The 55826-nt window shown below is 73.2% G+C and carries 51 protein-coding genes (2 of these 51 running past the window's edge); 16 read left to right on the top strand and 35 right to left on the bottom strand.

The genetic code is table 11. The features are described 5' to 3' along the window. Positions 1-3376, bottom strand: partial view of a DNA polymerase III subunit alpha gene (gene dnaE / locus ACZ5UI_RS05455; protein WP_464195027.1) — the 5' portion only. It extends 137 nt beyond the left edge of the window; the window shows 3376 of its 3513 coding nt (coding positions 1-3376); it begins with the start codon at positions 3374-3376; its stop codon lies off the left edge, out of view. 77 nt (positions 3377-3453) lie between these two features. Here dnaE and ACZ5UI_RS05450 point away from each other — a divergent pair, with 77 nt between their 5' ends. Further along, positions 3454-3996 carry a GNAT family N-acetyltransferase gene (locus tag ACZ5UI_RS05450; protein WP_464195025.1) on the top strand — a complete coding sequence of 181 codons (543 nt, stop codon included), beginning with the start codon at positions 3454-3456 and terminating at the stop codon, positions 3994-3996. Between the two features lie 6 nt (positions 3997-4002). Here the strand turns inward: ACZ5UI_RS05450 and ACZ5UI_RS05445 are convergent, their stop codons facing one another. The 3 genes from ACZ5UI_RS05445 to ACZ5UI_RS05435 all read right to left on the bottom strand — a co-directional run bounded on the left by ACZ5UI_RS05445 (position 4003) and on the right by ACZ5UI_RS05435 (position 9062). Then, complete coding sequence (locus tag ACZ5UI_RS05445; protein WP_464195023.1) at positions 4003-7515, bottom strand: coiled-coil domain-containing protein; 3513 nt, start codon at positions 7513-7515, stop codon at positions 4003-4005. Between the two features lie 62 nt (positions 7516-7577). Beyond that, positions 7578-7736, bottom strand: a complete 159-nt coding sequence (locus ACZ5UI_RS05440) for a hypothetical protein (RefSeq protein ID WP_464195021.1) — start codon at positions 7734-7736, stop codon at positions 7578-7580. Between the two features lie 6 nt (positions 7737-7742). Next, the gene (locus ACZ5UI_RS05435; RefSeq protein WP_464195019.1) at positions 7743-9062 is read right to left on the bottom strand and encodes an argininosuccinate synthase; all 1320 of its coding nucleotides are present in this window, start codon (positions 9060-9062) and stop codon (positions 7743-7745) included. Between the two features lie 74 nt (positions 9063-9136). Here ACZ5UI_RS05435 and ACZ5UI_RS05430 point away from each other — a divergent pair, with 74 nt between their 5' ends. Beyond that, on the top strand, positions 9137-10552 hold the full coding sequence (locus ACZ5UI_RS05430) for an SGNH/GDSL hydrolase family protein (protein WP_464195017.1): 1416 nt from the start codon (positions 9137-9139) through the stop codon (positions 10550-10552). A 6-nt stretch (positions 10553-10558) separates the two neighbouring features. Here the strand turns inward: ACZ5UI_RS05430 and ACZ5UI_RS05425 are convergent, their stop codons facing one another. From ACZ5UI_RS05425 to ACZ5UI_RS05415, 3 genes are read right to left on the bottom strand one after another with little or no spacing between them, the layout of a single operon-like run. After that, the gene (locus ACZ5UI_RS05425) at positions 10559-12985 is read right to left on the bottom strand and encodes a hypothetical protein (RefSeq protein WP_464195015.1); all 2427 of its coding nucleotides are present in this window, start codon (positions 12983-12985) and stop codon (positions 10559-10561) included. Continuing rightward, positions 12982-15390: a hypothetical protein gene (locus ACZ5UI_RS05420; RefSeq protein WP_464195013.1), complete on the bottom strand. Its 2409-nt coding sequence runs from the start codon at positions 15388-15390 to the stop codon at positions 12982-12984. Before ACZ5UI_RS05420 ends, ACZ5UI_RS05425 begins: the two co-directional genes overlap by 4 nt. Beyond that, complete coding sequence (locus ACZ5UI_RS05415; protein WP_464195011.1) at positions 15387-15563, bottom strand: hypothetical protein; 177 nt, start codon at positions 15561-15563, stop codon at positions 15387-15389. The genes ACZ5UI_RS05420 and ACZ5UI_RS05415 overlap by 4 nt, the downstream gene beginning before the upstream one ends. Positions 15564-15683: 120 nt before the next feature. On the opposite strand from ACZ5UI_RS05415, the gene ACZ5UI_RS05410 reads away from it, so the two are divergent. The 3 genes from ACZ5UI_RS05410 to ACZ5UI_RS05400 all read left to right on the top strand — a co-directional run bounded on the left by ACZ5UI_RS05410 (position 15684) and on the right by ACZ5UI_RS05400 (position 20763). Then, complete coding sequence (locus ACZ5UI_RS05410; protein WP_464195009.1) at positions 15684-18545, top strand: helix-turn-helix transcriptional regulator; 2862 nt, start codon at positions 15684-15686, stop codon at positions 18543-18545. A gap of 107 nt (positions 18546-18652) precedes the next feature. Then, a complete protein-coding gene (locus ACZ5UI_RS05405) occupies positions 18653-20056 on the top strand; it encodes an MFS transporter (RefSeq protein WP_464195007.1) in 1404 nt (467 codons plus the stop codon). A 41-nt stretch (positions 20057-20097) separates the two neighbouring features. Then, positions 20098-20763 carry a TetR family transcriptional regulator gene (locus tag ACZ5UI_RS05400; protein WP_464195005.1) on the top strand — a complete coding sequence of 222 codons (666 nt, stop codon included), beginning with the start codon at positions 20098-20100 and terminating at the stop codon, positions 20761-20763. Here ACZ5UI_RS05400 and ACZ5UI_RS05395 read toward each other — a convergent pair. From ACZ5UI_RS05395 to rpmI, 11 genes are all read right to left on the bottom strand, one after another. Beyond that, a complete protein-coding gene (locus ACZ5UI_RS05395; RefSeq protein ID WP_464195003.1) occupies positions 20732-21124 on the bottom strand; it encodes a hypothetical protein in 393 nt (130 codons plus the stop codon). The genes ACZ5UI_RS05400 and ACZ5UI_RS05395 overlap by 32 nt on opposite strands. A gap of 126 nt (positions 21125-21250) precedes the next feature. After that, positions 21251-21739 (bottom strand): hypothetical protein, encoded by a 489-nt coding sequence (locus tag ACZ5UI_RS05390; protein WP_464195001.1) that lies wholly within the window; start codon positions 21737-21739, stop codon positions 21251-21253. Between the two features lie 2 nt (positions 21740-21741). Then, entirely contained in the window at positions 21742-22890 is a 1149-nt protein-coding gene (locus ACZ5UI_RS05385) for an aspartate aminotransferase family protein (RefSeq protein WP_464194999.1), read from the bottom strand. Further along, positions 22887-23741 (bottom strand): acetylglutamate kinase, encoded by an 855-nt coding sequence (argB, locus tag ACZ5UI_RS05380; protein ID WP_464194997.1) that lies wholly within the window; start codon positions 23739-23741, stop codon positions 22887-22889. Before argB ends, ACZ5UI_RS05385 begins: the two co-directional genes overlap by 4 nt. Beyond that, positions 23738-24976: a bifunctional glutamate N-acetyltransferase/amino-acid acetyltransferase ArgJ gene (gene argJ, locus ACZ5UI_RS05375; RefSeq protein ID WP_464194995.1), complete on the bottom strand. Its 1239-nt coding sequence runs from the start codon at positions 24974-24976 to the stop codon at positions 23738-23740. Before argJ ends, argB begins: the two co-directional genes overlap by 4 nt. Then, a complete protein-coding gene (argC, locus tag ACZ5UI_RS05370; protein WP_464194993.1) occupies positions 24973-25965 on the bottom strand; it encodes an N-acetyl-gamma-glutamyl-phosphate reductase in 993 nt (330 codons plus the stop codon). Before argC ends, argJ begins: the two co-directional genes overlap by 4 nt. Continuing rightward, positions 25958-28414 (bottom strand): phenylalanine--tRNA ligase subunit beta, encoded by a 2457-nt coding sequence (gene pheT, locus ACZ5UI_RS05365; protein WP_464194991.1) that lies wholly within the window; start codon positions 28412-28414, stop codon positions 25958-25960. The genes argC and pheT overlap by 8 nt, the downstream gene beginning before the upstream one ends. Further along, the gene (gene pheS, locus ACZ5UI_RS05360; RefSeq protein WP_464194989.1) at positions 28411-29448 is read right to left on the bottom strand and encodes a phenylalanine--tRNA ligase subunit alpha; all 1038 of its coding nucleotides are present in this window, start codon (positions 29446-29448) and stop codon (positions 28411-28413) included. Before pheS ends, pheT begins: the two co-directional genes overlap by 4 nt. Further along, positions 29445-30128, bottom strand: coding sequence for a TrmH family RNA methyltransferase (locus ACZ5UI_RS05355; protein WP_464194987.1), 684 nt, complete (start codon positions 30126-30128; stop codon positions 29445-29447). The genes pheS and ACZ5UI_RS05355 overlap by 4 nt, the downstream gene beginning before the upstream one ends. Positions 30129-30213: 85 nt before the next feature. Next, the gene (gene rplT, locus ACZ5UI_RS05350) at positions 30214-30579 is read right to left on the bottom strand and encodes a 50S ribosomal protein L20 (RefSeq protein ID WP_464194985.1); all 366 of its coding nucleotides are present in this window, start codon (positions 30577-30579) and stop codon (positions 30214-30216) included. Next, positions 30576-30776: a 50S ribosomal protein L35 gene (gene rpmI, locus ACZ5UI_RS05345; protein ID WP_464194983.1), complete on the bottom strand. Its 201-nt coding sequence runs from the start codon at positions 30774-30776 to the stop codon at positions 30576-30578. Before rpmI ends, rplT begins: the two co-directional genes overlap by 4 nt. A gap of 49 nt (positions 30777-30825) precedes the next feature. On the opposite strand from rpmI, the gene ACZ5UI_RS05340 reads away from it, so the two are divergent. Then, a complete protein-coding gene (locus ACZ5UI_RS05340) occupies positions 30826-31329 on the top strand; it encodes an NAD(P)H-dependent oxidoreductase (protein ID WP_464194981.1) in 504 nt (167 codons plus the stop codon). Here the strand turns inward: ACZ5UI_RS05340 and ACZ5UI_RS05335 are convergent. Genes ACZ5UI_RS05335 through thrS form a run of 3 tightly spaced genes read right to left on the bottom strand, consistent with a single transcriptional unit; the run spans position 31296 to position 34874 of the window. Next, positions 31296-31991, bottom strand: coding sequence for a hypothetical protein (locus ACZ5UI_RS05335; protein WP_464194979.1), 696 nt, complete (start codon positions 31989-31991; stop codon positions 31296-31298). The genes ACZ5UI_RS05340 and ACZ5UI_RS05335 overlap by 34 nt on opposite strands. A gap of 20 nt (positions 31992-32011) precedes the next feature. After that, a complete protein-coding gene (gene infC / locus ACZ5UI_RS05330) occupies positions 32012-32914 on the bottom strand; it encodes a translation initiation factor IF-3 (protein WP_464194977.1) in 903 nt (300 codons plus the stop codon). Between the two features lie 46 nt (positions 32915-32960). Then, the gene (thrS, locus tag ACZ5UI_RS05325) at positions 32961-34874 is read right to left on the bottom strand and encodes a threonine--tRNA ligase (protein ID WP_464194975.1); all 1914 of its coding nucleotides are present in this window, start codon (positions 34872-34874) and stop codon (positions 32961-32963) included. A gap of 126 nt (positions 34875-35000) precedes the next feature. Between thrS and ACZ5UI_RS05320 the strand changes: the two genes are divergently transcribed. Genes ACZ5UI_RS05320 through ACZ5UI_RS05310 form a run of 3 tightly spaced genes read left to right on the top strand, consistent with a single transcriptional unit; the run spans position 35001 to position 37085 of the window. Beyond that, entirely contained in the window at positions 35001-35456 is a 456-nt protein-coding gene (locus ACZ5UI_RS05320; protein WP_464194973.1) for a transglycosylase family protein, read from the top strand. A 34-nt stretch (positions 35457-35490) separates the two neighbouring features. Next, complete coding sequence (locus ACZ5UI_RS05315; protein WP_464194971.1) at positions 35491-36585, top strand: aminotransferase class V-fold PLP-dependent enzyme; 1095 nt, start codon at positions 35491-35493, stop codon at positions 36583-36585. Further along, positions 36585-37085: an arsinothricin resistance N-acetyltransferase ArsN1 family A gene (locus ACZ5UI_RS05310; protein ID WP_464194969.1), complete on the top strand. Its 501-nt coding sequence runs from the start codon at positions 36585-36587 to the stop codon at positions 37083-37085. The genes ACZ5UI_RS05315 and ACZ5UI_RS05310 overlap by 1 nt, the downstream gene beginning before the upstream one ends. A 35-nt stretch (positions 37086-37120) precedes the next feature. Here the strand turns inward: ACZ5UI_RS05310 and ACZ5UI_RS05305 are convergent, their stop codons facing one another. Both ACZ5UI_RS05305 and ACZ5UI_RS05300 read right to left on the bottom strand, forming a co-directional pair. Next, positions 37121-37429: a hypothetical protein gene (locus tag ACZ5UI_RS05305; RefSeq protein ID WP_464194967.1), complete on the bottom strand. Its 309-nt coding sequence runs from the start codon at positions 37427-37429 to the stop codon at positions 37121-37123. Then, positions 37429-38190, bottom strand: a complete 762-nt coding sequence (locus ACZ5UI_RS05300) for a crotonase/enoyl-CoA hydratase family protein (protein WP_464194965.1) — start codon at positions 38188-38190, stop codon at positions 37429-37431. The genes ACZ5UI_RS05305 and ACZ5UI_RS05300 overlap by 1 nt, the downstream gene beginning before the upstream one ends. Positions 38191-38223: 33 nt before the next feature. Here ACZ5UI_RS05300 and ACZ5UI_RS05295 point away from each other — a divergent pair, with 33 nt between their 5' ends. Continuing rightward, complete coding sequence (locus ACZ5UI_RS05295; RefSeq protein ID WP_464194963.1) at positions 38224-39360, top strand: acyltransferase family protein; 1137 nt, start codon at positions 38224-38226, stop codon at positions 39358-39360. On the opposite strand, the gene ACZ5UI_RS05290 is transcribed toward ACZ5UI_RS05295, so the two are convergent. Beyond that, positions 39294-40601 carry a PQQ-like beta-propeller repeat protein gene (locus ACZ5UI_RS05290; protein ID WP_464194961.1) on the bottom strand — a complete coding sequence of 436 codons (1308 nt, stop codon included), beginning with the start codon at positions 40599-40601 and terminating at the stop codon, positions 39294-39296. The two genes, ACZ5UI_RS05295 and ACZ5UI_RS05290, sit on opposite strands and share 67 nt — an antisense overlap. A gap of 57 nt (positions 40602-40658) precedes the next feature. Between ACZ5UI_RS05290 and ACZ5UI_RS05285 the strand changes: the two genes are divergently transcribed. From ACZ5UI_RS05285 to ACZ5UI_RS05275, 3 genes are read left to right on the top strand one after another with little or no spacing between them, the layout of a single operon-like run. After that, complete coding sequence (locus ACZ5UI_RS05285; RefSeq protein WP_464194959.1) at positions 40659-41795, top strand: glycosyltransferase family 2 protein; 1137 nt, start codon at positions 40659-40661, stop codon at positions 41793-41795. After that, complete coding sequence (locus tag ACZ5UI_RS05280) at positions 41792-42457, top strand: sugar transferase (RefSeq protein WP_464194957.1); 666 nt, start codon at positions 41792-41794, stop codon at positions 42455-42457. The genes ACZ5UI_RS05285 and ACZ5UI_RS05280 overlap by 4 nt, the downstream gene beginning before the upstream one ends. Then, positions 42457-43227 carry an SDR family NAD(P)-dependent oxidoreductase gene (locus ACZ5UI_RS05275; protein WP_464194955.1) on the top strand — a complete coding sequence of 257 codons (771 nt, stop codon included), beginning with the start codon at positions 42457-42459 and terminating at the stop codon, positions 43225-43227. Before ACZ5UI_RS05280 ends, ACZ5UI_RS05275 begins: the two co-directional genes overlap by 1 nt. Here ACZ5UI_RS05275 and ACZ5UI_RS05270 read toward each other — a convergent pair. Next, positions 43224-43865, bottom strand: coding sequence for a NeuD/PglB/VioB family sugar acetyltransferase (locus ACZ5UI_RS05270; protein WP_464194953.1), 642 nt, complete (start codon positions 43863-43865; stop codon positions 43224-43226). The genes ACZ5UI_RS05275 and ACZ5UI_RS05270 overlap by 4 nt on opposite strands. Positions 43866-43891: 26 nt before the next feature. Between ACZ5UI_RS05270 and ACZ5UI_RS05265 the strand changes: the two genes are divergently transcribed. Then, on the top strand, positions 43892-45379 hold the full coding sequence (locus ACZ5UI_RS05265) for a hypothetical protein (RefSeq protein ID WP_464194951.1): 1488 nt from the start codon (positions 43892-43894) through the stop codon (positions 45377-45379). On the opposite strand, the gene ACZ5UI_RS05260 is transcribed toward ACZ5UI_RS05265, so the two are convergent. Genes ACZ5UI_RS05260 through ACZ5UI_RS05215 form a run of 10 tightly spaced genes read right to left on the bottom strand, consistent with a single transcriptional unit; the run spans position 45376 to position 54923 of the window. Next, on the bottom strand, positions 45376-46200 hold the full coding sequence (locus ACZ5UI_RS05260; RefSeq protein WP_464194949.1) for an ABC transporter ATP-binding protein: 825 nt from the start codon (positions 46198-46200) through the stop codon (positions 45376-45378). The two genes, ACZ5UI_RS05265 and ACZ5UI_RS05260, sit on opposite strands and share 4 nt — an antisense overlap. Next, positions 46178-47086 (bottom strand): ABC transporter permease, encoded by a 909-nt coding sequence (locus ACZ5UI_RS05255; protein ID WP_464194946.1) that lies wholly within the window; start codon positions 47084-47086, stop codon positions 46178-46180. Before ACZ5UI_RS05255 ends, ACZ5UI_RS05260 begins: the two co-directional genes overlap by 23 nt. Before the next feature lie 23 nt (positions 47087-47109). Then, positions 47110-47979, bottom strand: coding sequence for a glycosyltransferase family 2 protein (locus tag ACZ5UI_RS05250; RefSeq protein ID WP_464194944.1), 870 nt, complete (start codon positions 47977-47979; stop codon positions 47110-47112). Next, on the bottom strand, positions 47976-48764 hold the full coding sequence (locus ACZ5UI_RS05245; protein WP_464194942.1) for a CDP-alcohol phosphatidyltransferase family protein: 789 nt from the start codon (positions 48762-48764) through the stop codon (positions 47976-47978). Before ACZ5UI_RS05245 ends, ACZ5UI_RS05250 begins: the two co-directional genes overlap by 4 nt. Next, positions 48730-49788, bottom strand: coding sequence for an iron-containing alcohol dehydrogenase family protein (locus tag ACZ5UI_RS05240; protein WP_464194940.1), 1059 nt, complete (start codon positions 49786-49788; stop codon positions 48730-48732). The genes ACZ5UI_RS05245 and ACZ5UI_RS05240 overlap by 35 nt, the downstream gene beginning before the upstream one ends. Then, positions 49776-50516: a phosphocholine cytidylyltransferase family protein gene (locus ACZ5UI_RS05235; protein ID WP_464194938.1), complete on the bottom strand. Its 741-nt coding sequence runs from the start codon at positions 50514-50516 to the stop codon at positions 49776-49778. The genes ACZ5UI_RS05240 and ACZ5UI_RS05235 overlap by 13 nt, the downstream gene beginning before the upstream one ends. Further along, positions 50513-51550: a DUF5941 domain-containing protein gene (locus ACZ5UI_RS05230; protein WP_464194936.1), complete on the bottom strand. Its 1038-nt coding sequence runs from the start codon at positions 51548-51550 to the stop codon at positions 50513-50515. The genes ACZ5UI_RS05235 and ACZ5UI_RS05230 overlap by 4 nt, the downstream gene beginning before the upstream one ends. A 50-nt stretch (positions 51551-51600) precedes the next feature. Beyond that, positions 51601-53256 (bottom strand): hypothetical protein, encoded by a 1656-nt coding sequence (locus ACZ5UI_RS05225; RefSeq protein ID WP_464194934.1) that lies wholly within the window; start codon positions 53254-53256, stop codon positions 51601-51603. A gap of 40 nt (positions 53257-53296) precedes the next feature. Next, entirely contained in the window at positions 53297-54178 is an 882-nt protein-coding gene (locus ACZ5UI_RS05220) for a sulfotransferase (protein WP_464194932.1), read from the bottom strand. Further along, positions 54162-54923 (bottom strand): sulfotransferase family protein, encoded by a 762-nt coding sequence (locus tag ACZ5UI_RS05215; protein WP_464194930.1) that lies wholly within the window; start codon positions 54921-54923, stop codon positions 54162-54164. Before ACZ5UI_RS05215 ends, ACZ5UI_RS05220 begins: the two co-directional genes overlap by 17 nt. Positions 54924-54977: 54 nt before the next feature. On the opposite strand from ACZ5UI_RS05215, the gene ACZ5UI_RS05210 reads away from it, so the two are divergent. Next, entirely contained in the window at positions 54978-55439 is a 462-nt protein-coding gene (locus ACZ5UI_RS05210; RefSeq protein ID WP_464194928.1) for a MarR family winged helix-turn-helix transcriptional regulator, read from the top strand. Then, positions 55436-55826, top strand: the 5' portion of a protein-coding gene (locus ACZ5UI_RS05205; RefSeq protein ID WP_464194926.1) for an MFS transporter. 1064 nt of this gene lie beyond the right edge of the window; the window shows 391 of its 1455 coding nt (coding positions 1-391); it begins with the start codon at positions 55436-55438; its stop codon lies off the right edge, out of view. The genes ACZ5UI_RS05210 and ACZ5UI_RS05205 overlap by 4 nt, the downstream gene beginning before the upstream one ends.

Here is a 55826-nt window from a genome sequence, read left to right as displayed (position 1 = left end):
TGTCGCCGGGGTAGGTGGCCAGCAGCGACTTCAGCTCCTCGATCACGCTGATCGGCACCAGCGCGGCGTCCAGGTGGACGAGCAGCGCGGTCGGCGCGGCGCGCTTGGCCATCGCCCGAACCTCTTCGCGGGCCTTCTCGACCTCGTCGGGCGTCGGGTTGAACGGCTCGGCCGACTGCACGATGACCGCGGTCTTGGTGGCGTCCTTGTGGTCGACGCGGCCGCGCACGAGCACGATCGAGTCGACCTGCAGCGCGGCCTCCTGCTCGGCCAGCACGCGTTCGAAGACGACGATCTCGACCGTCCCCTCGAGGTCGTCGAGCGTCGCGAACATCATGGTCGAGCCTGACTTCGTGCGGATCTTCTTGCACTGCGTGACGATGCCGCCGACGGTCACCCAGTCCTGGTCCTTGCGCTTCTCCAGGTCGGCCAGCGGGCAGTCGACCTTCACGCGCAGCGCCTCGCGCACCTCCTTGAGGGGGTGCGCCGAGATGAACAGGCCGATGGCCTCCTTCTCGATGGCCAGGAACTCGTGCTGGTCGAACTCCTCCGACGGGATCGGCGGGTGCATCGGGGCCGCGAACGTGTTGGCCGCGTTGTCGGCCGGCTCCAGGTCGAAGATCGAGCCCTGGCCGGTGAGCGCGTCCTGCTGCTGCTTGGCGCCGGCGCCCTGGGCCTGCTCGAGCACGAGCAGCATGCCCTTGCGGGAGGCGCCGGTGGAGCCGAACGCGCCGCACTTGATCAGCGCCTCGATGGCCTTCTTGTTGACGGCGCGCGCGTCGACCCGGGCGCAGAAGTCCCACAGCGAGGTGAACGGTCCACCCTCGGCGCGGGCCTCCTTCATCGCCTCGACCGCCGCGTAGCCGACGCCCTTGACGGCGTCCAGACCGAAGCGGATGTTCCCGTCGACGACCGTGAACTCGTGGTCGGACAGGTTCACGTCGGGCGGCAGGATCTCGATGCCCATCTCCTCGCACCGGGCGACGAAGAACGGGACCTTGTCCTTGGTGGACATCACGCTGGAGATCAGGGCCGCCATGTACTCGGCCGGGTAGGTGGCCTTCAGCCAGGCGGTGCGGTAGGCGATCAGGCCGTAGCAGGCGGCGTGCGACTTGTTGAACGAGTAGTCGGCCGAGCGCTCGTTGGTCGTCCACAGCCAGTCGATGACCTGCTCGGAGGTGCCCGACGCGCGGCAGCCCTCGCGGAACATCGGCTCCAGCTTGGCCATCGCCTCGCGGTTCTTCTTGCCGATCGCCTTGCGCAGGTCGTCGGCCTGCGCGCCGCTGAAGCCGGCCAGATCCTTGGAGATCTGCATGGCCTGCTCCTGGTAGAGGATCACGCCCTTGGTCGGCTCGAGGATCGGGCGCAGGCGCTCGTCGGGGAAGACGATCGACTCCGGCTCGCGCTTGCCGCGCGCGTAGGTGGGAATCTGATCCATCGCGCCCGGGCGGTACAGGGCGTTGAGCGCGACGAGGTCGTCGAACTCGGTCGGGCGCACCTTCTTCAGCGCCTCCTGCATGCCCTCGGACTCGAACTGGAACACGCCGATCGAGTCGCCGCGAGCCATCATCTCGTAGGTCGCCACGTCGTCCAGCGGGAGCGTCGTCATGTCCGGCCGGGTGCCGGTCGAGCGCTCGATGATGTCCAGCGCGTCCTCGATCACGTCGAGGTTGCGCAGGCCCAGGAAGTCCATCTTCAGCAGGCCGAGCTCCTCGACGGGCTTCATCGAGTACTGCGTGACCATCTTGAACTCGCGGTTGCCGTCCTCGTCCGTGGTGCCGGCGTCGGCCAGCTGCAGCGGGACGATGTCGGTCAGCGGGAAGCCCGCGATCACCACCGCGGCGGCGTGGATCGACGAGTTGCGCACGATCCCCTCCAGGCCCTTGGCCACGTCGACGATCTGCCGGGCGACCGGGTCCTCGTCGTAGGCCTTGCGCAGCTCCTCGCCGGGGGCCAGGCAGTCCTCGAAGCTCGGCGGACGACCCATGATCGGGTCCGGGATCAGCTTGGCCAGGCGGTCGCCGGCGCCGTAGTCGTGGCCCAGCACGCGGGCGGCGTCGCGCGTGGCCGCGCGCGGGAACATCTTGCCGAAGGTGACGATCTGCGCGACCGACTCGCGGCCGTACTTCTCGATCACGTAGCGCATCACCCGCTCGCGCCCGCGCACGGAGAAGTCGATGTCGATATCGGGCATCGACACGCGCTCGGGGTTGAGGAACCGCTCGAACAGCAGGTCGTAGCGCAACGGATCCACGTCGGTGATGGCCAGGCAGTAGGCGATGATCGACCCGGCGGCCGAGCCACGACCGGGACCCACCGCGATGCCGTTGGACTTCGCGTAGTTGACGAAGTCCCACACGATCAGGAAGTAGGCGTTGAAGCCCATCCGGTCGATCACGCCGAGCTCCATCTCGGCCCGCTCGCGCGCCCCGGCCGGGACCGGGTCGCCGTAGCGCAGGCGCAGCCCCTCCTCGACCCGGGCCCGCAGGTAGGCCTTCTCGTCGGAGCCGTCCGGCGTCGGGTAGGACGGGATCAGCTGCTTGCCCAGCTCGATCTCGACGTTGCAGCGCTCGGCGATGTCGATCGTCGACTGCAGCGCCTCCGGCCACTCGGCGAACGAGCCCGCCATCTCCTCGTTGTCCTTGAGGTAGAACTCGTTCGTCTCGAAGGTCATCTTCGGCGCGGCCAGCGTCGACTTCGTCTGCACGCAGAGCAGCGCCGTGTGGTGGGCGTGGTCCTCCTTGCGCAGGTAGTGCACGTCCGCGGTGCCGACCAGCGGCCGGCCGAGCTCGCGCGCGATCCGCACGATGCCCTCGTTGGCCTTGTTCTGGTCGTCGATGCCGTTCTTCTGGACCTCGAAGAACACCTGGTCCGCACCGAAGACGTCGATCAGGTCCTGGGCGTGAGCGCGCGCCTCGTCGGGGCGGTCGTTGATCAGCCGCTGGCAGAAGCGGCTGGCCAGGCAGCCGGTCATCGCGATGATGCCGCTGCTGTAGCGCTCGACCTGGGCCAGGTCGACCGACGGCTTGCCGCGCGACAGGCCCTCCAGGAAGCCGAGGCTGGAGAGCTTGACCAGGTTGCGATAGCCCTCGTCGGACTCCGCCACGAGCGTCAGGTGGTTGCGCTCCTGGCGCTGGCCGCGCAGCGAGTGGTCGTCGACCAGGTAGATCTCGCAGCCGACGATCGGCTTGATGCCGTGCTTCTTGGCCGCCTTGTAGAGCTCGACCGCGCCGTTCATCACGCCGTGGTCGGTGAGGCCGAGGGCGGGCTGATCGAAGGCCGCGGCGCGGGCGGCGAGCGCGTCGATCTTGCACGCGCCGTCGAGCAGCGAGTACTCGGAGTGGACGTGCAGGTGGGCGACCGGCGAGGGGCTCATCGGTCCGGCACAGTACCCACCGAATCGGACGGCGTCCGGGGTCTGCGCCGCAATTTGGGGCATACGCTGAGAGGGCCATGACCGAACTGCGCACCGACCGCCTGCTCCTGCGCCGCTGGCGCCCCGAGGACGCCGCCCCATTCGCCGCGATGAACGCCGATTCACGCGTCATGGAGCACTTCGAGCGGCCGCTGACCGCGAGCGAGAGCGACGCGCTGATCGCGCGCATCGAGGCGTCCTTCGACGACCACGGCTACGGCCTGTGGGCGCTGGAGCGCCAGGCCGACGGCGCGTTCCTGGGGTTCACCGGGCTGCTCGACGTGGGGTTCGACGCGCCCTTCGCGCCGGCGCTGGAGATCGGCTGGCGCCTGGCCGCCGAGGCCTGGGGTGCCGGCTACGCGACCGAGGCCGCGCGCGCGTCGCTGGCCTACGGCTTCGACACGGTCGGCGCGGCCGAGATCGTCTCGTTCACCGCCGTGGTCAACGAGCCCTCCCAGCGCGTCATGCGGCGGATCGGCATGCACCGCGATCCCGCCGAGGACTTCGACCATCCGCTGGTGGCCGCTGGGCACCGCCTCAGCCGGCACGTCCTCTACCGGATCGCGCGTCCGCTCGGCTGAGCGCGCTCAGCGGTTGGGCAGGCCCTGCGCGCGGTCGAACCAGCCGTGCAGCAGGGCGACCGCGTGGCGATCGCCGGCCACGAGCACGCGCTCGGCGCCGTGCGGGAAGTGCAGGCGGGCCAGCAGCGAGAGCAGCGCGTCCTCGCGCAGGGAGATCGTCGCGGCGGGCGCCTCGTCGCGCTCGCGTGACGCGGTCTGGACCGTCAGCGGCTGGCCGTCGCGGACCTCGACCTCGAGCGACTCGCCGCCGCCCAGCTGGTAGACGACGCTGAAGTGATGGCCCTCGGTCCAGGTGGGCTCGACCGCCGCGGCCAACACCGCCAGCGTCAGCTGCGCCGACGGGCGCACGCCGTGATCGGCCAGTCGGGCCAGGTCCATGGGCGCCCGGCGGGCCTTGAGCAGCTTGCGCAGCCGGCGCTTGCGGCCCTCGATCTTCAGGCCGGGCGTGCGCCGGCGGACGCCGCCGGCCACGAACGGCGCCAGCGCGGCGGGGGTGCCGCTCACGTGGACGTCGCTGCCGGCGGGGGTCAGATGACGCTCGATCGTCGTGCGGTCGCGGTCGGCGGTGATCCGGTAGGTCGCGAAGCCCTCGATCGTCAGCATGTACTGCACGCCCTCGCGGACGATGCCCGCCTGCGCGGGCAGCAGCTCGACGATCAGCTCGGCGGCGAGCGCGTCGTCGCGCTCGGCCAGCGCGGCGATGGCGGGCGCCAGCCACGGGGTCAGCGGGCGCTCGGACGGGCGCACGAACCGGGTGGCCCACGGGCGCGCGCCGGCAGGCGGCAGCAGGTCGTGGTCGGCGCGGGGCGGCGGGCGACCGAACGGGCGATCGATCTCGGGCTCGACCTCGGGTTCGTCTTCGGCCTCGGGCTCGGCCTCGACGTCGATCTCGGGCTCGATCTCCACCTCGGCCACCGCCTCGACGGGTGGCTCGTCGGCGTCGGGCTCCTCGAGCGCGGGCTCCTCGACCGGCGGCTCCTCCACGGCCGGCTCGTCCTCGACCACCGGCTCCTCGAGCGGCGGGACCTCGGCCAGCGGCTCCTCCACCTCGACGACTGGCGCTTCGGCCTCGACGGCCGGCAGCTCGGGCTCGGCCTCGACCTCGGGCTCCACCGCGATCGGCTCGGGTTCCGGCTCCGGCTCCACGATCTGCTCGCGCACCTTCAGCCGCGCTTCGGCGGCCTCGAGGTTGGCCACGAGCTGCGCGGCCTGCTGGCGCAGCTGCTCGTTCGCCGCGGCGCCGCGGCGCTCGGCGGCCAGCTGCTCCTGCGTGGCGGCCAGCTCCTTGCGGGCCGACTCAAGCTCGGTCCGCGTCATCGTGTCGAGGATGCTCGGGGCGGCGTCCTCGCTCCCCCGGGCGCGCTCGACGGCCAGCTCCTGCTCGACCACCCAGCGGGCGGTGCGCTCCTCCTCCAGCTGCGCGCGCAGCGACGACAGCTCGGCCTCGACCCGATCGCCCAGCTCGGCCAGCTGCGCGTCGAAGTCGTCGCGCAGGGAGCCGGCGGTGCCGAGCACGTCGGCGACCAGCGCCTCGATCACGGCGTTGCGGGCGGCCGAGTCCTCGGCCGCGGACAGCAGCCGCTCGATCTCGGCGTCGCGCTCGGCCAACCGCGCCTGCAGCTCGTCGCGCTCGCTCTCGGCCTCGGCCAGCCGCTGGGCCAGCTCGGCGCCGATCTCCAGCACGCGCTGGTCGACGGAGTCCCGGGCCGCCTGCGTCTCGCCGCGGGCCAGCTCGATCTCGCCGCGGGCCGCCGCGGTCTCGGCGCGAGCGACCTCCAGCTCCGCGCGCGCCTGCTCGACCAGCGTCTCGGCGGCGGCCACGCTGGCCAGCAGCGCCTCGCGCTCGTTGGCCGCGTGCTCCAGGTCGGCGGCGACCTCGAGCTTGATCCGGTCGGTGTCGGCCCGCGCGGCGTCACGCTCGGCCAGCGCCTCGTCGCGCTGGGCCTGCTCGACCGCCAGCCGCTCCTCGAGCTCGGCGCCCGCCGACGTGAGCCGCTGACGCAAGGCCACGACGACCGTCTCGATCGTGGCCGCCTGCTGCTCGAAGGCGTGGCGCTCGCTGGCGATCCGCGCGTGGATCTCGCCCTCGGCCTCGGCGATCTGCGCGCCCCACCGCTCGCGCTCGCGCTCCATCTCGGCCTTCAGGATGCCCTCGGACTCGAAGCGCCGCCGGCGCTCGTCGTCGAGCTTGGCCTGCAGCTCGGCGGCCTCGGCGCGCACGCTGACCACGGTGCGCTCGGCCTCGCGCAGAGCGGCGGTGGTCGAGTCCTGGGCGGCGTGCGCGGAGGCCAGCTCGGCCCGGGAGCGCTCGACGTCGATGCGCGCGCGCTCCAGGTCCCGGGCCCGCGTGGCCAGCTCGGCCTGGGCGGTGCGCAGCTCGTTGCGGGCCGCGCGCTCGGCGCCCTCCAGCGTGGTCAGCCGGTCGCGCAGGCCGGTCGCGGTGGCCTGCAGCTCCGACAGCGTCCGCTGGGCGGTGCTGTCGCGGCTGGCCGTCTCCTCGGTCTGGGTGCGCACGGCGACCAGCGCCTCGCGCAGCGTCTCGATCTCCGCCTGGACCGCCGTCTGCACGGTCGCCCGGCGGTCGAGCTCGTGCTCCAGCAGCGTCACCGTCGCCTCGACCTCGGCCACGCGCTCGGACTGCTGCGCCAGCTGCGTCTCGGCCGTGGTGCGCTGCGCGCGCTCGCTCTCCAGGCGCCGGGCCAGCACGGCCGTCTCGGCGGTCAGCCGGTCCAGCTCGGCCTGGGCCGCTGCCTCGCCGGCCGGCGCTCCCGCGGCGCGGTCGGCGGCCAGCCGCGCGGACTGCGCGGCGTACTGGGCCTCGGCCGCCTCGCGGCGAATCTCGTCCATCTCGGCACCCAGCGCCAGCGCGTGCTCCTCGGCGGCGCGGGCCCGCAGGCGCAGCTCGGCCACCTGGCGGTCGACCTCGCCCTTGAGCGCGTCGCGCTCGTCCTCGGCCTCGCCGCGCACGCGCCGCTCGGCCTCCTCGCGCTGCTCGGCCGCGCGCAGGCGGGCGCCCAGCCGTTCGCGCTCGGCCTGCGTCTCGCGCAGGCGCGACTCCAGATGGTCCAGCTGCGTCTCCAGCGTCGAGACCGTGGCCTCGGCGGCCTGCGCCCGGCGGACCAGGCCCTCGTCGGCCGCGCCCTCGCGGGCGGCCCGGCGCTGGGCCAGCACGTTGGACTCGACGACCGTGGCCGGCGGGGGTGCGGCGATCCCGTCCGCCGGGCCGGGCGACGCGGCCGGCAGCCCCAGCTCGCGGGTTGCGGCCTTCAGCGCCAGCTTCGCCGCCAGGCGCGAACGCAGCTCGACCGGCACCGCGAAGCTCGCGTGCCAGACACCGGACTCGGGGTCGACCGTCGCGCCCGCGGGCGGGAACGTCAGCCGCTCGCCACCGGCGTCGACGACGATCAGCTCGGGCGCGTCGGGGGCGGCGTCGCGCCAGCGCCCGTAGACGTGCACCTCGAGCGCCGCCGCCGTGCCCGGCACCCACTCGACGCGCTCGACATCGAACGGGGATTCCATCGGCGATCCATCAGGGGCGGCGGGGCTCACAAGGCCATCAGACTACGACCGTCCGCGGATGGTTAGGTGTCAGCTTCGTGACCCTTCAGCGCGGCGCCGATGGCGATCACGCCGACCGTGCCCACGATCGCCCCCGCGGCGAGCTTCTTCGTGGGCACGTTGTGGTGCACGTAGTACTTGATGGCCTTCCACGTGAGCAGGCCCAGGAGCTTGTAGAACACGGTCGCTTACTCCCCCGCCGATTCGTTTCTCAGTCGCCAGGCCAGGCGCGACTGCAGGGACCAGATCTCGATGAAACCCGGCGATGCCTGCTGGGAGAACAGCCCGCCCGACTCGGCGAACGTGGCCAGCTGCGCGTCGTAGACCGCGTTGGGCGACTCGCGCGTGACGACGCGCACCGAGCCCTTGTAGAGCTTCAGCCCGATGACGCCGGTGACGCGCGCGTTGACCGACTCCATGTAGGCGTCCAGGTCGGTGCGCAGCGGCTCCCACCACAGCCCGGCGTAGACGAGGTAGGCCCACTGGCGGTCCAGCTGCGGCTTGAACTGGTTCTGATGGATCGTGCCGATCAGCTTCTCCAGCTCGGCGTGCGCGGTGAGGATGATCTCCGCGGCCGGCACCTCGTAGATGTCGCGCACCTTCAGGCCGACGATGCGGTCCTCGATGTGGTCGACGATGCCGACGCCGTGCTTCATGCCCAGCTGGGCGGCGCGATCGAGCAGCTCGACGAGGCCGAGACGCTCGCCGTCGATCGCGACCGGCACGCCGGCCTCGAACCCGATCTGGACGATCTCCGGCTCGTCGGGGGCCAGCTCGGGCCGGGTGACCAGCTGGAAGACGTCGTCCTCGGGCGCGTGCGAGAGGTCCTCGATCCACTTGCCCTCGCTCGAGCGACCCCACAGGTTGTCGTCGATCGAGTACGGCGCCGCCTCGGTGCCGCCCTTGACCGGGATCCCGTGCTCACGGGCGTAGGCGATCTCCTCGTCGCGGCCCATCGCCCACGAGCGGACGGGAGCGATGATCTTCAGCTCGGGCGCCAGCGTGGCGATCGTCGCCTCGATGCGCACCTGGTCGTTGCCCTTGCCGGTGCAGCCGTGGGCGATCGTGTCGCAGCCGGCCTTGCGTGCGTACTCGCAGGCCAACTTGGCGATCAGCGGCCGCCCCAGCGCGGTGAACAGCGGGTAGTGCAGCCCGTAGATCGCGTTGGCCTTGATCGCCGGGAGGACGAACTCCTGGGCGAACTCCTCGCGCGCGTCGACCGTGAAGGTCTCCACGGCGCCGAGCATCCTCGCCTTGTCCTCGACCGCCGTGTAGTCCTCGCCCGGCTGACCGAGGTTGACGGTCAGCGTCACCACCTCGGCGTCGTACTCGTCCTGGATCCACTTGAGCATGACGCTCGTGTCCAGGCCGCCCGAGTACAGCAGCAGCACGCGGTTGACCTCTTCCGGTCGCGCCTCGTAGGACGCCGTCGCCTGCGCGCGCATGCGCTCGGTCGCTTCGGGGGGCGGGATCGTGTGGGCAGAGAGCCGTGGCGCTTCGTCGGACATTGGCTCGCAGGGTACTTCCAAACTGGGGTGGTAGATCTACCCCGCGGGCTGCGCCGATCGCCGAGGATCGTCGGATGCGTCTGACCCTCGCCCTGGCCGTCGCGCTGCTGGCCATCACCATCGCCCCGGCCGCCCACGCCGCCGAGAAGCCGATCGTCGACCTGACGATCCACTGCAGCGACTTCGGCAAGGGCAAGTCGCCCTATCGACTCGTCACCGAGCACGCGCCCAACCGCCACTTCCACGTGACGATCGAGTGCGCCGACTACGACGTCACGACGTGGTCGATCGCCAAGTCCTATCCCGGCGCGAAGATGACCCAGATCGGTCCGGCCGAGTTCGACTACGTCGCGCGGCCCTCCGAGCCGTCGGCCGAGTTCGACCTGCAGGCGGGCGACGGCCACGCGCGGTTCGGCGGCCTGCTGCCGATCGCCCTGGAGGCCCGCAAGGTGACCGTGGTGGGCATCGGCGACTCGTGGACGGCCGGCTTCGGCTACTTCGCCAACGGCGACGCGTTCGCCCCGCTGGAGCTGCTGGCCTGCAAGCCGGGCAGCGGCGTCCTCAACGACCGTTGCTCGTCCAACTCGGACCTGCCCGCGATCGCCACGGTCCCGGTGAAGTTCGCCTGGGACTACGGGCTGTCCAACAACATCGCCTGGCCGGCGCAGGTCATGCACGACATCGGCATCCCCGACAAGGAGGCGGTCCGCTTCCGCAACTTCGGCGTGTCGGGCGCCGAGCCCAAGGACTTCCTGCCCGGCGGCCAGCTGCATGACCTGATGAAGCAGACGATCGCGCTGGATCCCGACATCACGCTGGTCACGATGGGCGGCAACCCGATCCTGGGCGACGTGATCGGCACGCTGGACGACTGCGCCGATGACCGCAAGAAGGGCACGGACGCGCTGTATGCGTGCGCGGCCAGGCTGTTCCAGAGCAAGTACCACCTGACCGCGCGCCTGGTCGACTTCTACGAGCAGCTGCTGAAGGCGCCCAGCAACGAGGTGGTCATCTCGAACTACATGTTCACGATGGTCTACCTGCCGCTGAACGACTACTCCTTCGGCGAGGTGCGCGTGATGGCCCGCGCGATGCGCGAGGCGATCGACGACGCCGTCGACCAAGTGCGCGCGGCCAACCCGAAGGCCGGCCAGCGACTGCACGTCGTGGCGCCGGTCGACGTGCCCAGCGGCCAGGCCTCCAACGACGGTCCCGTCAAGTGCCGGCGCAACGGCAACGAGTTCCAGGCCAACGGCTCGTCGGTGCTGGCCGACATCGTCCAGAGCGACATGGCGCTGAGCACCTACGCCAACCGCTTCTGCGGGCTGGGCGCGCAGTTCTTCAACGGCAGCGGCTGGGTCGACGCCGGCAAGAACCCGTGGTTCAACAGCCACGACCTGGGCACGCACCTGACGCGCCTGGGCAACAAGCAGCTGGCCGACGCCGCGTTCGCGCTGATCCGCCGCGAGAACCTGGACCCGTTCGAGTGAGCCCGGTCAGTCGGCGGTGAAGCTGATCGTGGCCGCGCGGCCCGCGGCCACGGCCGCCGCGTCCTCGTCGAGGTTGACCAGGATCACGCGGGCGTGGATCGTCTCGCCGGCCGGAGCGTCCAGCTCGATGTGCCGCACGCCGTCGCCGGTGGCGCCGGCGGTGCCGTACGTCTGGCCCCAGGTCTCCTCGGCGTCGAACAGCTCGAAGAACAGGTACCACAGCTGCGGCTCGGCCGCTCCGGCGTCGATGGCGAACGTGCCCGGCTGGGTGGCGGTCAGCTGGAGCGTGGTCGTGCACTCGCCGAAGGGACTGCCGCCGGTGGCGGCGTTCGGCGTCGTCGCCGCGGTGGTGTCGACGGTGACGGTGGTCGGCGTGGGCCGGGCCAGGCGCATCTCGATGCTCGCGGACTGGCCGTGCGCGAGCGCCTTGTCCGCCGCGAAGGTCCGGGGGAAGTCGCTGCTGTCGGCCGCCAGCCCGTCGTCCTCCCAGTCGTCGAGCTCGGCGTTGGCCACGCGGCAGTAGTTGCCCTCGGGGTACCAGCCGTCGAAGCGCTCCATCACCACGGCCAGCGCGGTCGAGCCGCAGTCGGCCAGCGCGGCGACCGCGTCCGCCGACAGCGCAGGATCGGCGGCCGCGGCCGCGGGCGCCCAGGCCAGCACGGTCGTCAGCCCGGCGCTGCCGGCCGGCGGATCCGTGGCGCAGGCGGCCCGCGCGGTCTCCAGGAGGGCGCGCAGGGCGAGCCCCAGTCCCTGGCGCGCGGTCAGGCCGGCCGCCGGTTGGTCGTTGGCCTGCGCCCAGTCGGCCAGCGCGGCCAGGCGCCCGAACGCCGCGCTGTCACGGTTGGCCTGCGCGGTCGCCTTCGCCGCTGCGATCTGCGCGTCGAGGATCAGGCGCACGCACGCGTGCGCGCTGGCGTTGCCGGCCAGCTCGAGGGCGCGCCAGGCGTCGCGGGCCGCGTCGCTGTCGCCGGCGCAGGCCGGGAGCGGCGGCGGCGTGGGCGCAGTGGCCGTGTCCGACGTCGACGCCTCCGAGGACGGGCGCGCACACGCGGCCATCGCCGCGCGGACGTCCGCGGCCAGCCCGGCGTCGACCCCGGCCACGAGCGTCGCCTGCTCCAGCGTGTCGGCCATGCGGTCGCGCGCGTGGTCGGGATCGAGGCCGCACAGCGACCGCTGCTCGCCCAGCTGCTCGCGCAGGAGCGCGGCTACCTTGCGCAGCGCGACGTCCTGGGTGGCGTCCTCCCCCAGGCGCTGGGCGCGCGCGGCCAGCGCGACGAGCCGGTCGAGCTCGTCGGCCTGCGCGACGAGCGCCTCCAGGATCCGCACGGCGCACAGCTGCGGGTCGCCGCTGTCGACGTTCAGCGACTGGGCCAGCGCGGCCAGGGCCAGCCAGCGTTCCATCGCCCCATCGGACGGATCGGCGATGTCCAGCCCGCACTCACGGGTGAGGCCGTTCAGCGAGGCCTCGGTCCTGGCGGCCAGCGTGGCGGCATCGATGCAGGTGCGCACGCAGCCCGTGCGCTGCTGCTCGGCCATCAGCGCCGCGGCCGAGACGAGCTCGCTCAGGGTGGGCCGGGCTCCGGCGCGCAGGATCGGGTCGGCCCAGGCCGTCAGGTCGCTGAGCTGCGCGGCGGTGACGCCGCCCACCGTGGTCGAGAAGTGGGCCATGACGCCGGTCACCGTCCGCGCGGCCGGATCGGCCGAGCCCGGCAGGGCCAACGCGCTCAGGGGCGAGGTGACCAGCGAGATCCGCTCCCGCGCCGACACGCGATGCCCGGTGCCGCTGTAGTCGAGCGTCAACAGGGCCGGGTGCGCGAACACCAGCCCGGCCGGCTCGAAGCGCAACCCCGCCTGCGACAGCCCGCCACCCGGCACCGCCGGTCCGGCCAGCGGCACCACGCGAATCGTCGTCGCCCGCTTCAGCGCACCCGCCGGCACCTGCAGCGTCGCCACCACCCCCGCCGCATCGGTCGCCCGCACCGAGCCGCCGCCGGGGCCGATCGTCCCCGCCGCCGCGCGCGCGGTGTCCGCCACCGGCTCGGGCACGACCCGCCGCCCACGCGCGTCCAACGCACCCCAGTCATCCCCCACCCGCACGGCGAACGCACCGGTCGCCGGCCCGCGGAAGGCCCAGCGGCGCGGCCCAAGCTGCCGCAGCCCACGCACCACCCGCAGCCGATCGCCGACCTGCAACACCAGCCGCTCCCGCACCGGATCCAACCGCCGCCCCGGCGCCAACGTGAACGACGTACGCGACAGGCAGGCCAGATGCCGCGGCGTCGCCGCATCCTCGACCCGATTGCGCGGATGCGACGCGACCTCCGGATCGACCGCCGTCACAGCGCGACCCGGGCAGCCAGCGGCGCGTGCGTCCGCGCTGGGCACCACGGACAGCGCCACCGCGAGCATCAGGGACAGGACGAGGGCTCTCATCGCGGCGCGAAGGTGATCGTCGCGAAGCGGCCATCGGCGAAGAACAGCTGGGGCACGCTCGAGATGCCCACGTTGAACACCGTGTAGGCGTACGCGGTCTCTCCGGCCCGGGCGTTGATCTCGAGGTGGAAGTCGGGGTCCTCGCCGAGCACGCTCGAGGCGTGCGCCTCCTCGTCGAGGTCGTACAGGTTGGACGACAGCAGCAGCAGGTCGCTGCTGGCCGGTTGCGCGTCGAGCGTGAGCACGCCGTCGACGGTGGGCGTGATCTGGATCAGGGTGAGGCAGGTGCCGAAGGCCGAGTACGCCCCGTCGTGCGTCGTGCGGCCGGTCCCGCCGATCCCGATCTCCAGCGGGGACGGACGAGTGATCCGCAAGGTCATGTCTGCGCTGCGGCCGCCGGGCTCGTCCTTGTGGGCGTGGAGCTCGACCGGCGGCGCCTGATCACCGGGCAGGAAGGCGTACGTGTAGTCCGTCGCGGTGGCGCTGCACAGCGTGTAGTGCGTCTCCGCCGCGTCGTCGCCCAGCACGACGACGGCGATCTCGGGCGTCGCATCGCAACCGGCGATGGCGTCGATCGTGGCGGCGGCCAGCGTCGGATCGTCGGTCTCGCCCGCCCAGGCCAGCACCGTGTTGAGGTCGTCCAGGCCGGCGAGCGGGTCGCTGTGGCAGGTCGTCTGGGCGGCGGTCAGCAGCGCTCGCAACGCCGAGGCCAGCGCGTCGCGCGCCGCCGTCGCGCGCTCGGGCTGGGCGTTGGCCTGGGCCCAGTCGCCCAGCGCATCCAGGCGAGCGAAGGTCGCGCTCTCCGACGCACCGCCCCGGGCCGCGGCGATCTGGGCGTCGAGGATCTCGGCGATGCAGCCGTGCAAGCCGGTCTGGCCGGCCAGCTCCAGCGCGCGCAGCGCGTCGCGGGTGGCGTCGGTCGTGTCCGCGCAGGCGACGACGGGCGGGACCACCGGCGCGGCGGGCGCGTCCGGCTCGGGCTCGCTGGAGGCCTCGCGGACCGGTGGCCGCGTCACGCACCCGGCGATCGCCGCCGCGATGTCGTCGCCGAGCGTCGGAGCGGCGCTGGCCACGAGACGGGCGAGCCCGCGCGTCTCCTCCATGCGCGTACGCGCATGGCCGGCGTCCAGGGCGCACAGCGCGCGCTGCTCGGCCAGCCGCGCGCGCAGGTCGGCCGCGGCCCGGGTCAGCGCCAGGTCCTGCACGGCGTCCTCGCCCAGGCGTTGCGCGCGGGCGGCGAGCGCGATCAGGCGGTCGAAGTCATCGGCCTGCGCGACGAGCGACTCGAGGATCCGCACCGCGCACAGGCGCGCCTCGTCGCTGTCGACGTCGACCGACTGGGCCAGGGTGGCCAGCGCCAGCCACCGCTCCATCGCCCCGTCGGAGGGATCGACGATGTCCAGACCGCAGGATTCCCGCACCAGGGAGCCCAGGGCGGCCTCGGTGCGCACGGCCAACGTCGCCGCATCGACGCAACCGCGCGTGCAGCCGACGCGCTGCTGCTCGGCCATCAACGCCGCCAGGGACACCAGCTCGCTCAGCGTCGGCCGCGAGCCGGCGCGCAGGATCGGGTCCGCCCACGCCGTCAGGTCGCTGAGCTGCGCCGCGGTCACACCGCCGACCGTGGTCGAGAAGTGGGCCATGACGCCGGTCACCGTCTGCGCGGCCGGATCGGCCGAGCCCGGCAGGGCCAACGCGCTCAGGGGCGAGGTGACCAGCGAGATTCGCTCCTGGGCCGACACGCGATGCGCCGTGCCTGTGTAGTCGAGCGTCAACAGCGCCGGGTGCGCGAACACCAGCCCGGCCGGCTCGAAGCGCAACCCCGCCTGCGACAGCCCGCCACCGGGGACCGCCGGTCCGGCCAGCGGCACCACACGGATCGTCGTCGCCCGCTTCAGCGCACCCGCCGGCACCTGCAGCGTCGCCACCACCCCCGCCGCATCGGTCGCGCGCACCGAGCCGCCGCCGGGACCGATCGTCCCCACCGCCGCGCGCGTCGTGTCGGCCACCGGCTCGGGCACGACCCGCCGCCCGCGCGCGTCGAGCGCCCCCCAGTCATCCCCCACCCGCACGGCGAACGCACCGGTCGCCGGCCCGCGGAAGGCCCAGCGGCGCGGCCCCAGCTGCCGCAGCCCACGCACGACCCGCAGCCGATCGCCGACCTGCAACACCAGCCGCTCGCGCACCGGATCCAGCCGCCGCCCCGGCGCCAACGTGAACGACGTACGCGACAGGCAGGCCAGATGCCGCGGCGTCGCCGCCTCCTCGACCCGATTGCGCGGATGCGACGCGACCTCCGGCTCGACCGCCGCCACCGCCCGCCCGGAGCAGCCCGCGGACCGCGCCTGCGCGTCCGGAACCACCAGCAGCAGGCCGAGCAGGCCCAGGACGACGACCGCCCTCACACGGCCTCCGCGGGCGGCAGCCCGGCATCGAGGTCCATGTTGCGCACGCGCTCCAGTGCCGCGATCAGCTCGACGTACCCCGTGAAGGGGGCCGGGATCGCGCCGTCGTCGGAGACCGTGCCGCTGATCGGGTCGGACGCCACGTCCAACCGCAGGATCACCAGGTGTTCCATGGCGGCCATGCTCTGCGGCTCGGGCCCCCGGGCGCAACGGGGCCCGACCACAACATCGACCACAACATCTCGTCGACGCGCTTGCCCGCGAGCCACCGGATGGCAGAGAATCGACCTCGCATGGAGGCGACCGGAGCGGCGACGCTGCTGGAGCGGGGGCAGGAGCTCGACGTGCTGGCGGGCGCGCTGGCCGACGCCTCCGCCGGACGGGGCCGCCTGGTGCTGGTGCAGGCCCCGGCCGGCCTGGGCAAGACGCAGCTGCTCGGCGCGCTGCGGGAGGAGATCGCCGCGCAGGCCGACGTGGCCCTCCTGCAGGCCCGCGCGGGCGAGCTGGAGCGCGACTTCGCCTTCGGCGTCGTCCGCCAGCTGCTGGAGCCCGCGCTGGCCGGGATGACCGAGCCGGAGCGGGCGCGGCTGCTGGCCGGTCCCGCCGCCCGCGCCGCCGAGCTGGCCGGGGTGGCCCTGCCCGCCGCCGACGCGCCCACCCCGACCGCCGACGGCGACGCCAGCTTCGCCGTGCTGCACGGCCTGCACTGGCTGGTGGCCAACCTGGCCGCCCAGCGGCCGCTCGTCGTGCTCGTCGACGACGCCCACTGGGCCGACGCGCCCTCGCTGCGCCTGCTGGCCTACCTGGCCCGGCGGCTGGACGGCCTGCCCGTCGCCCTGGTCGTCGCCGCCCGGCCGGCCGAGCCGAGCACGCCGGTCGAGCTGCTGGGCGCGCTGGCCGCGGACGCCTCCGTCGTGCTGCGTCCGGCGCCGTTGAGCCCGACGGCCACCGGGGAGCTCGTGGCCGCGCGTCTGGGCGCCGACCCCGACGCGGGGTTCGTCGAGGCCTGCCACGCGGCCACCGCGGGCAACCCGTTCCTGCTGCGTGAGCTGCTGGCCGCGCTGGCCGCCGACCGGACGACGCCCGACGCGGCCGGGGCCGGCCGCGTGCGCGAGCTCGGGCCGGCGGCGATCTCGCGCGCGGCGCTGGCCCGCCTGGCCCGTCTGGGGCCCGAGGCGGCCGAGCTGGCCCGCGCGGTGGCGATCCTGGGCACGCAGGCCGACCCACGCCAGGCCGCCGAGCTGGCCGGTCTGGACGGCGCGCGCGCCTCCGAGCTGGCCGATCTGCTCGCCGCCGCCGACCTGTTCGCCAACACGCGCCCGCTGGACTTCGCCCACCCGATCGTCCGCCGCGCGATCTACGACGACCTGCCGCTGGCCCGCCGCGCGGCGCTGCACGGCACCGCGGCGCGGGCGCTGGCCCAGGACGGCGGCGCGGTCGAGGCGGTGGCCGCGCACCTGCTGGCCACCGAGCCGGCCGCCGATCCGTGGGTCGTCGACCAGCTGCGCGCCGCGGCCACGCGCGCGTCGGCCGAGGGCGCACCCGACGTGGCCGCGACCCTGTTGGAGCGCGCCCGGCGCGAGCCGCCGCCGCCCACCCAGCGCGCGGCCGTGGCCACGGCCCTGGGCGCCGCGCTGGGCCGATGCTCGGACCGCCCCGGCGCGATCGCCCGCCTGCGCGAGGCCGTCGACCTGTCGGCCAACGCCTTCGAACGGCTGCTGGCGGCGGTCGAGCTGGGCCAGGTGCTGCTGCTCGACGGCCGGGCCGACGAGGCCGCCGACGTGCTCGGGCGCGAGCTGGCCGAGCTGCCGCCGATGATGGTCGACCTGGGCCTGACCATCCAGGGCGCGCTGCTGGTCGCCGCCTTCGCCCATCCGCAGGCCTACCGCGAGGTGATGCGCACGCCGTGGCGCTTCGACGCCGCCTCGGCGCCACCGGGGACGGCGGCCGAGCGGCTGTGGCTGGCCATCGAGGCGTTCTCGGCGGGGTTGGGCGACGGCCGGGCCGAGGACGCCGTGGCGATCGCCTTGCGCTCGCTGGACGGCGGCCGGCTGCTGACCGAGCTCGGTCCCGACGTGCCCGCCTTCTACCTGGCCGCCAACACGCTCATCTACGCCGAAGCGCTGGACGCCGCCTACGACACGCTCAGCGACGCGGTGGCCGAGGCGCGTCGGCGCGGGTCGCTGCGCGGCGCCGCGATGGCCTACTGCTGGCGCAGCCTGGTCGGCCTGTGGCGTGGGGAGCTGGGCGAGTCGATCAGCGACGCCGAGCTGACGCTCGACGCGATCGCCGACGCCGAGCTGGGGATCGGCAAGCCGCTGGCCGCCGCGTTCCTGGCCCAGGCTCTGCTGGAGCGCGGCGACCTGGAGGGCGCCGAGGAGGCGATCGCCGCCGGGCGCGACAGCGGGCCGGCCAAGGCGGGCATGCCCTACGACTTCCTGCTCGTCGCCGCCGGGCGCGTGCGCATGGCCCAGGGCCGGCACGCCGAGGCGCTCGAGGACCTGCTGGCCTGCGGTCGCCGTCAGGAGGAGCACTGGCACGTCCGCCCGCCGTCGGCGTTCCCCTGGCGCTCGGAGGCGGCGCGCGTGCACCTGCTGCTCGGCCGGCCCGAGGAGGCCGAAGGGCTGGTCCTGGAGGAGCTGCGGCGGGCCCGCGCGTTCGGCGCGCCGCGGCCGGTGGCCGTCGCCCTGCGCGCCCTGGCCGCCGTGCGCGGCGGCCAGGAGGCGATCGGCCTGCTCGACGAGGCCGCGACGCTGCTGGACGGCCACCCCGCGCGGCTGGAGCGGGCCCACGTGCTGGTCGACCTGGGCGCGGCGCTGCGCCGAGCCGGGCGCCGGGCCGAGGCGCGTGAGCCGCTGCGCGACGGCCTGGACCTGGCCCGCCGCTGCGGCGCCGAGCCGCTGGCCGCGCGGGCCCATGACGAGCTGACCGCGGCCGGCGTGCGCCAGCGCAAGATGCTGCGCTCGGGCGTCAGCGCGCTGACGCCCAGCGAACAGCGGATCGCCCGGCTGGCCGCCGCGGGCCGGTCCAACCGCGAGATCGCACAAGAGCTGTTCGTGACCGTGCGCACCGTCGAGGCGCACCTCGGGCACGCGTATCGCAAGCTCGGCGTGGACGGGCGTCCGGGGCTGGTGCGCGCCCTCCAGAGCGAGTAAACGGACCAGGGACTTCCATTCGGACCGTCGAGTCCGCTACAGTTCCAAGTCAAGCGGACGAAGCGGTCCGCATCCGCCGTCCATCTCACGCTTCCGGGAGGAAGTCCATGACCACCGCTGCACCCGCCGCCCGGCGTTGGGTGGTGCTGATCCTCGCCTGCCTGGCGCAGTTCATGCTCGTGCTCGACGTCTCCGTGGTGAACGTCGCGCTGCCCGACATCCGCACCAGCCTCGGCTTCTCCGAGAGCGGCCTGGCCTGGATCGTCAACGCCTACACGCTCGCCTTCGGCGGCTTCCTGCTGCTGGGCGGGCGCGCCGCCGACCTGTTCGGCCACAAGCGCACGTTCATCGGCGGCATCGCGCTGTTCACCGTCGCCTCGCTGATCAACGTCGTCGCGCAGAGCCCCGAGATGCTGATCGCCGGTCGCGCGCTGCAGGGCCTGGGCGCGGCGTTCGCCTCCCCCGCCGCGCTGGCGGTGCTGACCACCTCGTTCACCTCACCCAGCGAGCGCGCCCGCGCGCTGTCGGCCTGGGCCGCCGTGTCCGCCGGTGGCGCCGCCTTCGGCCTGATCATCGGCGGCGCGCTCACGCAGGCGCTGTCGTGGGAGTGGATCTTCCTGATCAACGTGCCCATGGGCGCGGCCGTCGTCGTGGCCGGCCTGCGCACCATCCCCGCCTCGGTCACCGTGCGCGGCGCGATCGACATCGCCGGCGCGGTCACCGTGACCGCCGGGCTGGTCGCGCTGGTCTACGCGATCGTCGCCGCCGGGGAGCACGGCTGGGGCTCGCTCTCCACGCTGGGCTTCGGCGCGCTGGGCCTGGGCCTGCTGGCGGCCTTCGTGGCCATCGAGCAGCGCGCGGCCGCCCCGCTCGTGCGCCTGTCGGTCTTCCGCACGCGCTCGCTGGCGGTCGGCGACCTGGTGATCCTGCTGCTGATGTCGGGCAACTACGCCTTCTTCTTCTTCAGCTCGCTGTACCTGCAGGACACGCTGGGCTACGGCCCGCTGGCCACCGGCCTGGCCTTCCTGCCGATCACCGTCGGGATCATCGTCGCCTCTGGGATCGCCCAGCAGGTCGTGCGCCGCATCGGCGTGCGGGCGATGGCCGCCGTCGGGCTGACGCTGGCCGCCGTCGGCGAGCTGTGGCTCGTCGCGCTGCCCGCCGACGCCACCTACGCGACGGACCTGCTGCTGCCGTTCATCCCGATGTCGGTCGGCATCGGCCTGTCGTTCGTCGCGCTGACGATGCTCGGCACGTCGGGCGTCACCTCGGCCGAGGCCGGGCTGGCGTCGGGCGTCTACAACACCGCCCAGCAGGTCGGCGGCGCGCTGGGCCTCGCCGTGATCTCGGCGATCGCCGCCGGTGCGAGCTCCCCGATGGGGGCGTTCCACGCCGCGTTCGCCAGCAGCGCGATCCTGCTCGGCATCGGCGCGGTGCTCGTCGTGCTGCTGCTGCGGCCGCGCCACGTGACCAACGTCGGCGAGGTCGCGATGGAGGGGATGGTCGTTTGACCGTCCCCGACGACCCCTGGTCCTGGCAGGATGGGGGTGCGATGGCCACCGAGTCCCGCACCCCCACCCTGCGCGCGGACGCCGAACGCAACCGGCGGCGGCTGATCGATGCCGCCGCCGAGCTGTTCGCCGAGCGGGGCGTCGAGGTGCCGATCTCCGAGATCCGCGAGCGGGCCGGCGTGGGCCAGGGCACGGTGTTCCGCCACTTCCCCACCAAGGAGCACCTGATGGCGGAGGTCATGCGCGAGCGCATGGCCGCGCTGACCGCCCTGGCGCAGGAGCGCCTGGAGGCCGAGGATCCCGTCGAGGGCCTGAGCGACTTCATGGCCGCGGCCGCCGAGAGCAAGGCCGTCGACCAGGAGATCTACCGCCTGATCTGCGAGACCAACGCGCTCCCCGCCGAGGACGAGCGCGCGCTGCGCCGCGAGGTCGTCGGCGTGGTCGGCCAACTGCTGCGCCGGGCCCAGGCCGCCGGCGCGATCCGCGCCGACGTCGAGCCCGAGGATATCCTGCTGCTGGAGACCGCCGTGCGCCAGGCCGGCGAGGCGCTCGGCGGCGTCGCGCCCCAGCTGTGGAAGCGCTACCTGGGCATCGTCATCGACGGGCTGCGCACCGAGGGCGCGCACCCGCTGGAGCATCCGGCGCCGACCGACGCGCAGTTCGACGCCGTCAAGCTCAGTCGGCCAGCCGCACCGTCGTCGACTTGACGATCCAGATCGCCGAGCCGTCCTTGCCGCTCTCGCAGCGCATGCGGGCCACCAGCTTCCACGTGCCCGCACCGACCTTGTCGGCCTGAGGCGTCCACCCGCGCGAGAAGCCGCCGCCGTCGCGCACTCGCACGGTGCCGATCGGCGCGGCGTTCTGGGCCGAGCGCAGCTTCAGCTTGATCGTCCGCTGGCAGAACTCGTTGACTGGCCACGAGTCGCCCGTGATCAGCGTCGGCGAGCCGAGCTTGATGACCGCGGGCGAGGCGGTGACCGTCGGGGTCACCGGGACGACCGCGTCCGCGACGGCGGCCACCCCCGCGGAGGCGACGATCGCTGCGGCCAGGACGAGCCAACGACGCACGCCCGGTGGTGTACCGCATCGGCGCCCGCCAGGGCAAGTTGAGACGACGTCGTGGGCGTGATGTCGACGCGCCACGCAACTTCTCCGCAGCATCCACGTCGTGGGCTGATGTGCGCGTCCTCTTGGTCAGCGCAGGATCTCCACCAGCAGCACCCACGCGTTGAGCACGGCGCCGAGTGTGGCCGCGACGATGCCGGCCAGGACCCAGTAGAGGCCGCCGCCGGATCCGGCCAGGAGCGTGATGCCGCCGATCGCGTAGGGGAGCGTGCCCAGGATCGACGGCATCAGCTCGACGACGCTGTTGTGGTGGGTGGTGGTCGGATCGGGCCGGTTCCTGGCCCACATGGTGGTCAGCCCGATGCAGGTCACGAGGCCCATGACCAGCAGCTCGATGCCCAGTGCGTCGGTGGACTGCGGGACCAGGCCGAAGGTGGCCACGACCAGGATGGCGATCAGCAGCATCACCGTGCGGAAGGCACGGGCCGGCAGCCAGGAGTACTTGAGGATGTGCTCGACGTTGATCGAGACGGCGACGAAGACCAAGCCGGCCAGCGCCGCGGCGGCGCCGGCCGAGGCGACGAACAGGTCGTGCCAGCCCTCGACCTCGTAGCCCATCGCTACGCCTCCAACGCCCCGCGCAGGCGCACGAGCGCCTCGTCCAGGTCGGCGTCGGACACCGTCAGCGGCGGCAGCAGGCGGATCGTCTGCGGGCCGGTCGCGTTGACCACGAGCCGCTGCTCCAGCAGCGCGCGCCGGGCCACGTCCGGAGCGTTGCCGCCGGCGATGTCGAAGGCGTTCATCAGGCCCCGGCCGCGCACGGCCACGACGCCCGGCAGCTCCTCCAGCTGCGCGCGCAGCCACTCGCCGGCGGTGCGCACGCGCTCCAGCAGCGCGGGCTCGTCGACGATGTCCAAGACGGCCAGCGCCGCCGCGGCCACGACCGGGCCGCCGGCGAACGTCGAGCCGTGGTCGCCCGGCGCGAACACGCCGGCCAGCCGCTCGCCGGTGACCAGCGCGCCGATCGGCAGCCCGCCGCCCAGCGCCTTGGCCGACGTCAGCGCGTCGGGCACGACGCCGACCTGCTCGTAGGCCCACAGCGAGCCGGTCCGCCCCATGCCGGTCTGCACCTCGTCGAAGACCAGCGCGGCGCCGACCGCGTCGCAGGCGGCGCGCGCCGCGCGCAGCGTGTCCTCGCTGAGCAGGTGCACCCCGCTTTCGCCCTGGATGACCTCGACGACCACCGCGGCGGTCTGCTCGTCGACGGCGGCGGTGATCGCCTCGGCCGTCGGCGGCACGGCCTTGAAGCCCGGGACCAGCGGCGCGAACGGGGCCTGCTTGGACTCCTGCGGCGTCGCGCTCAGCGCCCCGTAGGTGCGCCCGTGGAATCCGCCGTGGAGGACGACGATGTCCCCACCCGGCTTGGCCTTGCGCACGAGCTTCAGCGCCGCCTCGTTGGCCTCGGCCCCGGAGTTCGTGAAGAACACGCCGCCGCCCAGCGAAGACGTGGCCAGCCGGTCGGCCAGCTTCGTCATCGGCTCGGTGAAGTACAGGTTGCCGACGTGCATCAGGCGCCCGGCCTGGTCCTGCACGGCCGAGACCACGTGCGGGTGGCAGTGGCCGACGCTGGACACCGAGATCCCCGAGAGGAAGTCCAGGTACTCGTTGTGGTCGACATCCCACAGGTGCGTTCCGCGCCCGCGGACGAACTCGACCGGGAAGCGCGCGTAGGTGGGCAGCAGGTGGGTGGTCTCGGTGGGGGCGCTCATCTGGCGGGTCCGATCTTCGTGCCGATGCCGGCGTCGGTGAACAGCTCGAGCAGCAGCGAGTGGGGCACGCGGCCGTCGATGATGTAGGCGTTGCTGACGCCGCCGTGGATGGCGTCCAGGCAGGCCTGCAGCTTGGGGCGCATGCCGCCCGCGATCGACGGCATCGCAGCCTCGACCTCGTCGGCGGTGGCGAAGCTGACGACCGACGCGGGATCGGCGGCGTCGGCCAGCCAGCCGCGCACGTCGGTCAGGAACAGCACCTTGTAGGCGCCCATCGCGCGGGCCACCGCGCTGGCCGCGTCGTCGGCGTTGATGTTGTATGAGCGCCCCTCGCGGTCGGCGCCCACCGAGGCGACGACCGGGATGTAGTCGTCGGCGATGTGCGAGAGCAGGCCGGTCTCGACCTTGGCGATCTCGCCCACGAAGCCGATGTCCTCGCCGCTGGGCGCGGCCTGTCGGCGCACGTGGAAGAGGTTGCCGTCCTCGCCGGAGATGCCCACCGCGGACTGGCCGTGGCGCGTGAGGCGCAGCACGATGTCCTTGTTGACCTTGCCGACGAGCACCATCTTGGCCACCTCGACGGTCGCCTCGTCGCTGACCCGCAGGCCGCCGACGAAGCGGACCGGCATGCCCAGCCGCTCCATGTAGGAGGTGATGTCGGGTCCGCCGCCATGGACCACGATCGGGTTCAGGCCGACGTACTTGAGCAGCACCACGTCGCGGGCGAAGTCCTCGCGCAGCTCGGGGTCCTCCATCGCCGCTCCGCCGTACTTGATGACCACCGTCTGCCCGTGGAACTCCCGGATGTAGGGCAGCGCCTCCAGCAGCGTGGCGACGTCTCGGTTGCTCACGTCGTGTACTCCGCGTTGATCGTCACGTAGCCGTGCCCCAGGTCGGAGAAGAACACCTCGGTCTCGGCGCCGGAGCCCGGCAGGCCGATCTCGATCTCGACCTCGTCGCGCGCCGCGGCCGCGTCGAGCGCGTCCTGGTCGGCGCGGACCGCGTTGCCCTCGCGCATCACGGCGATGCCCTCGAAGTCGATGTCCAGCGCCAGCGGCGCCATGCCCGTCAGCGCCCCGCCGACGGCCTGGGCGATGCGGCCCCAGTTGGGATCGCCGCCGTGCAGCGCCGTCTTGACCAGCGGCGAGTTGGCCACCGCGCGGGCCGCCACCTCGACGGTCGCCTGGTGGCCGCCGCGCACGACGACCCGGCCGACGCGCTTGGAGCCCTCGCCGTCGGCCACCATCAGGATGGCCAGCTGGCGCAGCAGCGCGTCGAGCGCCTCGCCGAAGCGCAGCTCGCTCTCCCCCTCGGGCTCGACGACCACGCCCGACGCGCCGCTGGCGATCAGGATCGCCGTGTCGTTGGTCGACAGCTGGCCGTCGACCGAGCAGCGGTCGAACGAGCGCTTGACGCACACGCCGAGCAGCAGGTCCGCCGTCTCGGGCGCCAGCTGCGCATCGGTCTCGACGAAGCAGAGCATCGTGGCGAAGTTCGGCGAGATCATCCCCGCCCCCTTGCACTGGGCCGACAGGCGCACGGTGCCGTTGGGCAGCTCGACGTCGAGCGTGGCCGTCTTGTCGATCGCGTCCGTGGTCTTGATCGCCTCGGAGAACGCCCCGGCGCCGTCGGTCGACAGCTGGCCGTTGGCCGCCAGCAGACCCTTGACCACCTTCTGGCCGTCGAGCTGCACGCCGATCACGCCGGTCGACGCGACGGCGACCTGATCGGCCGGAACGCCCGACGCCATCGCGCCGGCCCCCTGCATGCGGGCCGCCTCGTCCAAGCCGGGGCGCCCGGTGGCCGCGTTGGCGTTGCCGGAGTTGACCACGACCGCGCGCAGCGCGTGCAGCTGCGCACGCTCCTTGGTGACGATCACCGGCGCGGCGAGCACGCTGGACGCGGTGAAGCGCGCGGCGCTGACCGCCTCGGGAACGTCGCAGACCAGCAGGCCGACGTCGGTGCCGCCGCTGGGCTTGATGCCGGCGGCGACGCCGGCGGCGCGGAAGCCCTTGGGCAGCGCGTCGTCGGCCGCCTCGGTCACGTGTGGGGGCGCCGGCACCCAGCGCGAGGAGAAGAAGCTCATGTCGGCAGTCCGCTCGCTTCGTCGAGTCCGAACATCAGGTTCAGGTTCTGCACGGCCTGCGAGGCCGTGCCCTTCCACAGGTTGTCGATCGCTCCGAACACGAAGACCTTGCCCGTGCGCGGGTCGGGATGGACCTGGATGCGGCAGAAGTTCGTCTCGCGCACGTCGCGCACGCCGGGCGAGCTGTCGACCAGCTCGATGAAGCGCTCGTCGCCGTAGCGCTCCTCGTACAGCGCGATGGCGTCGACCTCCTGGTCCAGCGTCACGTAACAGGACACGAGCTCGCCCTGGTCCAGCGGCACCAGGTGCGGGGTGAAGGCGGCGACGATGTCGCGGGCGCCCAGCGCGGCCAGCTCCTGGTCGATCTCCGGCATGTGGCGGTGGCGGCCGATGCCGTAGGCCTTGACGTTCTCGTCGACCGAGACGAAGTGCGTCTTCTCGGTGGCCGCGCGGCCGGCGCCCGACACGCCCGTCTTGGCGTCGATCACCACGTCCTCCAGGTACGGGGCCAGCGGCGCGAGCGCGAGCACCGCCGCGGTCGGGAAGCAGCCTGGGCAGGCGACGAGGTGCGCGCCGGCGATCTGGTCGCGGTACAGCTCGGGCAACCCGTAGACCGCCTCGTCGATCAGCTGCGGCGCCGGATGCTGGACGTACCACTCCTCGTAGGTGGCCAGGTCGCGCAGGCGGAAGTCCGCGCTCAGGTCGACGACCTTGATGCCACGCTCGTGCAGCTGCGCGACCGTCTCGGCCGCGGCGCCGTGCGGGTAGGCGACGATCGCCGCGTCGACCTGACCGAGCTCGTCGATGTCGAAGGCGTCCATGACCAGCGGCACGCGGTGGTGCGGGTACAGGTCGTCCAGGCGCCGGCCGGCGTCCGAGCGCGACGTGACCGCGACGAGCTCGAAGTCCGGGTGCTGCCAGAGCAGGCGCGCGGCCAGCGCGCCCGCGTAGCCCGACGCGCCCGCCACCGCGACGGTGATGTCACCCACGCTGGGTCACCCCCAGCTCGCCGAGCTTGCCCAGGATCTTGTCGCGCACCGCGTTGACCTCGTCGTCGGTCAGCGTGCGATCGGGCGCGGCGAACTCCAGGTGCAACGCCAGCGAGACGACGTCGTCGCGCTGGCCTGTGCCCGCGCCCGGGTCACCGCCGGACGGACGCGCCTTCAGGGTGAAGCGGTCGAAGATCGACGCGTCCCGCAGCAGCTTGCCGCCCGCGTCGCGCACCGTGGCCAGCACCTCGGCCGCGGTGTGCTCGCCGGTGACCAGCGACAGGTCCAGGCGCACCGGCGGGAACGTTGTCACGTCGCGGTACACCGGCACCTCGGGCGCCAGCGCCGCGACCTTCCCGAGATCCACCGCGAAGGTGACGCCCCCGGCCAGATCCCAGTCGCGGGCGATCAGCGGGTGCAGCTCGCCCAGGAAGCCCAGGCGCGTGTCGCCGCTGACCACCGCGGCGCTGCGCCCCGGATGCAGGAACGACCAGTCCGCCGCGGGCTGGGCCTCCCAGGGCACGCGCAGCGTGTCCAGCACCGCGCCGACCAGCGCCTTGGCCGTGAAGAAGTCGGCCGCCGCCGGCTTGGCGCTGCGCCAGGTGGGCGGATCCAGCGGACCGACGATCAGCGCGCACAGGCCGTGATGCTCGTCGGCCGGGGATGCGTGGTCACCGCTGCCCTCCGGCCAGGAGCGGTACACGGTGCCCGAGTCGAACAGCGCGACGCTGTCGGCTCCGTGGGCCAGGTTGTGCTGGGCCGCGTCCAGGAGCGACCCGATCAGCGTCGGGCGCAGGATCGCGTCCTCCTCGCTCATCGGGTTGTCCAGCACGACGACGTTGCGCAGCGGCGAGCCCTCCGGCAGCCGCAGGCGCTCCAGCAGCGACGGCGCGGCGAACGACCAGCCGGCGATCTCCTGCACGCCGCGGCCGACGAGCACGTCCTCGGCCCGGCGGCGGACGCGCTGCTTCCAGGTCAGCTGGGCACCGGGGCGGCCCTTGGGCAGCGTGGCGGGCAGGTCCTCCAGGGCGGCCAGGCGCGCGACCTCCTCGACCACGTCGGCCTCGCGGGTCACGTCGAAGCGGCGCCAGTGCGGCACCGTCACGTCCAGACCGTCCGCGGCCTCGGCCACCCCGAAGCCCAGCGCCTTGAGCACGGCCTTCTGGCGGTCGAGCGGGACGTCGATCCCCAGCAGCGCCGCGGTCCGCGCGGTGCGCAGCCGGATGACCGCGGGCGGCGGGCCGTCGCCGCCGAGGTCGACGAAGCCGTCGACCCGGGTGGCGCCGGTCAGCGACAGCATCAGCTCCAGCGCCACCGCCTGGCCCTCGACCGCGGCCTCGGGCGACAGGCCCTTCTCGAAGCGGCCGCTGGCCTCGGTGCGCAGCTGCAGCGCGTTGGACGTGGCCAGGATGTTGCTGCCGATCCACGTGGCCATCTCGATCAGCACGCGGGTGGTGTCGTCGCCGATCTCCGAGCGCGCGCCGCCCATGATGCCGCCGATCGACGTCGGGCCCTCGGCGTCCTCGATCAGCATCGCGTTCTCGGGCAGCGTGCGGACCTGGTCGTCGAGCGTGGTGATCTGCTCGCCGGGCGTCGCGCGGCGCACGGTCAGCTGTCCGCCCGCGACGCGATCGAGGTCGAACGCGTGCACCGGCTGGCCGGTCAGCAGCATCACGTAGTTGGTGATGTCGACGACGTTGTTGATCGGGCGCTGGCCGGCGGCCATCAGGCGCTGCTTGAGCCACACGGGCGACTCGCCGATCGTCACGTTCTCGTAGGCGATCGCGGTGAAGCGCGGGCACAGGTCGGGGTCGCGCACCTGGACGGACACGCCGTCGATCGCCCGAACGGGGCCCAGGTCGACGCCGTCCCAGGGGGCCGGCGACAGCGGCACGTCGAAGGCCGCGTGCACCTCGCGGGCCACGCCGTAGACCGACAGGCAGTCGGGCCGGTTGGGCGTGATCTCCAGCTCGAGCACGTCGGTGGCGATCGGCAGCACCTCGGCCAGGAACGTGCCCGCCTCCAGCGCGTCGTCGAGGATCATGATGCCGCTGTGTGAGACGCCGATGGCCAGCTCGTCCTCGGCCAGGATCATCCCCTCGGACGGCTCGCCCCGCAGCTTGGCCTTCTTCAGCCGCGTGCCGTCAGGCATGATCGCGCCCGGCTTGGCCACGCCGACGGTCTGGCCGGCGGCGACGTTGGGCGCGCCGCAGACGATGTGCGACGGCTCGCCGTCGCCCACGTCGACCGTGGTCACGCGCAGGCGGTCGGCGTTGGGGTGCTGCTCGCACGTCAGCACCTTGCCGATCACGAAGTACTCCAGCTCGCTGACGCCGTGATGGTGGATGCGATCCACCTCGGTGCCCGTCATGGCCAGGCGGTCGGCGATCGCCCGCGGCGTCATGATCGGCTCGGCGTACTCGAACAGCCAGTTCAGCGGCAGCTTCATCCGAACTGCTCCAGGACTCGGACGTCGTTCGTATAGAGGGTGCGGATGTCGGGGATGCCGTACTTCAGCGCGGCGATCCGCTCGATGCCCATCCCGAAGGCGAACCCCTGCACCTTCTCGGGGTCGTAGCCGTGGTCGGCGACGTGCGCGAAGACGTTGGGATCGACCATGCCCGAGCCGAGGATCTCCAGCCAGCCGGTGCCCTTGCACACGCTGCAGGGCGAGCCGTCACGCTTGCAGTTGAAGCACGACACGTCGACCTCGACCGAGGGCTCGGTGAACGGGAAGAAGTGCGGGCGCAGGCGCACCTCGCGCTCGGCGCCGAAGATCGCGCGGCTGAAGTCCAGCAGCGTGCCCTTCAGGTCGGCCAGCGTGATCCCCTCGTCGACGGCCAGCCCCTCGACCTGGTGGAACTGCGGGGTGTGCGTCGCGTCGGAGTCGCGGCGGTAGACGCGGCCGGGGATGATCGCGTACAGCGGCGGCGGCGAGGCCTCCATCGCGCGGATCTGCATCGGCGACGTGTGCGTGCGCAGCACCTCGCCGGTGGTCGTGTAGAAGGTGTCGGACTTCGAGCGCGCCGGGTGCGTCGGGCTGTGGTTGAGCGCGTCGAAGTTGTAGTAGACGGTCTCGACCTCGGGACCCTCCAGGACGCTGAAGCCCAGGCCGACGAACACGTCCTCGATCTCGCGCCGCGTCTGGGTCAGCACGTGCAGGCGGCCGACCGGCTGGGGCGCGTCGCCGGGCAGCGTCACGTCGACGCGATCGCTGATCAGGCGCGAGTCCAGCTCGGAGGACTCCAGCGCCTCGGTGCGCTGGGCCAGCGCCTGCTCGAGGTCGCGGCGGGCCAGGTTGGCCGCCTTGCCGACCGCCCCGCGCTGCTCGGGCGGCAGCTCGGCGACACCGCGCAGGATCTGCGGCAGCTCGGCCTTGCGGCCCAGGTACTGCACGCGCACCTGCTCGAGCGCGTCGGTGGTGGATGCCTGCGCGATGGCCTGCTGGGCCTCGGCGGCGATCTGATCGATGCGGTCGTTCATCTTTCTCGGGACAGTTCGTAGAGCGCGATGGATGCCGCCATCGCCGCGTTGAGGGACTCGGAGGCGATCGGGATGTGGGCGACGCGGTCGCATCCTGCCACGACCTCGTCGGCCAGCCCCTCGCGCTCGGCCCCGACGATGACCGTCGTGACCGGTGCGTCGGTTCGGCGCAGGGGATCACCGGCGCGGGCGACCAGGGCGATCGTCTCCCCCGGCAGCTCCTCGAGGGACTCCACCCGCACGACCGGCAGCTCGAACAGCGCGCCCATCGAGGCGCGCACCGCCTTGGGGCCGTAGGGATCGGCGGTGTTGGGCCCGAGCGCGACGCTGGCCGCGCCGAACGCGCGGGCGCTGCGCAGCACGGTGCCGACGTTGCCGGGGTCGCGCAGGCCCCACAGGGCGACGCACAGCGGGCCGGTGGCCGCGGACGCCCAGCGCTCGCGGTAGACGGCGAGCGCGCGCGTGCCCGAGCCGAGCTGGGAGACGCCGGCCAGCAGCGCGGGATCGACCTCGGTGCCGGCCAGGCCGCTGCCGGCGGCGACGTAGCGCTCCAGCGGCTCCCAGCCGGCGGCGTCCGCGGCGGCCAGCAGGTCCTCGCCCTCGGCCACGAAGCGCCCGTCACGACGGCGCTGCAGCTTGCGCAGCGTCTTGAGCTTGTCGTTGTGGGCGGAGGTGATCACGGTGCGGGTCGGGCGGTTCGGGCAACAAAAAGGGCGCCGGTGTCAGCGGCGCCCTCGAGGTCTGCGTGTCGGTGCTGGTCTGCGGTTACGACGCAGCAGCCGACGCCTCGCGGGCGGCATCGGCAAAACGTCGGAACGTGTCGGCATCGCGGACGGCGATGTCGGCCAGGATCTTGCGGTCGACCTCGATCTCGGCCAGCTTCAGGCCGTGCATGAACTGGCCGTAGGTCAGCCCGTTCAGGCGCGCGGCGGCGTTGATGCGCGTGATCCACAGGCGACGGAAGTCGCGCTTGCGGTTGCGGCGGTCGCGGTAGGCGTAGGAGTCGGCCTTGAGCAGCGCTTCCTTCGCCCGGCGGTAGTTGCTGTTCGCCTCACCGCGGAACCCCTTGGTCCGCTCGAGGGTCGCACGACGCTTCTTGCGTGCGTGGACGGAACGCTTGACGCGGCTCACTTGCCACCCCCCAGCAGCTTCTTGATACGCGGCGTGTCGTGATCGCTCAGGATCGTCGGCTGACCGAGGCGACGCTTCCGCTTCGCGTTCTTCTTCTCCAGAATATGGCTGGTGTTGCCATGGCGGGCCTTGACCTTGCCCTTGGCAGTCAGCTTGAAGCGCTTCTTCGCGCCCGAGTGGGTCTTCATCTTCGGCATGAGCGACGACGCAGTGTAGTAGGTCCCGCCACAGGTATTCTCGACCCACATGGTCGACAACGAATCACCGGTCCTCGCGGTCGTCGGAAACCCGCGTCCAGGCTCGCGAACGCACACGATCGCACAGACCCTCGCCCGCGAGATCGGCCGCGCTCTGGATCGCCCGGTCGCCGAGCCCGTCGACCTGGCCGCGCTGGCGCCGCGCGTGCTCGACTACGAGGACGGCGTGATGGCCGGCGAGGCCCAGCGCGTCCTGGACGCGGGCGTGCTGATCGTGGCCAGCCCGACCTACAAGGCCACGTACTCGGGCCTGCTGAAGTCCTTCCTGGACCGCATCGGCGGCGGCGCGCTGAACGGCACGCCCGCCGTCGGCGTCCTGCTGGGCGGCGCGCTCACCCACGCCCTCGCCGTGGACGTCCACCTGACGCCGCTCCTGCTCGAGCTCGGCGCCTCGATCCCCTCCCGCGGCCTGTTCGTCCTGGAGTCGCAGCTGGACGAGCTCGACGCGCTGGCCGCCGACTACGCGGCGACCTTCGCCGCGCGCTGCTCCTGACGCTCGGCGTGCGGTAGGAGCAGCAGGCCGCCGGCCAGGAAGCCGGCGGCGCCGAAGGCCGTGCCCAGCGCGGCGATCGTGTCGCTCAGCTCCGAGCCGCCGTCGGGCCGGGTGTAGGAGGCGATCGCGGAGATGCCGAAGGCGATCGAGCCGAACAGGTTGGTCGCGCCGATCCACCAGTCCAGGTCGCGCGGGCGCCAGGACAGCCAGGCGTGCTCGGTGTTGGCGAAGGCCAACAGCGCGGAGACCAGGAAGCAGGCCGAGCCGATCATGTCCGGGCCCCACACGCGGACGTTGACCTGCGTCGTGCTCAGCGCGTGGTTGAGCGCGTCGATCGTGTTGACGTTGAACAGGATCGTGCCCGGCCACTGGATCGCGGCGCTGAGCCAGTCGATGCGCGTGGGCATCCAGGCGCGCGGGCGCAGCGGGCGGGCGCGGCGACCGGGCCGCAGCCGGTGGGGCACCTCGAAGGCGGCCACCAGCTGCAGCGTCGCCGCGGCGGTGAAGCAGACCGAGCCGGCGACGAACGCCACGAAGACGGCGTTGGCCGACGTCCACAGGGACGCGACCGCCGGCCCGAGGAACAGCGCCGAGCCGACGGCGTACAGCACGCCCATCCACCAGGCCGCGCGGTCGGGCCGCCACCACGTTCCGTGGCGCACGCCGCGCGGGGCCCGGCGGGCTAGGACTTGCTGCTGGTGGACTTGGCCTTGGCCTTGGCGGGAGCCGGGGCGGCCTCCGCTTCGGGCTCAGGCTCAGCCGCCGCGGGCTCGGGCTCGGGCTCGGCTTCGGCAACCGGCTCCGGCTTGGGCGCGGCCTTCTTCTTGGCCGGGGCCTTCTTCGGCGCCTCGGCGACGGGGGCCTCGACCTCGGGCTCCTCCTCGACCGCCGGCGGCTCCGGGGCGGGCGCCTCGGCAGCGGGCGCCTCGGCAGCGGGCGCCTCGGCAGCGGGCGCCTCGGCGACCGGCGCGTCCGGGGCGGACGCCTCGGCGTCCTCCTTCGGGCCGCTGCCGTTGCCGTCGAACTCGCCGGCCAGCACGGCCTTGGAGGGGCCGAGCATCATCGTCATGTTGCGCCCGTCCTGCGTGGGCCGCTGCTCGACCACGGCCAGGTCCGACAGCTCCTCGGCCAGGCGCTCCAGCAGCATCGATCCGCGCTCCGGATGCGCCACCTCACGCCCGCGGAACATGATCGTGATCTTGACCTTGTCCTTGTGCTTGAGGAAGCGAACGACGTGACCCTTCTTGGTGTCGTAGTCGTTCTGCGCGATCTTCGGACGGAACTTGATCTCGCGGATCGTGATCTGCTGCTGATGCTTGCGCGCGGCCTTCTGCTTCTGGGCCTGCTCGTACTTGTACTTCGAGTAGTCGAGCACGCGGCAGACGGGCGGGCGGGCCTCAGCAGCGACCTCGACGAGATCGAGGTCCTTCTCCTGGGCGTAGCGCAGTGCTTCGTCGGTGCGCATGACACCGATCTGCTGGCCCTGCTCGTCGATCAGGCGTACTTCGGGGACCCGGATTCGCTCGTTGATCCGGGTGGTATCTCGCTCCGGCGGGCGCCGGTCGAACCTACGGGGAATCGGCAACGTTAAGAGCGGCCGTTATTCGTGAAATGTGTCAACAGGACAAAGTCTAGCGAGCCGGGCGATCAGCCGCGACACGCTGCGCGAAGGCCTCCAGCGCCTCGCTACCCAGGTCGCCCTGGCCATGGCGGCGGACCGCCACGACGTCCTCCTCGACCTCGCGATCGCCGACCACGAGCATGAACGGGATCTTCTGCAGCTCGGCCTCGCGGATGCGCTTGCCGATCGACTCCGAGCGATCGTCGATGTCGACGCGCACGCCCAACGCGATCAGCCGGTCGCGCATCGTCCTGGCCTGATCGGCGTGGCGGTCGGAGATCGGCAGCACGATCGCCTGCACCGGCGCCAGCCAGAGCGGGAACTCGCCGGCGTAGTGCTCGATGAGGATCCCGATGAAGCGCTCATACGAGCCCATCAGCGCGCGGTGCAGCATGACCACGCGGTGCTCGGCGTTGTCGGCGCCCGTGTAGGTCAGGTCGAAGCGCTCGGGGAAGTTGTAGTCCAGCTGCACGGTGCCCAGCTGCCATGAGCGCCCCAGCGAGTCGGTCATGTGCAGGTCGATCTTCGGCCCGTAGAACGCGCCGTCGCCCTCGTTGACCGAGTACGTCAGGCCGCGCGAGTCCAGCGCGGTGCGCAGCGCGCCCTCGGACTGGTCCCACATCTCGTCGGTGCCGATGCGCTGCTCGGGGCGCGTGGACAGCTCCAGATCGACCTCGAAGCCGAAGATCTTGTAGGTGTCGAACGCGAAGTCCAGCATCGCGCCGACCTCGTCCTGCACCTGGTCCTCGGTGCAGAAGACGTGCGCGTCGTCCTGGGTGAAGTGGCGCACGCGCAGCAGCCCGTGCAGGGTCCCGGACAGCTCGTTGCGGTGCAGCAGACCCGGCTCGCTGTAGCGGACGGGCAGGTCGCGGTAGGAGAACTTCTGCAGCTTGAACAGCTGGCAGTGGCCCGGGCAGTTCATCGGCTTGAGCGCCATCTCGCGCTCCTCCGACTCGGTCACGAACATGTTCTCGCGGTACTTGTCCCAGTGCCCCGAGGTCTTCCACAGCTGCGAGTCGTAGATCTGCGGCGTCTTGACCTCGGTGTAGCCGCGGCCCTGCCCCATGTCGCGCGAGAGCGCGACCAGCTCGTTGAACAGGTGGGTGCCCTTGGGCAGCCAGAACGCGCTGCCGGGGCTGACCTCGGAGAACTGGAAGAGCTCGAGCTCGCGACCGAGCTTGCGGTGGTCGCGGGCCTTGGCCTCCTCCAGACGCTGCAGGTGCGCCTCGAGATCCTCCTTGGTCAGGAACGCGGTGCCGTAGACCCGGGTCAGCATCTGGCGCTTGGCGTCGCCCCGCCAGTAGGCGCCGGCCACCGACTGCAGCTTGACCGCCTTGACCGACTTGGTCGTCGGGGCGTGCGGGCCGCGGCACAGGTCGACGAAGTCGCCGTTGGTGTACAGCCCGACGGTCTCGACGCCCTCGTTCTTGATCAGGTCCTCGACCAGCTCGACCTTGTAGGGCTGCTCCTCGGCCTTGAAGCGCTCCAGCGCGGTGGCCACCGGGACGTCCTCACGGGTGAAGGGCTCGGCCGCCTTGATGTGCTCGGCCATCTTGGCCTCGACCCGCGGGAAGTCGGCCTCGCTGAAGTGCGTGCCCTCGGGGAAGTCGAAGTCGTAGTAGAAGCCGTCCTCGATCGCCGGGCCGATCGAGATCTTCACGCCCGGATAGAGCTCGAGCATCGCCTCGGCCAGCACGTGCGCGGCGTCGTGGCGGATCAGCGCCAGCGCCTCGGGCGAGCGCCCGGTGATGATCTCCAGCTGGGCCCCGTCGGGCAGCGGCGCGGACAGGTCCTGGACCGTCCCGTCGGCCTTCACCGCGAGCGCGGCCCGGGCCAGCCCGGCGCCGATGGCGGCGGCCGCGTCGGCGCCGGTGGCGCCGTCGTCGAGGGTCAGCTGCGTTCCGTCGGGAAGGGAGACCTGCATGGGCCGCTGATCGTATCCGCCGAACGCGTGTTCGTCCCGGGTTGCTACCTTGGTTGCTCCGGCGCCGGCCGCCTGGAGCGTGATTCCCTCCGCTTCGCCGCCCCGCGCCGCCCCATCCCGATGCCCTTGCGTTCTCTCATCACGCTCGGGGCGAGCGCTGCGCTTGCCTCGCCCGCCGCCGCCGTCGCGGCCCCCGACCCCGACCCCGTCGCGACGATCCAGGTGGCCACGACGCCGACCGTCGCGGCCGACGCGCCGATCGCCCAGACGATCCGCCTGTATGCGCGCGACCTGCGCATCGAGCGCCGCGAACGGCGCCAGCGCCGGGCCGCCCGCGCGGCGGCCAACGCCGGCCCGACCGGCCACCTCGCCGCGATCGCCCAGTGCGAGTCCGGCGGCGACCCCCACGCGATCGGCGGCGGGGGCGCCTACCGCGGGCTGTTCCAGTTCTCCTACGCCACCTGGCAGGCCGTCGGCGGCTCGGGCGACCCGGCCCAGGCCTCGGTGGCCGAGCAGACCAAGCGCGCCGAGATCCTCTACGCGCAGGCCGGGCCGTCGCAGTGGCCCGTGTGCGGGCAGTAGGCCCGGGCGCGACAGCGGATACCGTTTCGCGGGCATGTCACCCGCCTCGCTGCGCTCCGCTTTCCCGGTCTTCGACGAGATCGCCTACCTGAACGCGGGGACCTGCGGGCCCGTCGCGGCGGCCTCGCTGGAGGCGGTGCGCGAGGAGCTGCACATCGCGGCCGTCGAGGGCCGGGCCAGCAACTACTACGAGCGCCTGATCGACCTGCACGGCCGGCTGCGCACGATCTACGCCGGCCGCCTGAACGCCGACGACGTCAACGACGTCGCGCTGACCTCCTCCACCAGCGAGGGCGTCGTCCGGGTCCTGGCCGGGCTGGAGCTCGGTCCCGAGGACGACATCGTCACCTCCGTCGACGAGCACCCGGGGCTGACCGGGCCGCTGGCCAACCTGCGCAGCCGCTTCGGCGTGCACGTGCGCACGGTGCCCTTCGACGAGGTGGCCGAGGCGGTCGGGCCGGGCACGAAGCTCGTGGCCGTCTCCCACGTCAGCTGGATCGACGGGCGCATCGCGCCGATCGACGCGCTGCGCGACGTCGCGGCCAGCGGCGTGCCCGTGCTGCTGGACGGCGCCCAGAGCATCGGGGCGATCGACTTCGACGTCGAGGACCTGGGCTGCACGTTCTACGCCGGCTCGGGCCAGAAGTGGATGTGCGGCCCGGTGGGCACCGGGATGCTGTGGGTCACGCCCGCGTGGCACGAGCGCCTGCCGGCCATGGGCCCGATCTACATGAACCTGATCGACGCCTCGGCCGGGCTGGACGCGGTGCCGCACATCGACTCGCGCCGCCACGACACCTTCACGCTGAGCGCCGAGGCGGCCGCGTTCGCCGTCGCCGCCCACGACACGCTGGTCGAGCACGGCGGCTGGGAGACCGCGGCGGTGCAGGCGGCCGACAGCGCCCAGTGGCTGGCCGATCAGCTGCGCGACCTGGGCCGCGAGGTGCAGCCGCGCGGCCGCACGACGCTGGTGTCCTGGCGCGAGGACGACGCGCCCGCGTTCGTCCAGCGCGCGGCGGCGCACCGGATCGTCATCCGCGACCTACCGGGCCGCGGGATCGTCCGCGCGTCGGTCGGCGCCTGGACCGATCCGTCGGACCTCGAGCGCCTGCTCGACCTGGTGCGCTGATGTCCGAGGTTCGCGTCCGGCGGGCGGCGCCCACCGACGCCGCCGCGGTCACGCGCATCTACAACGAGGGCATCGAGGACCGCATCGCGACGTTCGAGACGCGCCCGCGCACGCCGCAGGAGCTCGAGGACCGCATCACGGGCGGCGAGCCGATGATCGTGGCCGAGCGTGATCACGCCGTCGTCGGCTTCGCCAGCTGGACGGCCTACAGCGACCGCGAGGCCTACACGGGCGTCGGCCTCTACACCGTCTACGTGGCCCGCGGCGCGCGCGGCGCGCGCGTCGGCTCCGCGCTGCTGCACGCGCTGATCGCCAACGCCGAGGCCGCCGGCCTGTGGAAGCTGCTCAGCCTGATCCTGACCACGAACGACGCGTCGATCGCGCTCGCGCACCGCTGCGGCTTTCGCGACGTCGGCGTGCACCAGCGCCACGCGCAGCTCGACGGCGAGTGGCGCGACGCGTTGCTGGTCGAGCGCGCGATCGGCGCAGCGCGCGGCTGAGTCGTGCCCGCGGCGGTGTGCGCGCGGGCGAACGGCTACTCCAGGCGGTCCTTGGCCTCCTCGGCCAGCAGCACCCACGCCTGCACCGGATCGCCGGAATCGGGGCTGGGCACGACGGCCCAGTTGCCCATCGGGCTGTGTCCGCCGGGCTGGAAGACCGATGCGCGGCTGGCGGCCACCAGCTCGTCGACGCGCTCCGGACCGAGCTTGACCACGATGTCGTCGTCGCGTTCGAAGGCGAACACGCGGCGGCCGAGCTTGGCCGCGCGGCGGCCGAAGAAGACGCCCGAGCCCACCTGAGGATCGGCCAGGAGCTCCTCGAGCACGTCGTCCCACAGCGCCATCAGGCCGGGGCTCCCCCGCGGCCCGCGCCGGAGGCGAACCGCTGCGCCCCCGCTGCGCCCTCGGTCAGCGCGCGCACGCCGAGGCGCAGCTCGTTGGCCATCGCCTCGGCCACCGGCAGCCCCTCCTGCTCGTAGGCCGACCGGCGGTCGCCGAGCATCGCCGTCTGCGGCAGGCGGGCCAGCTCGGCGGCCAGCGCCTCGGCGGCCAGGCGCGCCTCCCCCACGCCCACCACGCGGTTGGCCAGGCCGATCGCCTGCGCCTCGTGCGCGTCGACCGGCCGGCCCGTGAGGATCAGGTCCAGCGCGCGGCTGAGGCCGATCAGCCGGGGCAGGCGCACGGTGCCGCCGTCGATCAACGGGACCCCCCAGCGCCGGCAGAAGACGCCCAGGACCGCGTCCTCCTCGACCACGCGCAGGTCGCACCAGCAGGCCAGCTCGAGGCCGCCGGCCACCGCGTGACCGCAGATCGCGGCGATCACCGGCTTGGTCAGCGCCATCCGCGACGGCCCCATCGGCCCGTCGCCGTCGGGCTGGACCCGGTTGGAGCGCTCGCCACCCAGCGCCTTCAGATCGGCGCCCGCGCAGAACGTCCCGCCCGCGCCCCACAGCACCGCGACCCGCGCCTCGTCGTCGGCCTCGAAGGCCCGGAACGCGTCGGCCAGCAGCGCCGCCGTCGGCCCGTCGACCGCGTTGCGCACGGCCGGCCGGTCGAGGATCACCGTGGTCACCGGTCCGTTGCGCTCCACCCGCACGTCGCTCATGCCGAGGTTCTACACCCTGCTAAAAGGTGGCGCGTGCGCGTCCGCATGCTCGCCCTCGACGGCCTGCGCGGCGCTGCCTGCGCCGGCATCGTGCTGCTGCACGTGTGGATGTTCGATCACGGGGCGCCCGGAGGCGGCGGCAGCAAGTCGCTGCTGGACCTGGCGATCGGCGAGCTGCGCCTGGCGGTGCCGCTGTTCTTCGCCCTGTCGGGCTTCCTCGTCTACCGGCCCTTCGTGGCGGCCGCGCTGGACGGCCGCGGCGGACCGTCGCTGCGCACCTACGCGCTGCGCCGCGCGGCGCGCATCCTGCCCGCCTACTGGGCGGCGGTGATCGGCGCGTTCTTCCTGCTGCGCGCGATCGACCACCCGTTCCAGATCGCGCCGGCCCAGCTGCCCACGTTCCTGGCCTTCGCCCAGAACCAGGACCCCGCGACGATCAACCGCCTCGACCCGCCGCTGTGGACGCTCTCGGTCGAGGTCAGCTTCTACCTGCTGGTCCCGCTCGTCGGCCTGCTGGCGCTGCGCCTGGGCCGGGGCCGCCGCCGTCAGCTCGCCCTGGTCGGCGCGCTGGCCGCCCTGGGCGCCGCGCTGATCGCCGCCGCCGCGCTGGGCGACTGGCCGGCGACCACGACGACGTCGCTGCTGACCAACCTGACGTCGTTCGCCGCCGGGATGGGCGCGGCGGCGCTGGTCCACCGCCGGCCGCTGCGCCGCCCGGTGGCGCTCGGGCTGCTGGTCGGCGGGCTGGCGCTGATCGTCGGCGACGCGATCTGGCACGCGGCGGCGCTGGGCCCCGTCGACGCCCGCCGGATCGCTGCCGACCAGCCCGCCGCGCTCGGGTTCGGCCTGGTCATCGCCGCGCTGTGCGGCTCGACGCTGCCCGCCGGGCCGCTGGCCACCGCGCCGCTGACCACGATCGGCACGCTGTCCTTCGGCGCCTACCTGTGGCACTTCCCGGTGATCTACGCGCTGCGCGCCTGGGACCTGATGCCCGCCAACCTGGCGCTGGCCTACGCCGCCACGCTGGCCGTCACCGGCGCGCTGGCCTGGGTCAGCTGGCGCGCGCTGGAGCAGCCGTTCATCCGGCTGGCCCACCGCACCGATCAGCGGCGACGGTGGCGCTCGTCGACCTGGCGCAGCGCGGTGACCGACGAGCTGCCGGTCAGGTAAAGCTTCTGGCCGTCGGTGGTGATCGGGTCGTAGGAGCCGGTGGCGCGCTCGAAGACGACCTTGCCACCGCGCGTGCCCAGGCCGACCGTCTCGCGCTTGGACTGGTTGGCGAAGTAGACGGTGTTGCCGACCACCGTCGCGCCGCCGGAGATGTGACCGCCCGCGTCGTAGCGCCAGCGCACGTCGCCGGTGCGGGCGTCGAAGGCGTAGAAGCCGCCGTCGTAGGAGCCGACGAACACGGTCGGGCCGACCTCGGGGACGTTGTCGACCGCCGAGGACGAGTAGACGTAGCCGCCGGTCTGGTGCGCCCAGGCCAGGTCGCCGCTGTTGGCCGAGAACGAGTACACCCGCCCGTCGGTGTTGCCGATGTAGACACGCCCGAAGGCGACCGCCGGGGAGGCGTAGAAGTTGCCGGCGCTGCCGCCGCTCTCGCGCCACACGAGCTGCCCGTCGGAGGCCCGGATCGCCTGCACCTGACCGCCGTAGTTGCCGAAGTACAGCTTGCCGTCGGAGAAGGCCGGGCTGCCCTTGACCGCCCCGTTGGCCCGGTAGGTCCACAGCTGACGTCCGCTGCGCTTGTCCAGCGCGTAGACCGTGCCGTCCTCCGAGCCGAAGTACATGCGGTTGCCGATCAGCAACGGCGAGGACTCGGTGCGGCTGGGCAGCTGCTTGGTCCAGCGCACCTTGCCGTTCTTCATGTCGAGGGCCATCGCCTTGCCGCGCCCGGACCCGCGATCGCCCTCCAGCACGGTCACGTAGACGAAGCGGCCGTCGACGGCGGGCGAGCTGGCGGCCAGCGCCCCGGCCTGGTGATCCCAGCGGCGCTTGCCCGTCTTGGCGTTGATCGCCACCACCAGCCCGTCGTCGATGATCTGGTAGAGCGTGTCCTTCCAGATGACCGGGCCGAACTCGGTCAGCGCGTCGACCTGCTGGACCCAGTCCTTGCGCCACGGGCCGTCGAGCGGGCGCTGCGGCTTGAACGTGCGGGTGTGGCCGACGGTGTAGCCGTAGCGCGGCCAGTTGACGGTCTGGGGCTGCTTGGGCTTGCGCTTCGTCGGCTCGGGCGCCGGCGTCGTCTCGGTCGTCGCCGGCGGGGGCGCCTCGAAGGCGACGCCCGGGTTGGAGACGTTGCCCGGCTTCTTGAAGTGCAGCTCGTAGGCGGCGAACGCCGCGCCCGCGGCCAGGACGGCCGCGATGCCGAGCCCGATCAGCACCATTCGGTTGCGCAGGAATCGCGGCACGAGCGGTCCATCCTAGAAAGCCGGTCAGACAAGGGGGCTCAGCTACCATCGCGCCCCATGCGTGGGCTGCGGACCGCCCTGTGGACCTCGGCGGCGCTGATCGCGTGGACGCACGTCGGCTATCCGCTGGCCGCGGCCGCCACCGCATCGCGCACGCGGCGCCGCCCCGTGCCCGCGCCCGCCGACCTGCCGACCGTCACCTTGGTCATCGCCGCCCACGACGAGGCGTCGGTGATCGCCCAGCGCCTGGAGAACGCGCTCGCGCTGGACTACCCGAGCGATCGCCTGGACATCGTCCTCAGCCTCGACGGCTGCGGCGACGAGACCGCGGCGATCGCCGCCCGCTACGCCGATCGCGGCGTGCGCGTGCTCGACAACCCCCGCGCCGGCAAGACCGTGGCCCAGAACGCCGCGGTCGACGCCAGCGCATCGCAGCTGATCGCCTTCTCCGACGCCAACTCGATGTGGGCGCCGGACGCGCTGCGCCTGCTCGTGCGCCACTTCGCCGACCCCGCGGTCGGCTACGTGTGCGGCCGCCTGGCGCTGGTCGACCCCGCGACCGGGGCCAACGTCGAGGGCCAGTACTGGCGCTTCGAGCTGTGGCTGCGGGCCCAGGAGTCGCGGATGGACTCGGTCACCGCCGGCAACGGGGCGATCTACGCGGTCCGCCGCGACGCCTACGTCCACCTGACCGCCGCCCACAGCCACGACATCGCGCTGCCCTTCCGGCTGCGGCGCGCGGGCCTGCTGGCCCTGTACGACCCCGACGCCGTGGCCACCGAGTCGGCCGCGCCGACGACATCGGCCGAGTGGCAGCGCAAGGTGCGGATGCAGTCGCGCTCCTGGCATGACGTCCTGCGAGGCGGGATGCTCGATCCGCGCGGCCTGCCGCCCCGCTACGTCGTCGAGCTGCTCTCCCACCGGCTGCTGCGCTACGCCACCGGGCCGCTGCACCTCGTGGTGCTCGGCGCGGCGCTGGCGCTGGCGCCCTCGTCGCGCGCCGCGCGGCTGGTGCTGGCGCTGCACGTCGCCTGGCTGGCCCTGGCCGACGCCGGGCGCCGCGGCACCCACGGCCGGCTGCCCGCGCTGGCCTGGTACTACCTCGTCGTGACCGCCGCCTCCGCCGCCGGGCTGGAGCGGATGCTGCGCGAGGGCCCGCAGGCCACCTGGGACGCGGTGGACGGGACGCGATGAGGGGCGCCGCCTTCGACCGCACGCAGCGCCTGATCGACCTGGCGATCGCGATCCCCCTGGCCGTGGTCGTGCTGCCGCTGCTGGCCGTGATCGGCGTGGTCATCCGGCTCGACAGCCGCGGCGCCGCGCTGCTGCGCCAGACCCGCGTCGGGCGCAACGGCCGGGACTTCGAGCTGTTGAAGTTCCGCACGATGGTCGTCGGCGCGCACACGATGGGCGCCGGCTGGCTGGTGGCCGAGCGCGACCCGCGCATCACGCGCGTCGGCCACGTGCTGCGGCGCTGGTCGCTGGACGAGCTGCCCCAGCTGGTCAACGTCCTGCGGGGCGACATGAGCATCGTCGGCCCGCGCCCGACGCTGCGCTACCAGGTGGAGCAGTACACGGACTTCCAGCGCCGGCGCCTGGACGTTCGCCCGGGCATCACCGGCTGGGCCCAGGTGCAGGGCCGCAACGACCTGCCCTGGCCCGAGCGCATCGTGCTCGACGTCTGGTACGTCGACCATCGCTCGCTGCGCCTGGAGCTGACGATCCTGCTGCGAACATTCCGCGTCGTGACCACGCCGAGCGGGATCTACAACGAGGCGCGCGGCGACTGGGGCGAGAAGGTGGATCCCGCCGGCCACGCCGAGCCCGCGCGCGACGCGCCGCCGGAGACGGTCTGATGGCCTCGGTCTTCATCACGGGCTCCAACGACGGCCTCGGGCGCGACGCGGCCCGGCGGCTGGTCGACGCGGGGCACGAGGTGGTCGGCCACGCGCGCAGCCCGGCCAAGGCGGACGCGCTGCGGGCCGAGCTGCCGGGCATCGCCGACGTGCTCGTCGCGGACCTGGCCAGCATGACCCAGGTGCGGGCGCTGGCCGCCGCGGCCAACGCGCGCGGCACGTTCGACGCGGTCATCCACAACGCCGGCGTCGGCTACCTGGAGCCCCACCGCATCGAGACCGAGGACGGGCACGCCCACGTGCTGGCGGTCAACGCGCTGGCCCCGTACGTCCTGACCGCGCTGATGGCGCCCGCGGCCCGGCTGATCTACCTGAGCAGCGGCCTGCACGAGGGCGGCGACGCCGACCTGGGCGACCTGGACTGGCGCCAGCGCCCCTGGAACGGCACGCAGGCCTACTCGGACTCCAAGCTGTTCGACGCCACGCTGGCCGCGGCGGTGGCCCGGCGCCGGCCCGGCGTGCGGTCCAACGCGGTCACGCCGGGCTGGGTGGCCACGAAGATGGGCGGCCCCGAAGCGCCCGACGACTACGACGCCGCCTCGGTCACACAGGCCTGGCTGGCCGTGTCCGACGACCCCGCGGCCCAGCTCAGCGGCGCCTACCTCTACCACCAGCAGCCCCGCGACCCGCACCCCGCGGTGACCGATCCGGCCTTCCAGGACGCGCTGCTGGGCGCGTTCGCGGACCTGACCGGCGTCCCGCTGGGCTAACGCGCCGGAACGCCCTGCACGCGGGCGCCGCCGGGCACGTCCGCGACGACCACCGCGCCGGCCGCGACGAACGCGCCGTCGCCGATGCGGACGCCCTCGATCACCGTCGCGCCGATGCCGATGTGGACGTCGGCGCCCAGCACGCAGTTGCCGCCGATCACCGCGCGCGGCCCCAGATGGGCGCCCTCGCCGACCACGCAGTCGTGCTCGACGATCGCCCCGGTGTTGACGATCGCGCCGTCGTGGACGATCGCCGCGGCGTTGACCACGGCCAGCGCCAGCACCTGCGTGCCGACGCCCAGGCGCGCGTCGGGCGAGACCCAGGCGCTGGCGTGGACGACCCGCGGCAGCGTGAAGCCGAGCGCCAGCAGGCGCTCGCGGGCCCGGCGCCGCGCGTCGCGGTTGACCACGCCGCCGACGCCGACGAAGGCGTGCGTGACGCCGCTGGCCTGAAAGCCGATCAGCGCGTCCACGGCGGTCTCGATCGGGGCGCCCAGCAGCGTGCGCCCCTCCAGCAGCGGATCGTCGTCGACGATCCCGACCACGTCGAAGCGGCCGCCGCTGCGCAGGGCGTCGATCAGCGAGGTCGCATGGCCGCCGGCGCCGTAGCCGACGATCGGTAGCGCGGGCTCCGACACGCCGCGAGTCTAGACTCGCCGACCGGATGGCCACCGATTCTCCGCCCACGCCACGGGCGGCGCCGGCCACGATGGCCCGCTGGCTGCCCGCCGTAGCGACGATCGTGGGCGTCGCCGTCGTCATGTACCTGGTCTACGACCCGTGGTACCTCAACTACGACGCGCGCTACGCGCTGCTGTGGGCTCACGACCTGTGGCACGGCTTCACGCCGCAGTACGACGCCGACTACGCCCCCACGCCGCACCCGCTGCAGATGGCCGTCGGCTCGTTCGCGCTGCTGTTCGGCGACGACGCCGACCGGGTCATGGTCATCCTGGTCCTGCTGTCCTTCGGCGCGCTGGTCTGGCTGGCCTTCCGCCTGGGCGCGCAGCTGTTCGGCACCTGGGCGGGGGTCGTCACCGCGCTCGTCGTGGTCAGCCGCCCGGCGATCGAGCGCGACGCGATCCTGGCCTATCAGGACCTGCCCTTCGAGGCCCTGATCGTCGGCGCGGTGCTGCTGGAGGCCCAGAAGCCCAAGCGCGGCTACCCCGTGCTGATCGTGCTCGCCGTCGCCGGGCTGCTGAGACCCGAGGCCTGGGTGCTCTCGGTCCTCTACGTGATCTGGCTCTGGTACGGCTCGGACGCCTCACCGGCGCAGATCGCCAAGTGGGTCGGCCTGGCCGTCGCGGCCCCGCTGATCTGGCTGGGCTCGGACTGGGCCATCGCCGGCGATCCGCTGCACTCGCTGCACGGCACCGCGGACCTGGCCATCAGCAACGACCGCCGCCGCTCGCTCTCCGACGTGCCCTACTCGGGCGCCGCCTACCTGGCCTTCACGCTGCGCGAGCCGCTGATCCTCGGCGTGCCCATCGGCATGGCCTTCGCCTGGATGTTCCGCCGCCGCCAGGGCCTGCTCGTGTTCGCCGTCGTGGTGGCGATGCTCGCGGTGTTCGCCGCCGGCCCGATCTTCGGGCTTCCGCTGATCAGCCGCTACGTGCGGACGCCGGCGGTCCTGCTGGCCACGTTCTACGGCGCGGCGGTGTTCGGCTGGCTCCTGCTCAAGCACGACGACGTGTGGCGCAGGCGCTGGATGTGGATCGGCGTCTTCGCCGCGGCGCTGTCGGTGGTCTTCATCCCCTGGCAGGTCAGCATGCTGCGCGGCGTCGAGCACAACATGAGCCGCGACAAGCACCTGTACAGCGACCTGCGCGCCGCGGCGCAGGCCCCGGTCGTGCAGCGCGCGTTCGCGGCCTGCGCGCCGATCTCGACCGCCGATCACCGGCCGATCCCCTACTTCCGCTGGTGGATCGACGGGCCGCCCGGCAGCGTCGGCACCGTGCGCGGCCAGGCCAGCCCGCTGGGGCAGCTGTTCCTGCAGCCGCGGCGCACGTTCTACGCCCAGCGCTTCTACCGCGAGAACTTCCCGACCGCCCACGCGCCCAAGCGCTACCGGACGATCTACATGAACCGGTCCTACCGCATCTCCGCGTCGCCCCGGTGCGTCGCGAAGCTCAAGGCCTCAGCCTCGAGCTAGATGTCCTCCTCCGAGGCCTCGTCGTCCTCGGAGACCTTCATGAACTCGCGGTAGGCGGGGATGATCTCGTCGGGCGAGCCGTACCCGCGCATCTGCCCGCGGTCCAGCCACAGCACCTCGTCGGCCAGTCGGCGCATCGCGCGCATGCCGTGGCTGACCAGGACGATCGTGTGGGCCTCCTCGCACAGCTCGCGCATCTTGGCGAACGACTTCTGCTTGAAGTGCGCGTCCCCCACCGACAGCGCCTCGTCGATCAGGAGGATGTCGGGCTCCATGTTCACGGCGACCGAGAAGGCCAGACGGCCGTACATGCCGGCCGAGTAGGTCCGCATCGGCATGTCCATGTACTCCTCGAGCTCGGCGAACTCGACGATCTCGTCGTACTTCTCGGCCAGGTGCTCACGGCTCAGGCCCGCGGCCAGCCCGCCGAGCAGGACGTTCTGGCGGCCGGTCAGCTTGCGGTCGAACCCGACGCCCAGGGCCAGCAGCGTCGATACGCGGCCGTGGACCTCGATGGTGCCCGTCGTGGGCGGCAGGATCCCGGCCATTGCGCGCACGAGCGTCGACTTGCCGGCGCCGTTGGCCCCGATCACGCCCAGCACCGTGCCGCGCGGCACCTCGAAGGACACGTCGCGCACGGCGCGGACCTGCTTCTGGATCTTCTTGCGCCGGCGCAGGCGCGACAGCGTGCCGATCAGCGTCGGGGTGGCCTGCGTGGTCGACTGGTAGCTGATCGAGACGTTCTCGACCTTGATCGAGACCGGCCGGTTCAGCGGGCCGATCGCGGCCGGGGCCAGATCAGAGGCGGACAGCGAAATCACGCTCCCGCGACGAGAAGAACAGGAAGCCGATGGCCAGCGCCACGACGCCCCACGCGGCGCCCAGCAGGAGCCAGGTGCCGCCGGGCGTGATGCCCTGGTTGAGCGACTCGCTCCACGCGGTCAGCATCGAGCCCAAGGGGTTGGCGTACAGCAGCCACTTGAAGCCGTGCGGCACCTCGGCGGCGTACCAGAGCACCGGCGACAGGTAGAGCCACACGCGCATCAGGTAGGGCAGGAACTCCTTGATGTCGCGGAAGTAGACCTGCAGCGCGGCCATAAGCAGCGACAGCCCGGTGGCGAACACGACGATCTCGGCGAACACGACCAGCGCCCACAGCGTGTTGAGGTTGACCGGCAGGCCGCTGATCACGTGGATCACGGCGTACAGGACCATCATCGGCCCGAAGCGCAGGATCGAGACGATCACCTCGCTGAGCGGCAGCAGCGCGCGGGGGAAGGCGGTGTTGAGGATCAGCTTGCCGCCGGAGGTCACCGAACCGGCCGAGCGGCGCACCGACTCGGCGAACAGCTGGTAGGCGAAGATCCCGCCCAGCAGGTGGGCGAAGAAGCCGGGCGGGTGCTGGCCGCTGCGCAGGATGTCGACCAGCACGAAGTACACGCCGCCCAGGCAGAGCGGGCCCAGCAGCAGCCAGGCCATGCCGAACGCGGTGCCGTAGTGCTGCGCCCGCAGGCGCATCCGGGCCATCTCGATGGCGAAGTCGCGCCGGCGCCACAGCTCGGCCAGGTACGGCCCCAGCGGGGGCACCGCCGTGCGGTGCGGCTCGTAGACGTTGACCTCGGGCGTGTAGGCGTCCGCCCACCCGTCGGCGATCGCGGCGGGGTCTTCCTGCGGGGGCGGGTCGTGCTTGACCGTCTCGGTCGACATCGGTCTCTCAGGCTAGTGCCGGATCAGATGACCGGCGGGCGTCCGATGCGCGTCATGCGCCACAACGTGGACCCCTGCAGCTTGCGGGTCGGGCCGGACGGTCCGCGGATCCCGTCGCGGTAGCCGCGCAGGGCCGCGCGCAGCAGACCGCCCCGAGCGAGGCCCGGCGCCGTGCGGGCCAGGAACGAGGCGACGAACAGGACGCCGAGCGGCAGCGGCAGGTAGCGGCGGGCCAGCCACACCCGGTTGCGCGCCGCGTAGTAGGCCCATTCGGGCCGGCGGCCCGCGCCGGCGGCCAGCGGCGGGTGCAGCGCGACGATCTCGGCGGCGTAGCGGACGCGCGCGCCCGCGTCCATCACCGACCAGGCCAGCGCCACGCCCTCGTGGACGTAGCGGAAGTCCGCGGGCCAGCCGCCCACGCGCTCCAGCAGCTCGCGCCGGATGGCCACCGCGCCCTCCCACAGGGCGGCCACGTCGCTGGAGCGCGTGCGGTCGCCGACGCGCAGCCGCGGCACCCAGGTGCGGGCCGGCGCCCCGTCCCCGTCGACCTCCACGCGCAGCTGCAGCGCGCCCAGCGACGCGTCCGCGGCGAACTGCGCGGCCACCGCGGCCAGCGCGTCGGGATCGCGCAGCGTCGCGTCGTCGTCCAGGAAGAACAGCAGCTCGCCGGCCACGGCGGGCACACCGGCGTTGCGCCCGGCGGGGATGCCGACCGGCTCGGGCAGCGCCACGGCGTGGACGCCCGCGGGCAGACCGGCCGGCGTCCAGCCGTTGCCGACCACCGCCACGTCGACGGCCACGTCGGTCTGGGCCAGCAGCGACGCGACCGCCGCCCGCAGCGCCACCGGGCGGTCGCCGGCGGTCAGCACGACGCAGCCGAAGCGTGGGGTCATCGCAGGCGGCTGGAGGACAGGATCGCCACCATCCGGCCCAGGACCGTGATCACGCCGGCGGCCAGCAGCACGAAGATCAGCGCCCGGGTCGGGTCCAGGTTGCCGGCGATCTCGTCGCCGACGGCGGCGATCAGGGCCAGGAACGACAGCTCCTGGGCCACGAACACGCGGTAGAACGGCAGCTTGCCGACCAGCGAGCGCGCGAAGGCCAGCCCGGCCTGCCGCGGCGCGGCGATCTCGCGCGAGTCCTCCACCAGCGGCAGCCCGGCCTCGGCGCGGGCCACGACCACGAGCGCCGACTGGGCCATGATCAGCAGCGCGAGGATCGCCGCGCACAGCCCGAGCGTCGTGTACGTGCCGATCGAGTCCCAACCGCCGTCGGCCCGGATGCCCAGCCCGACCGGCAGCGTCGCCTCGGTCAGCCAGTGCCCCACGCGGTCGAGGTAGACGCCCGCGGGCGACTTGCGATCCAGCCAGCGGGCCAGCTCGCCGTCCGAGCAGTCCAGCGCGATCTGCAGCTGCAGCACCAGGACGGCGCCGATCACCGGCGCGATCCCGGGCAGCGTCAGCAGCGCGGCGGCGATCGGGCCCGTGGCGATCATCATCCACGTGGCCCCGTTGGGGCTGACGCGCAGGGCCAGCAGCACGCGCGTCAGGTAGGGCGACAGACGCCGCATGTACAGCCGGCCGATCCAGTGCTCGCCGCTGTTGCGGGCGAAGATCGAGGGCGGCTGCGTGACCGCGCGCAGCTCAGCGATCGAGGGATTGCGCGAACGCGTCGACACGGGCCCTCACCTCCTCCTCGTCCAGCGCCAGGTGCTCGAGGATCGTGTAGCGATCGGGCCGGGTGGACGGCGCGTGCCGCACGGCCTGGACGAACTGGTCGCGGCTCAGGCCGAGGTCCTCGGGCGTGCGCGGCAGCCCGTGGTGGCCCAGGCAGGCCGCCAGGTGGGCGCTGGTGGTGGCGTCGCCGCGCAGGAAGCTGGCGAACAGCGCGCCCAGCCCGGCCAGCTCGCCGTGCGTCGCGCTGCCGGGGAACAGGTGGTCGATCGCGTGGACGATCTCGTGGTCGGCGCCCGAGCACGGGCGGCTGGAGCCGGCCACGGCCATGGCCAGCCCGCCGAGCACGAGCGCGTCGGCCAGCGCGTACAGGAACGCGTCGTCGTCGATCGTGTCGGTGCGGTCGATCACGGCCAGCGCGCCGGTGCGGGCGAACGTCACGGCCAGGCCGTCGATCTCCTCGCCCCGCTCGCGCGCGGCCAGCTCCCAGTCGGCGATCGCCGACAGGTTGGAGACGGCGTCGCCGATCCCCGACCGGCGCATGGCCGGCTCCGAGCGGCGCACGTAGTCGAGGTCGACGACGACGGCGATCGGCATCTGCACGCCGAAGCTGAGCTTGCGCCCGCCCTCGGTCAGCGAGGCGACCGGCGAGGCCAGGCCGTCGTGGGCCAGGCTGGTGGAGACCGCGACCATCGGCAGCCCGCTGATCGACGCCGCGTACTTGGCCACGTCGATCACCCGCCCGCCGCCGATGCCGACGATCGCGTCGTAGAAGCCGGCACGCAGCCGCCGGGCCAGGTCGCTGGCCTCCTCGACCGAGCCGTCCTGCGCGTGGAGGATGTCGGCGTTGGCCAGCTGCGGGCGCAGCACCTCGGCGATCTGCTCGCCCTGGCCCGGGCCGACGACGACCGCGACGTGCCCGCCCGCGGAGATGCGCCGGTCGACCAGCAGCGGCGCCAGCGCGGCGATCGCCCCCGGGCCGATGTCGATGGCCAGCGGCGTGCCGACCATGCGGGCTAGGAGAGGCACGACGGCGCCACCTCCCGGGCGCGGGCCAGGTCGTCGTGGTTGTCGACCTCGACCCAGGCGACGTCGCCGATCGGCGCGCCCAGCACCTTGCCCCCGCGGTCGGCCAGCTCCTGGAACCCGTCCTCGTAGTACAGCTGCGGGTCGCGCTCGAAGGTGGCCTGCAGCGCGTCGGCCAGCGCGGTCGCGGCCTGCGGCTCGATCAGCGTCACGCCGATGTACTCGCCGGCCGCGAGGCCCGGGTCCATCTGCTTGGTGATCCGGGTCAGGTGGCCCGCGGGCGACAGCTGGACCTTCATCTCCTCCTCGGCCAGCGGCTTGGCCGCGTCGACGGCGATGATCAGGTCGTCGGCGCCGCGGGCGGCCAGCAGCGTGCGCTCGACCGATGCGGGATGCACGGTGTCGCCGTTGGCCATCAGCACGCCGCCGGCGAAGTGCTCGCGCGCGCACCACAGCGAGTAGGCGTTGTTCCACTCCAACGCCTTGGGATTGAACAGCAGCTCGACGCGCAGGCCGTGGTCGCGCTCCAGCGCCGGCCGCCGGTCGACCAGCACCTCGTGCTGGAAGCCGGTGACGACGACCACCTCGTCCAGCCCGACCGCCTTCATGTTGGCCAGGCCGACGTCGAGGATCGTGCGCTCGCCGTCCACCGGCAGCAGCGTCTTGGGCAGGGCGTCGGTCAGGGGCGCCAGGCGGCTGCCCCAACCGGCGGCGAGCACCATTCCGATCATGCGGCAGCGACCTCCAGGCGACGTGCGTTGACGGACTCGACGACGAGCGGCACCGCGATCGCCACCGCGAGGATGTACAGGCCGGCGGGCACCGCGTCGACGGCGACGAGGATCGCGGCGGCGACGATGCGCCCCTCCCAGCCCAGCGAGACGAAGCCGGTCCAGCGGGGCGGCGGGTCGGCCCTATAGACGAGGTCGTACTGGCGGTAGGCGCTGGCGGCGATCAGCGCGAAGGCCCCGGCCAGCGCCGCCTCCCCGCGCAGCGACACGAGCGCGAGGATCGCGCCGTACTCGACCACGCAGAGCAGCGGCCGGACCGCCCAGTGCCGGCTGCCCCCGCGCGCCAGGCGCCCGGCCAGGCCGTACAGCGCGGCGATCGTGCCCCACACGAGCAGGACGACGAACGTCGTCTGCGCCGACCAGATCGCCGCCGTAAGGGAGATCACCGCGAACCGCTCGCCGATGGGCAGGACGATGATCCGCTTCGCCCACGACAGCGGCCCGGTGTCGTAGCGCCGGGCCACGGCCAGCGCGCCGGTCTGCTCGGCATCGTGCGTCCCGGTGAACGAGAAGTCCATCGCGTGACGCGCGGTCTGCAGGCCCATCGCCGCCCCGGCCAGCAGCCAGACCGGATCGCCGGTGCGCGCGGCGCCGATGGCCAGCCCGGCGTAGACGAGGTACTCCTTGGTGCGGTCGAAGACCGCGTCCAGCCAGGCGCCCACCGCCGAGAAGGTCTGCGTGTAGCGCGCGAGCTGGCCGTCGACGCAGTCGAACAGGAACGCGGCCTGCAGCAGCACCGCGCCGGCGATCAGCCCCCAGCGCTCACCGGTGGCGAACGCGGCGGCGCTGAGCACGCCCAGGAACATCGAGAAGACCGTGACCTGGTTGGGCGTGAGGCCCCGTCGCGCCGCCCAGCGGACCACGTGGGGCGAGTACGAGCTGACGAAGAACGTCGTGAAGAAGCCGTCGTTGGCCTTGACCGCCGCGCGCAGGCGGGCGTCGTCCTCGGGCGTTGGTGGGGCGGTTCGGGGCATCGAGAGCGGCGCGCGGAGGCTACTGCCCGCGCCCGACTCGCCGACGCGGGCTACTGGCCGCCGGTGGTGGCGGCAGCCGGAGTGGAGGCCGCCGGCGGCTCGGTCACGAGCTTGACGTTGACCGGCACGGTGGTCGACGTGGTCGGCGCCGGCGTGGTCGGCGTGGTCGGATCCGGCGTGGGCGTCGGGGTGCCCGGCGAGGTGACGCTCGAGTTGACCCACTTGTTGTTCGTCGCCGCGGCGGTCTCGGCGCCGGTCTCGTCGTCGTCGGGCGCGTCGAGCGGCAGCAGCAGCTCGGTGACGACCGGCTCGGGCGGCGCGGCGGGCACGACGGGCGTCGTGGGCTCGGGCTTGTCGGCGGCGGTCCCGTCGACGGCCGCGGAGGTGGTGGTCGACGTCTTGGCCGGCGTGGTCGTCGTGCTCGTGGTCGGGGCCGGGGTGTCCTCGACGGGCGTCTGCACCGTCGGTGCCTGCTCGACCGGGTCGTCGGCGGGCGCCGGCGCAGCCGCGGGAGCCTCGGGGGCGGCCGGCGTCTCGTCCGCGGCGGGGGCGGGATCCGTCGTGGTCACGGTCGCGGTGGTCTGGACCGTCGGCGTGTCGTCGGCGGCGGGCGTCTCGGCGGCGGCCGGAGCGGGATCGGTCGCGGGCGCCTCGGCGGCGGGAGCGTCGGCGTCGGCCTCGGGAGCCTCGGGAGCCTCGGCGGCGGGAGCCTCAGCCGCGGGCGTCTCCGGGGCCTCGGCGGGCTCGTCCGCGGCGGGCGCCTGGGCGGCGGCCGGCGTCTCGACCACGGTCTTGGCCGCCTTGATCGTGGGCAGCGACTCGACGGCGGGCGCCGGCGCGGTCAGCGGCAGCGTCAGCTGGACCACGTTGCTGTTGCCATCGCCCTGGCCGAGGTCGGCGGCCTGCTGGTCGGTCGTCGTGGTCGGCACGACGTCCATCCGCAGCCGCACCGCGCGGGTCAGCGCGCCCGTGGCCTGGGTCACGTCGACGAGATCGACGCGGGCGCGCATCGCCTGGCCGGGCGTGCTCAGCTTGCGGGCGTTGGAGACCAGGTTGAGGTTCAGGTAGCGCCGCACGGCGCCGGTGTCGGCGTACTGGACGACCATCCCGACGTTGAAGCGGGGCACGTCGGCGGTCGAGTTGGCCGCGTTGTCGATCGACAGGACGCGCAGCGTGGTGCGGCGACGACCGGGGACGGTGGGCGCGGGGACGGCGCCGACCAGCGCGTCGGTCGAGGCGCTCGTGGCGGGGATCGCGGCGCCCACGGCCGTCGGGGCGGCCGGCGTGTCGTCGTCGCTGGTCGGGTCGACGGGCAGCACGGTCGTGCCCCGCTCGCCGACCGAGGGCAGGCCGCCCGAGCCGATCGGCTGCACGCCGGGCGTCTGCGGCCCGCCACCCTGGGCGCCGGTGGTGCCGGCCACGTTCGGGAGGCCGGCCGTGGCGGCCGAGCCGCCGGTGGTGATCGAGGCGCTGCCCACCGCGGCGGTCGCGGAGGACTGCGGGAAGCGGTTCAGCGTGGCGACGGTGGCCGAGTCGCCGGCGTCGGCGATCGTCAGCTTGCGGACCGGATCGCGGTCACCGGCCTGGGCGAACGGCCCGGTTCCGAGGGAGGCGGTCAGCGCCAGTCCGAGGGCGATCGCGGCGAGACACAGCGTGATGCAAGCTGGTACGCCGAACTTCAGCCCCCTGCGCAGAGGTTCGTCCACACCCGCGATATCGGCAGGTGTGGGTCAGAACTTGAGCGCCTTATCGCCGGTCGCGAAAGTGGCGCCACAACGCTGGGTCGAAGTGCTCGATCGTGCGCGTGAGCTCGTCCACCTCGGGGTCCAGCACCGCGTGCAGCGAGGCCAGCAGCTCGGCGTCCAGGTGCTTTGTTATGACCACCCGCTCGCGCCGGCGCCAGCGCTTGGGCGCGTTCGCGCGCCACCGGTCCGACAGGCGATCGGGCAGCCCCACGGCGCGCCGGCCGCGCACCGTCAGGCTCATGCGGTCGCCCCCGCGCGTGGCTCGCTTGAGCACCCGCTCGGGCACCGCGTCCTCCGACAGCCCGAGGAAGCGCATGGTCCGCCGGTACTCCCCCACGACGTCGGTGCGGCAGCGCTCGTACTGGAGCACGAGCACCTGCGCGGGATCGACGAACCGATGCAGCGCGCGCAGGTGCGTGGCGTAGCGCCCGCGGTTGAGCACGTCGGTCATCAGCACCGCCTCGTCGCGGTCGCGGACCTCGTGCTGGCGTTGGCGCAGCGTCAGCAGGTAACGCTGGATCGGGTCGCGCAGCATGACCAGGAGCTTGGCCTGCGGCGCCGCGCGGACCAGCAGCGGCGGCGTCCAGGGATCGGCCAGGTAGCGCGGGCCGAACTCGCCCGAGATCGTGCCCGCGGGCTTGGCGAATCGCTCGTGGTAGCGGGCGATGTCCGCGTCGGTCATCTCGCGGGCGCAGTACTCCAGGAAGAAGCCCGCGCCGTCGGGGCCGTCGGCCGGCGCCACCACATCGGGGTGGTGCAGGATCAGCGCGTGCCAGCCGTAGCCGCCGGCCAGCTGCGCGCCCAGACCGATGAAGTCCGGCGGACCGGTGCGCGTCGGCCCGGTGTGGCGCGAGGGCGGCGGTGCGTCAGGCGAGAATTCCATCGTCCTCGGGCAGGTCCTGGAAGTTCGGCCACAGGCCAGGGTCGAAGTCGGGCACGAGCTCGCCGAGCGCGCGCACCTCTGGTCCGAGCGTGGCCCGCAGGGCGACGAGCAGGTCCGGCCAGATCGGGGTCTTGCCCGCCTCCATCGTCGTGCCGCGCCGGCGCTCCAGCTCGGCGGGCCGGTGGTCGTCGAGGCCGAGGAAGTCCAGCGTGCGCCGGTACTGGCCCAGCGGGTCGGCGCGACAGCGCTCGTACTGGAGCACGAGCATCCGCTCGGGCGCGAACACGCGGTGCACGGTGCGCAGCTGGGAGGCGTAGCGGCCGCGCTCGATCGCCTCGCGCGCGCCGACCTCGGGCCGGTGGTCGGGCCGGCGCGTGGCCCGGTGGACCTGGCCGGAGCGGAAGCGCTCGATCGGATCGCGCAGCAGCACGAGCAGCTTGGCCTCCGGCGCGGCCCGGCGCAGGAGCGGCAGCGCCCAGGCGTCGGCCATGTACCGCGGGGTCCACTCGCCCGCCAGCTGGCCCGGCTCGCGCTCGAACTGCGCGTGGTAGCGGGGGATCTCGGCGTCGGGCATCGGCACGGCGCTGTAGGGCAGGAAGAACTGCAGCTCCTTGCGGCCGTCCCGCGGCGCGCGCACCTGCGGATGGTCGAGCAGCAGATCGAACCACCAGGTGGTTCCGCAGCGCTGGGCGCCGATGCCGATGAAGTCGGGCGGTCCGGTCCGCACCGTCGAGGTCCCTGACACGAGTCGGGCACCCTAACGCAGCTTTTATATCGGTTTGTAATATAGTTCCTGAATATGTCCTCCGCCCTGCTCACCGATCGCGCCGCCGCCATCGACGAGATCGCGGCGAACCTGCTCCCCCGCGCATCGCAGCTGACCCGCCTGCTGCTGAGCGTGGGCAGCCGTGAGCTGACGCGGGCCGAGGGTGGCGTGCTGAGCACGCTCAACGCCGGGCCCCAGCGCATCACCGACCTGGCCACCACCGAGGTGCTCGCGCAGCCGACCGTCACCCAGCTCGTCGACCGCCTCCAGCGCCGGGGCCTGGTGCAGCGCGCCCGGGACGCCAGCGACGGCCGCGTCGTGCTCGTCTCGATCACCGACGCCGGACGCGCCGCGCTGGAGCAGATGCGCGACGACTACCGCGTGGTGCTGCGCGCCGCCGCCGGCGACCTGCCGGACGCCGAGGTGGCCGCGCTGGTCACGGCCACGGAGGCGCTCGTGCACCTGATCGACGCGGTCCACGGGTCGCGACCGTGACGCGCACGCCCCGCTCCCCCGAGCTGCTCACCGGCGTCCTGGTCTTCGTCACCACCGTCGCGGCGGTGGTCAGCTCGCTGGGCGCGCCGCTGATCCCGTCGATCTCGAGCGACCTGCACATCCCCTTGAGCACCGCCCAGTGGTCGCTGACCGCGGCGCTGCTCACCGGCGCCGTCAGCGCGCCGATCATGGGACGGCTCGGCGACGGCCCGCACCGGCGGGCCACGCTGATCGGCGGCCTGTCGATCGTCGCGCTGGGCGGCGCGTTGTCGGCGCTGGCCACCGCGCTGCCGCTGCTCGTCGTCGGGCGGGCGATGCAGGGCGTCGGTCTGGGCCTGGTGCCGCTGACGATGGCCGCCGCCCGCGACCACCTGCCCCGCGAACGGG

The organism is Conexibacter sp. JCM 18997, assembly GCF_055391915.1.
The sequence above is the reverse complement of the archived record's forward strand: the minus strand, read 5'-3'. Positions and strand labels throughout refer to the sequence as shown.

What these genes read in the sequence shown, in the direction of transcription:
- ACZ5UI_RS05450 (WP_464195025.1), top strand. Translation starts at nt 3,454, where the DNA reads ATGACCGAACTGCGCACCGACCGCCTGCTCCTGCGCCGCTGGCGCCCC.
- ACZ5UI_RS05445 (WP_464195023.1), bottom strand. Translation starts at nt 7,515, where the DNA reads ATGGAATCCCCGTTCGATGTCGAGCGCGTCGAGTGGGTGCCGGGCACG.
- ACZ5UI_RS05435 (WP_464195019.1), bottom strand. Translation starts at nt 9,062, where the DNA reads ATGTCCGACGAAGCGCCACGGCTCTCTGCCCACACGATCCCGCCCCCC.
- ACZ5UI_RS05430 (WP_464195017.1), top strand. Translation starts at nt 9,137, where the DNA reads ATGCGTCTGACCCTCGCCCTGGCCGTCGCGCTGCTGGCCATCACCATC.
- ACZ5UI_RS05425 (WP_464195015.1), bottom strand. Translation starts at nt 12,985, where the DNA reads ATGAGAGCCCTCGTCCTGTCCCTGATGCTCGCGGTGGCGCTGTCCGTG.
- ACZ5UI_RS05415 (WP_464195011.1), bottom strand. Translation starts at nt 15,563, where the DNA reads ATGGAACACCTGGTGATCCTGCGGTTGGACGTGGCGTCCGACCCGATC.
- ACZ5UI_RS05410 (WP_464195009.1), top strand. Translation starts at nt 15,684, where the DNA reads ATGGAGGCGACCGGAGCGGCGACGCTGCTGGAGCGGGGGCAGGAGCTC.
- ACZ5UI_RS05405 (WP_464195007.1), top strand. Translation starts at nt 18,653, where the DNA reads ATGACCACCGCTGCACCCGCCGCCCGGCGTTGGGTGGTGCTGATCCTC.
- ACZ5UI_RS05400 (WP_464195005.1), top strand. Translation starts at nt 20,098, where the DNA reads ATGGCCACCGAGTCCCGCACCCCCACCCTGCGCGCGGACGCCGAACGC.
- ACZ5UI_RS05390 (WP_464195001.1), bottom strand. Translation starts at nt 21,739, where the DNA reads ATGGGCTACGAGGTCGAGGGCTGGCACGACCTGTTCGTCGCCTCGGCC.
- ACZ5UI_RS05385 (WP_464194999.1), bottom strand. Translation starts at nt 22,890, where the DNA reads ATGAGCGCCCCCACCGAGACCACCCACCTGCTGCCCACCTACGCGCGC.
- argJ (WP_464194995.1), bottom strand. Translation starts at nt 24,976, where the DNA reads ATGAGCTTCTTCTCCTCGCGCTGGGTGCCGGCGCCCCCACACGTGACC.
- pheT (WP_464194991.1), bottom strand. Translation starts at nt 28,414, where the DNA reads ATGAAGCTGCCGCTGAACTGGCTGTTCGAGTACGCCGAGCCGATCATG.
- pheS (WP_464194989.1), bottom strand. Translation starts at nt 29,448, where the DNA reads ATGAACGACCGCATCGATCAGATCGCCGCCGAGGCCCAGCAGGCCATC.
- rpmI (WP_464194983.1), bottom strand. Translation starts at nt 30,776, where the DNA reads ATGCCGAAGATGAAGACCCACTCGGGCGCGAAGAAGCGCTTCAAGCTG.
- ACZ5UI_RS05340 (WP_464194981.1), top strand. Translation starts at nt 30,826, where the DNA reads ATGGTCGACAACGAATCACCGGTCCTCGCGGTCGTCGGAAACCCGCGT.
- thrS (WP_464194975.1), bottom strand. Translation starts at nt 34,874, where the DNA reads ATGCAGGTCTCCCTTCCCGACGGAACGCAGCTGACCCTCGACGACGGC.
- ACZ5UI_RS05315 (WP_464194971.1), top strand. Translation starts at nt 35,491, where the DNA reads ATGTCACCCGCCTCGCTGCGCTCCGCTTTCCCGGTCTTCGACGAGATC.
- ACZ5UI_RS05310 (WP_464194969.1), top strand. Translation starts at nt 36,585, where the DNA reads ATGTCCGAGGTTCGCGTCCGGCGGGCGGCGCCCACCGACGCCGCCGCG.
- ACZ5UI_RS05305 (WP_464194967.1), bottom strand. Translation starts at nt 37,429, where the DNA reads ATGGCGCTGTGGGACGACGTGCTCGAGGAGCTCCTGGCCGATCCTCAG.
- ACZ5UI_RS05300 (WP_464194965.1), bottom strand. Translation starts at nt 38,190, where the DNA reads ATGAGCGACGTGCGGGTGGAGCGCAACGGACCGGTGACCACGGTGATC.
- ACZ5UI_RS05285 (WP_464194959.1), top strand. Translation starts at nt 40,659, where the DNA reads ATGCGTGGGCTGCGGACCGCCCTGTGGACCTCGGCGGCGCTGATCGCG.
- ACZ5UI_RS05280 (WP_464194957.1), top strand. Translation starts at nt 41,792, where the DNA reads ATGAGGGGCGCCGCCTTCGACCGCACGCAGCGCCTGATCGACCTGGCG.
- ACZ5UI_RS05275 (WP_464194955.1), top strand. Translation starts at nt 42,457, where the DNA reads ATGGCCTCGGTCTTCATCACGGGCTCCAACGACGGCCTCGGGCGCGAC.
- ACZ5UI_RS05265 (WP_464194951.1), top strand. Translation starts at nt 43,892, where the DNA reads ATGGCCACCGATTCTCCGCCCACGCCACGGGCGGCGCCGGCCACGATG.
- ACZ5UI_RS05255 (WP_464194946.1), bottom strand. Translation starts at nt 47,086, where the DNA reads ATGTCGACCGAGACGGTCAAGCACGACCCGCCCCCGCAGGAAGACCCC.
- ACZ5UI_RS05250 (WP_464194944.1), bottom strand. Translation starts at nt 47,979, where the DNA reads ATGACCCCACGCTTCGGCTGCGTCGTGCTGACCGCCGGCGACCGCCCG.
- ACZ5UI_RS05235 (WP_464194938.1), bottom strand. Translation starts at nt 50,516, where the DNA reads ATGATCGGAATGGTGCTCGCCGCCGGTTGGGGCAGCCGCCTGGCGCCC.
- ACZ5UI_RS05230 (WP_464194936.1), bottom strand. Translation starts at nt 51,550, where the DNA reads ATGCCCCGAACCGCCCCACCAACGCCCGAGGACGACGCCCGCCTGCGC.
- ACZ5UI_RS05220 (WP_464194932.1), bottom strand. Translation starts at nt 54,178, where the DNA reads ATGGAATTCTCGCCTGACGCACCGCCGCCCTCGCGCCACACCGGGCCG.
- ACZ5UI_RS05210 (WP_464194928.1), top strand. Translation starts at nt 54,978, where the DNA reads ATGTCCTCCGCCCTGCTCACCGATCGCGCCGCCGCCATCGACGAGATC.